Here is a 57,671-nt window from a genome sequence, read left to right as displayed (position 1 = left end):
TACCCAGCAATGCCGACAACAGCAATATAAAAAACTCCGCCAGGTGCTCTGTCTTATTAAACCAGTCTGCAAACAATAGTGAAATTAAATAAACACCGAGGTTGAGAATATTCTTTTGAAAAGCTATCATGGGGCTTGTCTGGTACATATTATCAAACATGCCGGCTTCAAAATTCATAAAAAATCCTGCAATAAAATTTACCAGCAACAACAGCTGAATGATACCCAGTAAGGTTTCATTTTTTACACCTTTACTCAATTTAATAAAAAGCAACAGGAAGATGATACCAGCCAGTATCAGTTCACTTTTCATTATCGTAATAAATTCACTCATTCCATTTTTATTTTAGTACACAGTGCACCGGAATTGTAGTCCGGTTTTTAAGTGCACTGAAATCATATTTCGGTTTTTTTATGCCGGAATATCATTTCATCGCACAGCCTGTATCTTTTGCATAATTATTTCTGCCCCGGGTTTAATAAGATCATTTAACCAGAATGGCGCAATACCAATAGCCAGTATACCCACGATCAGTATAACAGCCGCCAGTTTTTCATTCCATTTAGCATCCGCTACATTAGCATAACCGGCTTTTAACGGCCCCATAGCAGTTTGCCCCACAGCCCGTAAAATATATACTGCTGTTACCACAATACTCATACAGGCAGCAATGGTAGCAATGCGATGGAATGCATCTGCATTTTCCCAGGAGCCAACAAACACGGTCATCTCGGCTACAAATCCACTCAGCCCGGGTAAGCCTAAGGAACACAGGCCAACAATAAATAACACCGTTGAAATAAAAGGCATCACTTTAAGTAAGCCGCCCATTTCGTTCACCTGCCTTGTATGTGTACGTTCGTAGATCATGCCTATAACTGCAAAGAAAAGTGCTGTCATTAAACCATGACTCACCATCTGCATTACCGATCCGGCGATAGCAGTTTTAGTGAGCATACCAATACCTAATAAAACAAATCCGCAATGGCTTACTGATGAATAGGCATTGATGTATTTAAGGTCCTTCTGCATCATAGTAGCGAAGGCGCCGTATAAAATAGCAATGGAAGAAAGAACGATGATGATGTTTGCATACTCTTTTGCACCTTCAGGCATAATGTAGGTAGCCACACGTAAACAACCATAACCGCCCAGCTTCATGGAGATACCTGCCAAAAACATTGACCCTGCTGTGGGCGCAGAGGAGTGACCATCGGGCACCCAGGTATGAAAAGGAAACAATGCCGTGAACACACCAAAGCCAACAAACAATAACGGGAAGCAGATTTTTTGTGTTGCTGAAGGAATATGAACATTTGATAATTGCAGCAGGTCGAAAGTTTTTCCGGCACCGCCGTAATACATACCCAGCAAACCAATCAATACCAATGCAGAACCACCCATTAACATCAACGCCAGTTTATTAGCCGCATATTCTTTTTTACCGCTTCCCCAAACACCTATCAGTAAATACTTTGGTATCACCGCAATTTCTAAAAAGAAGAAGAGGATGAAAAGATCTAACGAAATAAAAAATCCATATGCACCAAAACTTAATAAGATCAGCAAAAAGTAAAACTCTTTCGTCATCTTTTCTACATTCCACGATACCAACACGCCGGCTACAACCACAAAAGAAGTGAGTAAGATCATGGCAACAGCAATACCATCCACACCAAAATGTAAACTGATATTCCAGTCGGGAAACCAATTGTATTTCTTCTCAAAAATAAATGCTGCTGTTTGTCCGCCCATCCTTGCCGCCCTGTAGGCTGCATACAATCCTATGGATAGTGCCAGCTGCAAACCTGCACCAATAAATGCAGCCCATCTTATCTGCTGTTTATTCTGCATTACTAACACCGCAAGTGCAGTAACTAATGGGACTAATAAAAGTAATAATAAGTTCATCGTTCAGGTTAGTAAGGAGAATCAGGTTTTTAAACCAGACTTTCCTGTGTTATTTTTATGTTGGATAGAGAATTGAGGTTTCAAAAACCTGGCCTCTCTTATTTATTTCCACAGGTAAATGAACAATACTGCCAAACCAATTACGCTTGCTAAAAAGTAAATAGCATATTGCTGTACCTTACCCGATTGTAATCCTTTTATTTTTTCAGCTATCAGGGCAGTTGTATTTCCTGTTGCATTCACTAAGCCATCCACTACGTTTTTATCAAACCATGCAGCAGGCCTTCCTATTAAATTGAATAATATTTTTTTAGTAATGAATACATAGAGCTCATCAATGTAAAATTTATGATAAGCAGCTTTATATAAACCATTGAGTGCAGCTGCAATTTTATCCGGCTTATCATTCTGTTTTAAGTATAACCACATCGCAATAAAAATTCCGATTACCCCCAAGGCAACAGGAGCAATAGAAAACGATAAATTAAATACCGGTTCCAGTGCGTTACCATCAGTGCTTACATAATGACCGAAAGGAATAAAACCTGCACCTGCGGCACCTACAGCTAATAATAGCAATGGAAGCATCATTGCAAAACCACCTTCTCCTTTGTGTTCGCCATGTAAATGTGCTTCTTTGTTCCAGAAAATAGTAAAATACAAACGGAACATATAAAATGCAGTAAGTCCGGAAGTGATCAATGCAACATAATAAATAGCCGTGCTGTGTTGTGATGCGGCTAACAAAATTTCTTCTTTACTAAAGAAACCTGCAAACGGAGGCACACCCGAAATGGCTAAACAGGCAATTAAAAAAGTGATATGCGTAATGGGTAAATATTTTCTTAAGCCACCCATATCTTTCATTTCGTTGCTGTGCACATAATGTATTACTGCACCGGCTCCTAAAAACAATAATGCTTTAAACATGGCGTGTGTAAACAAATGGAACATTGATGCGGTATACCCCAATCCATCTTCGCCGCCATATTTTGAAACGCCTAATGCAAACATCATGTACCCGATCTGGCTCATGGTGGAATAGGCCAGCACTCTTTTAATATCCGTTTGTGTGCAGGCAATTACTGCTGCAAATAATGCGGAGGTAGCACCAACTATGGCAACAATATTTAACGCAGCCGGATCTGAAATGGCAAACACCGGAAATAATCTTGCTACCAAAAACACACCGGCAACCACCATAGTAGCAGCATGTATCAATGCCGAAACAGGGGTAGGGCCTTCCATAGCATCGGGTAACCATATATGTAAAGGGAACATCGCACTTTTTCCTGCACCACCAATAAATACCAATATCAATCCCCAGGTTAATGCAGAGGCACCAAGGAAAGAAGCACTTAATGCACTCTTTAACTCATTGGATTCAGGAGAAGTTAATGTGGCAATTAAAGTTTTAAAATCTAATGTGCCGGAATAGTAAGACAATATTAAGATACCGATCAAAAAACCAAGGTCTGCAAAACGTGTTACAATAAATGCTTTTTTGCAGGCAGCAACAGCAGATGGTTTTTCGTAATAATACCCGATCAGTAAAAAGGAAGACAAGCCTACCAGTTCCCAGAAAATATACATCTGGAAAATATTGGACGCAACTACCAGGCCCAGCATAGAAAAAGTAAATAAGCCCAAAAATGCATAGTAAGTAGCAAAACGTTCGTCACCTTTCATGTAAGCCAGGCTATAAATATGCACCATCAGCGAAACAAAAGTTACCACCACCAGCATCATTGCCGAAATGGGATCGAGTATTACGCCAATATCAATGGATAATGTTTTTGAACCCGCCTGTCCGGTAGGCAGAAATTCCAGCCAGTGATAAGTTAATGGAATTATTTTTTGATAACTGCCATCCACTTTTCCGTATTCAAAAAAGTAGCCGTAAGCAATGTAAATTGCCAGTAGGGTTGAGGTCAGCAACAAAACGGTGGCTATGATACCCGAAGTATTCTTAAAATATTGTCGCCCGAATAATCCCAGCAGTAAAAATCCTGCCAGCGGCAGTAAGGGGATCAGCAGTATGTAGAATGTATTTGGCATTTTTTATTCTTCGCTTCAATCTCCGCTGGTTACCCTTGAAGGGGCGGAGGGGTGGTTAATATTTTAATTCTTCAGCATTTTCAACATCAATAGAATGATGGCTCCTGTATAAATTGATGATGATGGCAATGGCAACAGCAGCTTCAGCAGCAGCAATGGCAATTACAAAAATGGTAAAGAACAAGCCATCTAATTTATGCGGCCATAAATATTTATTGAATGCAATAAAATTCAGGTTTACGCTATTCAGTATAAGTTCCACACTCATCAGCATAGTGATCAGGTTTCTCCTGGTAAAAAAGCCATACACACCTATAAAGAAAAGTGCGGTGCTGATAAATAATATTTCATTTAATCCGGGATGCATCAGTTGGTTTCGGGTTTAATTCTTATTGCAATAACGATACAGCCAATTAATGCAGCTAACAATAGCATACTCACCACTTCAAAAGGTAAAGCATAACCACCCACATCGGTACCCAGCATCTGGTTACCGATATTAGCTACAGATGGTTCCACAGCTGCAGCACTGGTTCCGGTAAATGTATATTTGTATAGCTGTAATAATATTAACGCAAGGCCGCAGAATGCAGCTAACGCAGCAAACAATTGTCTCCCTAATTTTTGTTCCGGTAATTTTTCGCCGGTTTTGTGCGTTAAAAAAATGGAGAAGATGATCAGCACCACAATGCCACCCACATACACTACAATTTGTACCGCAGCAATAAATTCATACTGCAGCCAGAAGTAAAGCCCTGCAATACCTATAAGCGAAAACAATAAATAAATAGCAGAACGAAATAACTGGCGGCTGGTTACAGCCATTAAGCCACTTACCAGGGTAAGCGCTGCAAGCAAATAAAATATAATTGTTGATCCTTCCATTTAAGTAATAAGCTGAAATTTTATTTCGGCCCGTTTTTATAAAAAATTATACACACAATTTCTTCCATCCCTAAACCCCTAAACCCCTAAACCCTAAACCTCTAAACTTCTAAACTTCTAATCCTCGCCCCATCATTCCACACCATCCATAATCTTGCTACCCGGGTTATTCAATACTTTCGTTAATTCACTCCTGTCAAACACACTATGTTCAAAAGTTTGTGCCATCTTAATGGCATCAGAAGGGCAGGCAATCACACATAAATTACACATCGTACACAATTCCAGGTGATACACTAATTTATCAATGGCTTTTTTCTTTTTCCCTTCCGGCGAAATATCAAACTTGGTGATCACTTTTATTGTTCCGTTAGGGCAGGCAAGTTCACATGCGGTACAACCGGTACAACGGTGTTCATTTTTTTCATCATGCGGCATCACTACTTCGCCTTTAAATCTTTCTGCCATCACTAATGTATCCCTGTTATCAGGATATTGTTCGGTAATGATCTCTTTATGATGCGTAAAATAATAACCGGTACGCCGCATGCCCACCAGCAGGGATTTTACTGCGCCGTAGACTTCTTTGATATATTTAACGATAAACATAAATACAGATTTATGATTGTTGATGTATGATTTATGATTTTTTTGAATTTACAAAAGCGTTCTCATTTGCAAAACTATTTCAGATTACAGGTTTTAAATCCGAAATCCCAAATCAAAAATCATAGATCAAAAATGCCATTTCAAAATCGCCATCGCCGTTACCAGCAAAATATTAAACATGCTGATAGGCAATAAATATTTCCATTCTAAATTTAATAACTGATCAATACGCAATCTTGGAAAAGTCCACCTGAACCACATGATCACAAAAATCAAAAAGAACGTTTTTCCAAAGAACCAGATGCTCGACGGAATATAATCCATCACATGATTAAAGCTTTGCCAGCTGCCGATATGAAAAGGCATCCAGCCGCCTAAAAATATTGTGGCACCAATGGCACACACAATAAAAACATTGATATATTCTGCTAAAAAGAACAAGGCGAATTTCATTCCTGAATACTCGGTATGAAAACCTGCAGTCAACTCACTTTCCGCCTCTGCCAGGTCAAATGGTGCCCTGTTGGTTTCAGCCGTTACTGCAATAATGAAGATCACAAATGATATCAATACCGGAATATGCCCTTTAAAAATCCACCAGCCATCCTGCTGCGAATTAATAATAACATTTAAATTCAAACTGCCACTCAATACAACGATTGATAAAACAGAAAGTCCTGCCGACAATTCATAACTTACAATTTGTGCACCGCTACGCATAGCACCCATCAATGAATATTTATTATTGCTTGCCCAGCCCGCCATTAAAATTCCGATAACTGAAAGCGATGAAATGGCCGATACATATAACACACCAATATTCATATCCCATATCTGCAAACCTTTTGCAAATACTATCGGTGCCATCAGCAACATTGCTACTATCATGGCAATAAATGGCGCCAGGTTAAATAAAAATTTATCAGCGCCCCCAGGTGTCATGCCTTCTTTCACCAACAGTTTTACCGTATCCGCCAGCGATTGTAATAATCCCTGCGGACCTACTCGATTGGGGCCAAGGCGAATCTGCATCCATGCAGCAACCCTTCTTTCCATTAATACCAGTACCAGGCCAAGCGCAGCAAACAATCCAATCACACACACACCAATGATCACCATTTCAAATACCAAGGCCCAGGTGGCACTGAATGTTTGATGCAACCACTTGTCAATTACGTTCGCTATATTAGATAAACTCCACACTTGGTAATGAATAATTAATTAATGAATAATTTATAATGCGTGCAACTTTATAACGTTATTTACTTTTATACTTTATCACCTTACTACCGGTCAATATCCGGTATCACCAGGTCCAGCGTTCCCATCATAGCCACCAGGTCACCCAACTTACTGCCTCTTGCCATATGATCCAATGCTGAAAGATTTGAAAATCCCGGTGAACGGAATTTAATCCTGTACGGTGTTGTACCTCCCTCACTTACAATGTACACACCCAGTTCGCCTCTTGCTGTTTCTACTCTTTGATAAAATTCTCCTTTAGGTAATTTCAACACTGCTTTTGTTTTTGCCTGGAAATCTCCTTCGGGAATATTATCAATTAATTGTTCAATGATCTTTACAGATTCGTTCATCTCTCTTATCCTCACCATATACCTTGCAAATGAATCGCAACCGGTTTCGGTAATTTCATCAAACTGAATTTTATCATATACTTCATAAGGATATAATTTTCTTACATCACAGCTTACACCACTTCCTCTTGCAGCAGGCCCGGTACAGCCATAGGAGATGGCATCTTCTTTAGATAATATTCCAACACCCTTCATCCTGTTCTGGAAAATAATATTGCCCGTCACCATTTCATTATACTCATCTACTTTTGATTTATATAATTGAAGGAAATGTTTTACACGTTTTTGAAAATTAGGATGAATGTCCTGCATCAATCCGCCGGGAACAATATAGTTCATGGTCAATCTTGCGCCGCAGGTTTCTTCCATAATATCATTGATACTTTCTCTTTCTCTGAAGGCATGGAAAAAAGGTGTGAAAGCTCCAAGGTCCATTGCCATAGCACCCCACCACAATTCATGCGATGCAATTCTTGTCAATTCATCTACCAATACCCTTATCACTTTGGCTCTTTCAGGAACTTCCACCTGCAAACCTTTTTCTACAACCAAAGCACAGGCATTGTTATTGATATGAGAAGATAAATAATCCATACGGCTGGTAACATAACTGAACTGCCTGTACGTTAAACTCTCACACATTTTTTCTATAGAGCGGTGAATATATCCCAGGTGAGGTTCTACTTTTTTAATGGTTTCGCCATTCAATGTTAATACCAGGTGCAGTACGCCATGCGTGGCCGGGTGTTGTGGCCCCACATTAATTTGCAGATCTCCTTCTGCTGTTGTACCTATTTCTTCAAACATAAATTTGTACTATTGCGGTGCATATAGCTAATGCACTTCTGTTATTGAACATTCACCATTCACAACCTGCTTTACAACCTTATCATATTTATCGGGTCTTCAAAATCTTTTCTCAATGGATTTTTTCCTTCCCATCCGTCAGGTAATATTAATAACCTCAGGTCAGGATGATTGATAAAATCCACGCCAAACATTTCATACACTTCTCTTTCATGAAATTCTGCTGTTCTCCATATATTGCACACCGATTCTATTGCAGGTTTATCAACGCTGAGCTTTGCTTTAATAACAATATTGTGCCGGTATTTTGTCGAGTCCAGGTGATACACCATGGTAAGATGTGTCTTCCAATCGATGCAGGTAAGGCAGAAAAGAAAATCAAAATGTAAAGCAGCATCGTTACGCAATTGTTTTGCAAGAGGCAGCCATTCAACCGGCTCAACATTAACAGTCAACCATTGCCCGCCTTCTTCCAAAACTGCTGTTGGCACCAATTCTCCAATCTTGATTTTTAGTTCTTCAATATTCATACAACTCTTGTATATTTTACTATTGCCTTATTTCTCCCCTTTGGGGGATGGGGGCAATTGTTCACGGGTCATGCCGCTTTTTATTTTCTGTTGTAAACTTATCAATGCATGTAACAATGCTTCGGGCCTTGGCGGGCAACCTGCTACATATACATCTACAGGAATTACATGATCAGCACCTTTTACCACCGAATAGGTATTGTAAAAAAATGGTCCGCCGCTTATGGCGCAGGCACCCATTGCAATTACATATTTGGGATCACCCATCTGGTCGTACAATCTTTTTAAAACTGGCGCCATTTTATTTACAATGGTTCCTGCAATAATGATCACGTCTGCCTGCCTTGGCGAGGCTCTTGCCACTTCAAAACCAAATCTCGAAAAATCGTATTTGGCACCGGCCACTGCCATATATTCAATACCACAACAACTGGTAGCAAAGGTTAATGGCCATAAAGAGTTTGACCTGGCCCAGTTGATCACATCATCTAATTTGCTGAGCACAATACCTCCGCCGGGTAAATCATGCACCTGGCCGGGGAAATCACTTTTTATTTTTTCTTGTTCGCTCATTATATTAAGTATTCAACAATCAATAGTTATTACAACCACTTTAAAGCACCTTTTTTATGGGCATATAAAAAGCCCATGAATAAAATAAAAAAGAAAATTACAATTTCCACTAAAGCCATCCACCCAACTTTTTTTGCCACTACTGCCCAGGGATAAAGAAATACCAGTTCCACATCAAAGATCAAAAATATCAATGCAAATAAATAGTAGCCTACATTTAACTGAACCCAGGTTTGACCCGTTGTGGGAATACCGCATTCATAAGGCTCAAGCTTGGCTTTATTGGAAGTTGTTCTGGTAACAATTTTCGCAATTAAAGTTGCAATAATTGAAAAGGCTAAAGCAGCAAGAATAAGGATAATCATGGAAGATGCACCCATAATTAGTATCGTTTTTTATAAGAAATGAAGTTACTGCTAAAAATGAATACAAAAATTCAATTGCAGCATTTTTTTATCCAACCTGATGAAAATCATTTTACTACCGAATGAAAATCACATTGTACTAAGACCAGCATCATGTTTAAATCGGTTCTAACTTTTTTTTTATAACTCAGCAAAAAAATAATAACTTACAAAAGCAATTGCACTGTTATATGCTTAGCCGGGTAAGCATCTTTATGTAACGCTAAACAACATTAATATGAAAAAAGTATCGCAGATCCTTGGCAGAAAAGGCAGTAATGTGGTTACCATTACTCCGGATATTACCGTATTAGATGCGTTAAAGCAAATGGCCGAAAAAAATATCGGCTCCATTGTGGTGCTGGAAAATGGTCAGTATGTTGGCATATTAACCGAAAGGGACTATGCCCGTAAAGTAATATTGAAAGGCAAATCATCCACTACAACTTTAGTAAATGAAATTATGAGTACCGGCTTACCCCGTATTACGCCGGACAACTCTTTAGAAACCTGCATGCAGATAATGAGCGAAAATAATATCCGCTATTTACCCGTTTTTGAAAACGACCAGCTATGCGGCATCATCTCTATTAATGACGTTATTAAAGAAACCATCCTTACACAAAAAGAAACGATCGAGCATTTGCAGAACTATATTCATTCGTAGCAATAATGGGTAACGGGTAGTTTAATTATGGAAAAACGGGCAGCTTAAAAAAATAAAACTGTCTCAAGCTGAAAACATTATTCATTTTCCATTCAATAATTATCCGTTAACTCAAGTACCTTTGCCCCGATGAAGCACCTTCGATCGCTCCGTAAATATTTCTGGAAATACCGCTGGCTTTTTTTGCTGGGTATCTTCTTCGTGGTTTTAACCAATTACTTCAGGATACTGGCTCCGCAGATTACCGGTTATGTGGTAAATACCGTGGTGCATACTATTAAAAAAGACAGCAGCAACGTTGCATCAACGGCAACCACGGGAAAAAACTACGATTTCCTGGTAAAAAAGGTAATTGAGTTTTTTGAAGAAAACCAGGATCACAAAATCTTATTGGCAGGCGTTACACTTTTTATAATCGCCATCATCAGTGGTTTGTTCATGTTCCTGATGCGGCAAACCATTATTGTAATGAGCCGCCATATTGAATACGACCAGAAGAATGAGATCTTTTCTCACTACCAGAAATTAGATACCAACTTTTATAAAACACATAGTACCGGCGACCTGATGAACCGGATAGCAGAAGATGTAAGCCGGGTAAGAATGTACACCGGTCCGGCTTTAATGTATTTTATTAACCTTGCCGCAGTAATCGGGTTTAGTGTTTACTTTATGCTGCAGGCCAGCGTAAAACTCACTATTGTAGCCCTGGCGCCATTACCCCTGCTGGCCATCACCATATATTTTGTAAACACCATCATCAATAAAAAAAGCGAAAAGATACAGGCCCTGCTCAGCGATCTTACCACCAATGCACAGGAATCTTACTCCGGCATCAGGGTCATCAAATCTTATGTGCAGGAAAAAGCCATGCTCATTTTCTTTAAAAATAACAGCGAAGCTTACCGCAGCAACGCATTAAGCCTGGCTAAAATTGAAGCCATTTATTTCCCCAGCATGGCTTTACTAATTGGCTTAAGTACAATTATAACCATTACCGTTGGTTGCCTGGATATTGTGCATCACAATATAAATGCCACTACAGGCAAAGTAATTACCGCAGGAACTATTGCCGAATTCGTATTATACATACAAATGCTCACTTTTCCTGTAAGTGCTATCGGGTGGACGGCGAGCATGACACAAAGAGCGGCAGCATCACAAAAAAGGATCAACGAATTTTTACATACCCAACCGGAAATAAAAAATACCGGCAACGAATTAAAACCGGTACTGCAGGGCAATATCAGTTTTACCAATGTAGATTTTACTTATCCGCATACAGGCATCAATGCCATTAAGAATTTTTCTTTGCAGATCACCAAAGGCCAGAAGATCGCCATTATCGGCAGAACAGGAACCGGCAAATCTACCATTGCACAATTGCTGTTGCATATGTACAATCCGCAAAAAGGAATGATCACTTACGATGGCATTCCCATTAACAAAATTGATATCAACTCCTTAAGGGAACAGATCAGTTATGTGCCGCAGGATGTATTTTTATTCAGCGAAACGGTAAGCAACAATATTGGTTTTGGTGTAGAGAATGCCTCGCAGGAAAGGATTGTAAAAGCGGCCAGGCAAGCCAGTGTACACAATGAAATTGAAAAATTTCAGCACCAGTATACCACCATGATAGGGGAAAGGGGCGTTACACTCAGTGGTGGCCAGAAGCAGCGCATTTCCATTGCCCGGGCTCTTATCAAAGATCCGCAAATAGTAGTTTTTGATGATTGCCTCAGCGCCGTGGATGCCCGTACAGAGAAGGAGATCATTGAAAACCTCTACAATTACCTGGAGAACAAAACAGCATTGATCATTACGCATCGCATCTTCTCCCTGTTTAAATTCGACAAGATTGTTGTACTGGATGATGGCGCTATTGCCGAAGAAGGCACCCATGAAGAACTTATAGCAAAGAATGGTATTTATACGGAAATGTACAACCGGCAGCAGGCTGAACGGAATTAGTTCATGCAGGAACAGCATCATTTTCAGCGATGAGCTATCAGCCATGAACCATAAGCCATGAACTATCAACCACCTTGCCGGAAATACTTTCATATATATTTTGTGGATTCAAAAACAATTTTATCTTTGCTCTGCCCTAAAAAAGGGGAATCGTTAAAAAACTAAAACAACAACAACAGTGGCGTACGAAAACAACGACAAAAAAATGGAAAGCGTTTATAGCCAACGCATCCGTGCCGGAAAAAGAAGGACTTACTTTTTTGATGTAAGAGAAACCCGTGGCAACGACTTTTATTTAACTATTACCGAAAGCCGTAAAAAGTTTGACAGTGACGGGTATGAAAGGCATAAAATATTTTTATACAAAGAAGACTTTAATAAATTTTTAAAGGGGTTGGGAGAAGCTGTTGATTATGTAAAAACAGAACTGATGCCAAACTTTGATTTTGATGCTTTTAACCACGATACTCCTTACGAAGGAGAAGGCGGACAGGCAATTCAAAATACAGAGGCTGCTGCACCAGTAGCAACACCGGAAATAATTGCAGAAGAAAAACCTGCATCTCCTGCCGCATCAACACCAGTTGATAATGGCAGTACTGAGGAAGTAGACAAGTGGTAAACCAACGCCAAAACTAATTGCTGGAACCCTCTCATTTTTGAGAGGGTTTTTTATTTCATACATTAATCAGATTTTAATCTCCGTTCATGTAAATGATTTTTTTCGTGTGTGCTTAACACCTAAATTTGAAAGAACCAGAACTAAACTTATGCAATGCAAAATATATATTGTTTTGTAATGCATTGCATATACACTTTCTCCTGAAAAAAACTTCCGTCATATTACTGCTTGTCATTGTGTTTTTAAGCCAATGGGGTTACTACTGTTACTGTGGTATTCAATTATACATTGTAAAGCAGGAAGCCCGTAAGCAATTATTAAAAAAGATTCCCGGAGATTTTTTGGTTAAGATCGCTCTTGATGATAACAAGGCCCTGCAATGGGAAGAGGAGGACGAAGAATTCAGCCTGGATGGGGAAATGTATGATGTTGTGAAACTGGAATATCAGAATGGCAAGAAATATGCCTTTTGTATCAATGACAAAAAGGAGGACCAGGTAAATGCCGCCCTTGATAAAGTGATTGAATCCAATTCATCGGGTGCGTCCAATAATTCCAAACCCCATATTCCTGCAAAAATTGCAGCACCCGAATGGATATTTGAATTGCAATCTGCCATCCCATCACAGGAAGATCTTTCAGCTATACTCAGGGAATATCCTGTTTATACTTCTTCCTTGTATTACCGCTACATAAAAATTCTTTCACCACCACCAGACATAAACTTTAAACCAAACACAAAAAATGAGAAAATTTACACAACTTCTGCTGTTGCAGTATTTGGTAGGCACATTAATTTGTGCAGGCACCTTTGTATCCTGCAAACAACAGCCCGATCACAGGGCACCATTAATTGTTGAAAATTCAAGGGAAGAAGAAGAAGAAGGGGAAGGAGATGAGAAGTATGACAACCCGGATCAGCTGATGATGCTTGATTTTCAAAAAATGAAAGACCCTGCGTTAGGATATGTACCTTACGACCGCCTGAAAACTGCCATTGATTACACCAATGACATGAAGCAAAATGCAGGCAATTCTATTTTAGGTACACTGTTATGGGTTGAACGTGGCCCTGTTTATGATTCTGTAGGTCCAAGCAACGGTAACACCCGTGGCGGAAATGGCTATACTTCAGGAAGAATCGCCGCCGTTCTGGTTGACACGCTGAACGATCCTACAGGTAACACTGTTATTGTAGGCGGTGTTGCCGGCGGGGTATGGAAATGTACAAATTTTCTTTCCCCGGTTGCAAACTGGTATAATGTAAACGATTATTTTGCCAACATGGCCATTTCATCGCTTTGCCAGGATCCTGCTAACCCTTCTATAATGTATTTCTCTACCGGCGAAGCCACCAGCAATGCCGATGCACATTTTGGTGCCGGCATCTGGAAATCTGTTGATAAAGGAGAAACCTGGAACCAGTTACCGGCAACGTCCAACTTTATGCGTAATTTTAAAATGCTTTGCGATGCTTCAGGCAATGTATATGTAGCCGCACGTATCACCACTACACCACTGGCACAACCATTTGGCCTGCTAAGGTCAAATGATAAAGGCCTGACATGGACCAATATTACCCCTGCAGGATTAACCAGTACCAATGCACATTGTACCGATATTGAAATCAGCAGTACCGGAAGATTGCACGCCAGCTTTGGCTACCTTGGTTCTGTAGTTAATCATCGTTATACCACAAGTCCTGCTACAGTAACCACTACCACTGGGTGGAATGTGAGTACCGGAATAAGAACCTCTGCTACAGCTGCCATAAGACTTGAAATGGCATGCCTTGCAGATACACTATATGCAGTAACAGTTACCACCGCTTACAATTCGGATAGTTGTTATAAATCTGTTGATGGCGGTGCCACATGGACAAAACAAAATACTACGGTTATGCCGGCAGGTGTATTAAGTGGCCAGGGATGGTATAATGCCACACTTGCAATTAATCCTGCTAATGCTGCCGAATTACTTTGCGGCGGGTTGGATGCCTACCGGTCAATTAACGGCGGTGCCACATGGACAAGACAAACCTATTGGGTAACTACCATTCCTTATGTACATGCCGATCATCACTTTATGCAATGGATCAAAAAAGGAACTGAAAGCAGGGTGTATATTGGTTGCGATGGGGGTATTTTTTATTCCGCCGATGGCGGTACCAGCTGGGTGGATAAGAACAGGAATTTAGCGCTTAAACAATTTTATGCCTGTGCCATTCATCCGGCCGCAGGGTCTCCGTACCTGTTAGCAGGTGCACAGGATAACGGCTGTCATCAGCTTAAAAACCCGGGATTAAGCTATTCCACCGAAGTAACCGGCGGAGATGGCATGTATGTTTATATCAACCAGCAAGACCCCAACATTCAGTTTGGCAGTTATGTTTATAACCAATACAGGCGTAGTACCAACGGCGGACAAACATGGTCGAGTGTAAACTTAAATACAAGCCAGGGCTTATTTGCCAATCCGTTTGATTATGATGATGGGCAGAACATAATGTATGCCTGCAACAGTGCCAACCAGTACAGGCGCTGGTTAAACGCAAATACTGCAGCAGCAACAACGTCTACAACGGTTACGGTTACACAGTTAGGCGGTGGCCAGGCAGGTGCTGTAAAAATGTCGCCCTATACAGCCAACAGGCTTTATCTGGGTGGTACCAGCGGTAAAGTGGTTAAGATAGATGATGCCAACGGTGCAACTCCTGTGGCAACAGATATTACCGGGGCATCAATGCCGGCAGGATACATCAACTGTATCAGTGTAGGTTCTTCAGATAATTACCTGGTAGCTACTTTCACCAACTATGGTGTTAATAACGTTTGGTACAGCTCTAACGGAGGTACTTCATGGACAGCAATTGATGGTAATCTGCCTGATATGCCGGTGTGGAGTGCTCTATTTGATCCAACTGATAATAATTCATTAATAATAGGTACCGAAACCGGTGTGTACACCACCAATTTAGTTAATGGTGCAAGTACGCAATGGACCGTTAGTCCCGGTTTTCCAACTACCCGTGTAAGCATGCTCAGGTTACGTGCAAGCGATAAAACAATTGTTGCGGCCAGTTACGGACGGGGTTTGTTTACAGCGCAGATCAATAACTCAACTGCACCGGAAGTATCTTTTGTAACACCGGTTACCAACGTTTCCGAACAAACATCCAATGTAATTGGTTGCAGGGGGTATAAAGATTATAATATCAATGTAGGAATAATAAACCCTCCAACTGGTGATGCCACTGTTACGTATAGTGTACAGCCAAACAGCACTGCACTGGAAGGGGTTGATTTTGATTTTACTACTAACGGAAGTTTTACAACACCATCAAAACAACAGGTATTTACCAATGGAGTGGTGGCAATAAAGCCTGTCACCGTAAGGGTATATGATGATGTTCAGGTAGAGCCATCCGAATTATTTACACTCGGTTTCAGTATTTCCGGAACCACCAATGCTGTTGCAGGTATTACACCATTGCATACTTTTAATATTGCCGATAATGATGTGTTGCCGGTAGCCCTTGGTTCTTCCAGTTATACCATCGGTACCTTTAATACAGATATGACAAGTTTGAATACGCCATTTGATGGTACCAAACTTAAACATCGTGTACAGGTATTGTATACTGCTGCAGAATTACAGGCGGCTGGTATTATACGCAATGCTGTTATCAGCTCATTAACCCTAAGAGTAAAAACAAAAAATACCACGCAGCCATTTAAAGGCTTCACGGTTTCTATGGCTAATACAGCCAACACCAACCTGGGTGGTGGCTTTGCACCCGAAGCAGTTACGCCGGTGTATACCAGTGATTACTCCACGGTAGCGGGTAACAACGTTTTCAATTTCACCACACCATTTGTATGGAATGGTACTTCAAACCTGGTGGTGCAATTCTGTTTTGATAATTCTCCGGGCACTGCTGAAGGTGTAACCGATGTGGTAGAAGGCATGGGTGCTCCGTTGGGTACCGGTATAAGGGCTTCAACTTATAGTAACTGGACAACAGCTACAGCATCAGGGTGCTCAATTGCTGCGGCATTTATAGATGATAACCGCGTTAATGCAACATTGCTGGCCACATTCGGCAGCCCGGTTGCTACAGCACTCAACAGCACAAAAACAGAATTCCTTGGCGGATTTAATGATCTGTTCTTTTATACACCTACCGGTGAAATACTGGCCCGTGTGCTCAATCTTTCAAACCAGAATTATGGTTGTACCCAGGTGTTAATTGACAGGGCAGGTACCGGTGCGTCGCAATTCTGGAATACCAACCCGGCCAATTACCTGATGAATAAAACCTACCAGATATTGCCCGCCACAAACAGCCCCACAGGAAAATACGAAGTCACCTTCTATTTTACTGCTGCAGAAAAACAAGGATGGGAAGCTGCAACAGGTCAGCTATGGGACAGCATTAAACTGGTTAAACTACCTTCTAAGATCAGCAATGTAACACCTCTGATAACACAGCCCGACGGGCCTGGTTCGGTAGAAGTGGTGAATCCGGTAAGGAGGACATTTGGTGCCAACTATTACACCTTGTCTTTCATTTTTGATAAAGGCTTCTCCGGCTTTGGTTTTGGTGTGCCCGGTAAAATGAATACGCTGTTAAATCTTAACGGTCATTTTGATGCCAATGGAAAAGATATAGACCTGGACTGGACAACATCTGTAGAGATCAATAGCCTTAAGTTTGAAGTGGAAAAATCTTATGATGGCGTAAATTTCTCTAGAAGAGGCACAGTTGGTGGCGCCGGCTTTAAGTTAACACCAAGCAGTTATGCTTATGCAGACAGGGAAATAGTACAGGCTAATTACTTCCGCATTAAAATGATACATACTGATGGTTCTGTTATTTACAGTAATGTGGTATTACTTCGCAAAGATGATATTGCGCAAGGCATTATTGTATTGCCTAATCCGTTCACCACTTCATTAGGAGTTCGTTTTAAACGCCTGGTAACAGGGCCGGTTACCTTCTCTTTATACGATAATGCAGGTAAACTGGTGAAAAGGGTAGTAGAGAGTACACCCGCTGTTAACTACTCCATAAACACGGCAAATATTATGAGCAGTGCCGTGTATATATTAAAGGTGAATGTGGATGGCCAGAAGTATTCAGCCAAAGTATTAAAGAACTAACGTGATGCAATTGCATTGGTCACTGTTTATGCAGTGATCAATGTTTTATTGCAACAGTTAAAAGCGGACCTGGAAAAATATCATTAAACGTCAAATCTTAATTCATGCTTAAAAAAATTCTATACAACCTTATTGCTTTTCTGTTGTTCTTTTCGGTAATAGCCCAGGCACAGGTTCCTGCCTATACCTTTACAGCAGCAAGTGGTACTTATACACCTGTTACCGGCGGTACAACTGTTTCATACCTGTATGGTACAGCTGCCAATGCTGATGATGGTTATGCTGCCGTAACTATCGGTTTTAATTTTATTTATAACGGTGTAACCTATACAGTAATAAGGCCATGTGCCAATGGCTTTGCAACATTTGGTACAGTGCTTACCGGTACTACAGATACCTGGACAAATGATCTTTCCGGTGGTTTAGGAACAGGCAGGCCGGTTGTTGCCCCGCTTTGGGATGATATGGATAACTCAGGTGGCAACACTACCTATTTATTATCTGGTACAGCCCCCAACAGGGTACTTACTATACAATGGTTCAATAGCAAATGGCAGTACAGTGGTTTAACCGGTGCCATTTCTTTCCAGTTGAAATTATACGAAACAACCAACGTTATTGAATTTGTATACAACCAGGAAGCCGGCTCTGTTGCCAACGCAGGTGACCTTGGTGCGTCAATAGGCATCACTTCAACGGGAACGGGTAGCGGCAGTTTTATTTCTCTTACTAATCAAAGTACTAACCCCGGTTTCAGTTATACTACAGAAACCAATTCAATAGCTACAAAACCGGCTACCGGCCAGATCTACAGGTGGACGCCTTATTGTACCGCCGGTGCAACTGATCTTACCAGGGAAAAAATTGCGAAGGTTCAGTACAATACTATCAACAACTCATCCACCTCTTCGGCAGGCTATGAAAATTTCGGTAATCTGTTTACCCAGGTAGAGCCTTCATCTGTATATACAATGACGGTAACACCCAATGCAAATGCTGTTGCCACCGACCAGGTGATCGTCTATATAGACCTAAACCAGAATGGTTCATTTGCCGATGCAGGGGAAACCGTGTATACTTCAGCACAAGGTGCAGGCCCGTATACCTTTCCTTTGCCTGTTCCTCCCACAGCTTCCATTGGTTTAACACGTATGCGTATCAGGTTGCATGATGCTGCTACCGGAGCAAATGCCACGCCATGCGGCACTTCAACCTATGGCCAGGTAGAAGATTACAGCCTCAATATTCAGTTATGTTCTCCCGCAAATATTACTAGCCAGCCGCCCGCTGCAACAACCGTTTGCGTAGGTAATAACGCAGCTATTGCATTGGCAGCTACAGGTACTTCATTAACATATCAATGGCAGGTAAGTACCAACGGCGGTACAAGCTATACCAATATTATTGCGGCCCCTCCGTATTCAGGTGTAAATACCAATACACTTTCAATTACAGGTACCACGCTGGCTATGAGCGGCAATAAATACAAGTGCATTTTAAATGGCACCTGTACGCCTGCTAACAGTACATCAAATGTATCTACGCTAACAGTAAATAGCCCGGCTTCGCTTACACTGCAGCCGGTAAATGTTGCAACCTGTTATAATGGCGATGCCATATTTACGGTTGCTGCAACCGGTACAGTTACTTATCAGTGGCAGGTAAGTACCGACGGAGGATTTGTATTTTCCAATATTAATGGTGCCACTGCAGCCGCATTAGTACTAAGCCCTGTTAAAGAAAACGTAAACGGAAACCGTTATCGTTGCGTTGTTACAGTTGCTTCCTGCGGATCAGTTATTTCTGCTCCCGGAATATTAACTGTAAACTTATTGCCATCGGCTTTCATCACTGCCGATCCTGTAAGTAAACTTAAACCCGGCCTGTTGGCTTCTTTAAATGCCACGGCCATACCGAGTGCAACAACCAATGCCTTTACCTGGTATAAAGATGGTACGCTGGTTGGTACGGGTGCCAAACTGGATGTTAACTATATGGGTATCGGAGATTATACACTTAGTGTAACCGATGCAAAGGGATGTTCTAATACTTCAACCGTTTTTTACCTGGGAGATTCTGTAAGCAACAGGTTGTTTATTACACCTAACCCCAACAATGGTAAATTCCAGGTTATATACCACAACACAAGGTATAATTCATTGCATAGAAAACTTACCGTTTATGATAGCTGGGGTACAAGGATATGGACCAGGGATTATACCGTAAGCGGCACCTATCAGCCAATGGATGTCGATATGCGTAATTACCCTGCCGGTATTTACCTCATTCAACTGGGAGATTTTAATGGCAAACCATTAGCTTCGGGTAATGTGTTCATTCATCCTTAATGTTTAATTTAAAATAGTATATCCGCTTTAGAGCAATTGCTTTAAAGCGGATTTTTATTTAGCAATTTCATAAGAATATTTAATAGTAAATTTGAGTAATTAAGCCAATGAAAAAGATACTGGTTATATCCGTTTTATTTTTTTGTTACACTGCATGTGGTGCTCAGGTTTTGCGTATCCAAAAAGCGCAGGCTTTTTTTACCTCCTCTATACCCGGCATGCAAAGGGTGGATGCCAATGATAATAAAATAGACCCTGAACCAATTATAGAACGCTTTATTTTTTTAGAATGTAAATACAACGGGAAACCAAAAATTGATACCATCCGGTATAATGGTATTTTGTTTTCGGCAACTGTGGCAGATAAGGAAGAACCGGGTGTAAAAATAGGTGTAAAAAAAGATAACGGCGCCCCGGTATACCTGGCTCCTAAAAAAGGCAATCATATCTGGAGAGTTGATGTAGTGCAGGCAGATGGCCATGTATTAAAACATAGTGCCATTAAAAAAATCACAATCAAGGGAAAGCTGGATAAAACAAAATTCAGTTGTACCATTACTACCGAAACTGAATTAGCTGCACCCGACAGGTATTGACCACTGCATTTACATTCATCCTATTTTTTCCTCATCAGATCCAGCATTAAATTTTTAGAAGGCAGCGGTGTAAACTTTACAGGATTTAAAAAAATATTCTTATTGGTAGGGGTTGTAAAATAATCCTGCTTTGGAATAGCATTGGGCATAGTGCCATTGGCAAGCGGGGTTGCATATACCGGCATTGCATTCAGCAAACTCATATCAGGTACCAGGCAAGGCATATTATCCTGTGGCATGGCATAAATTTTACCTGAAGTAGTTTCACAAATTAGCTTAGCCTTAGGCGCATTGATGGTTGTTAACAGGTCGGAAGCCTTGTCTGGCTGCAACAAACTTTCCGGGTTAGAAGGTTGAACCTGCGCTGTTGCTGATTGTACAATAAGAACAGCACCCGCTACTATGCATATTGCTTTCATAAAAAACGTTTTAGTTTTATTAAAGTTAAGCCGTTTCTACAAAATTATTTCATTTTCTTATACGCATTTATCAGTCCGTTGGTGGATGAATCATGCGATGCAACTGTATCTGCATTCAATAACTCGGGCAAAATTTTATTGGCTAATACCTTGCCCAGTTCAACTCCCCATTGATCAAAACTGTAAATATTCCAGATAACACCCTGTACAAAAATCTTATGCTCGTACAAAGCAATTAATTCTCCTAAACTGAAAGGCGTTATCTCTTTTACTAAAAAAGAATTGGTAGGGCGGTTGCCTTCAAAAACCCTGTACACATTATCATGTGTGGTGCCATTCATCAAGGCTTCTGTTTGCGCAAAAAAATTGCTCAGTAGTTTTTGATGATGATCGGATATCACATTGTGGCTGATGGCAGGCGCAATAAAATCGCAGGGAATGATCTGGGTGCCCTGGTGTATCAACTGGTAAAAAGCATGCTGGCCGTTTGTACCCGGTTCGCCCCATATCACCGGGCCGGTGGTATAAGTAACCTTTTCACCATTTCTGTCTATGTACTTTCCGTTGCTCTCCATATTACCCTGCTGAAAATAAGCAGAGAAGCGATGCATATATTGATCGTAAGGTAAAATAGCTTCGGTGGTGGTACCATAAAAATTACCATACCACAAACCTATCAATGCCATTAAAACAGGAATATTTTTTTCGAAAGCAGTAGTACGGAAATGTTTATCCGATTCATGGGCACCTTTCAGTAATTCTTCAAAATTATTATAGCCAACTGTTAAAGCAATTGATAAACCGATAGCACTCCACAAACTATACCGGCCACCTACCCAGTCCCAAAAGCCAAACATGTTTTCCGTAGCAATACCAAATTTTGTTACCTCAGTTTCATTGGTAGATAAGGCTACAAAATGTTTGGCCACCAATGCTTCATCTTTTGCAGATTGTAAAAACCAGTTTCTGGCACTATGTGCATTGGTCATGGTTTCCTGTGTAGTGAATGTTTTACTGGCTATTAAAAACAAGGTTTCATCAGGCGTAACTTTCTTTAAAGTTTCAGCAATATGCGTACCATCCACATTGCTTACAAAATAGGTTTGAATACCTTCCACCCAATATGGTTTTAAAGCCTCCGTTACCATTACCGGTCCCAGGTCGCTACCGCCAATACCAATATTGACAATGTATTTTATTTTTTTGCCGCTATAACCTTTCCATTCACCACTATGTATCCTGGTACAAAAATTTTTCATCTGTTCCAGTACTTTTTTTACATCAGGCATTACATCAACCCCATCGGTTAAAACAGGCGTACCCGAAAAGTTCCTTAATGCAGTATGTAAAACTGCTCTTCCTTCGGTACCATTGATTTTTTCGCCGGTAAACATGGCTTCAATAGCATCGCCAAGCTGGCATTCGCCGGCCAGGCCAACTAATAACTGCATGGTTTCGGCAGTGATAATATTCTTGGAGTAATCGAATAAAATATCGTTGAACTGTAAAGAAAATCTATTGAATCTTTCTGCATCTGCTTTAAACAGGTCTTTCATCTGTACCGTTTTCATCTGGCTGAAATGATTTTGCAAAGCATGCCACGATGGGGTGGAAGTGGGGTTGATTTTAGGGAAGCTCACGGTTGTAAAATTTTATTTGCCATAAAGTTATTCAAAAATCGGCGGACTTCTTATTTCTTCAGCACCTCAATAGTTAAAAACTCATTGGGCTTCAGAAAAAATTTATAAAATAAATAGGCTAAAGGCAGGTTGGCAAACAATAACAGCGGGTAAAACCTGGTAACAAAAAATATAATAAAAAAGATAGCGCTGAAGATAATACCACCCCATAACCTGCCATTATCAGCTTCGCAACCAATACCTATCAAAACAGCGTCAGCAGTTGGTTTGGTGATATGTTTTGGTTTGGAAAAATGAAAGCCATTTTTGGCAACTAATTTTAATGGCAGATCATGTTCATCTAAAACCAATGGTTCCTGTTCTTTTAACTGGTACAAATGCGTGTCATTTACCAGCACGTATAATTTAAGCACTCTTAACAGGAGTTGCCTTTCTCTTAAAATAATTATGGTTGAAGAGGGTTGGATAATGGTTGCGTATATTAATTTTCGATCATCAATACAAGTGGTTCTAATTCCACAGAGCCGCCTGGCCCCCTGACAAATATTTTATCAAATATAATGATATCATTTGTTGCTAAAACTGAAAATGCCGCTCTTAATTCGTCACCGATTTTATTAGTTTTATTAAAATAGGTCTTTGTTTTGCATGAATCATTAAAAAAAATTCCTACCCTAAAACTATCTATGCTGAACTTTACATCATAGCCATAATAGCCGTCCATATCTGCCCTTACAACTTCCTGATTTGCTATAACCACTTTTTGAGCCCTTCTGCCATATCCATAAGGCCCGATTTTAAAAGTTGGGGGAGGAATTAGTTTTACACTAAAACCCCTGGAACTGATTTTTTTTAATTTACCCGCCGTTCTTTTATATACTGTAATAGTGGCAATGCCGGGGGAATTTCCATAATAAGTAAACTTACAACCGGAACCATTTATTTCTCCATTATCAGCCTTTATCACTAAATCTTTACAAGGGCAATTTTCTGCTGCTATAGTCAGGGGATTTTCAATACCAACATAAAAAATACCGGCTTTATCTGCAGCCATTGCAACTTGCTGGTTAAAGGCAGTGTAAAAAATGAATTGAAAAAGAAATAGAAGCAATGCAGTTTTCATTATTTATCGTAAAATGGTTTATCACATTGTTTCTATCACACTTTTAAACTTTACAGAGCTGAATACAAAAGGGCATTATGCCGATTATTTCAATTTCATCTGGGCATAATACGGATGGTCGGGGTTTACAATCAGTTCTTCTCTTAAAGGATGAATTAAAACATCCATATCCTCTAAAGGAATTGCACCTAAGTGTGGTTCATTATCGCCATGTAAAACCATTGCATAACATACTGTTTTACGGTTTTTAAACAGCACCTGAACCGGGCCAACAATATCAAACTCCTCAATATGCCCATTGGCAGAAATACCTTTGCGTTTTTCTAAAAAAGGTAAGTCCAATTGCGCCTGTATCGTTTCATTAATACATAAATTATATGCTCCGGTATCTACCAGGATCCTGATTGGCATTCGTTTAATTTCATCTTCGCCAATAATATACTTTTTAGCAAGAGCCAGATCATCTGCATTTACAAGCTCAACATCAGCATATACAAACCCCATAAATTATTTTTATTTAAAATTACAATTTTTAAAGTAAAATCACATTGCTTCAATTATACCTACCAGCTTTGCCACCATTGCAGGCGTTACATCCAGGTGCGTAACCATCCTTACCTGCGTTGGAGAAATAGACAGGCATAAAATATCATCCAGTTTAAGCCGATCACAAAACTCTTTTGCGGTATAGGAGCCCATTACTTCAAAAATGATGATATTGGTTTCCACCGGCATTATTTTGCCGATAAAATCTTTTTTTGCCAATGCCTCAGCGATCTGATGTGCATGTAAATGATCTTCTGCCAGGCGATCCATATTATTCTCCAGGGCATAAATGCCGGCAGCGGCTAAGTAGCCGGCCTGGCGCATACCACCTCCAAAAACCTTTCTTACCCGCCTGGCTTTTTTAATAAAATCAAATTTCCCCAGCAACAGGCTGCCAACAGGTGTGCCCATTCCTTTGCTTAAACAAACCGAAATGCTGTCGAACACAGCACCGTACTGTTTGGGTGATTCTCCTTTTGCCACCAATGCATTCCAAAGCCTGGCACCATCTAAATGAAGACCTAATTTATTTTTTAAGCAAATCTCTTTAATTAGTTCAAAATCACGGAATTCATAACAGCTTCCACCACCCCTGTTGGCAGTGTTTTCAAGGCTTACAAGGCTTGTCCTGGCTTTATGTACATCATCAGGATTGATGGCTTCAGTAACCTGCTCGGCACTGATCCTGCCACGGTCGCCATCCAGCGCTTTTACCTGGCAGCTGCTGTTAAAAGCAATACCGCCTCCTTCGTAAATGTAAACGTGGCTTACTTTATCGCAGATCACTTCATCGCCGGGCTGGGTATGGCATTTAATACCAATCTGGTTGGTCATGGTGCCGCTGGGGCAAAACAGCGCCGCTTCCATTCCAAACATATCGGCGGTCATGGCCTCTAACTGGTTAACTGAGGGGTCTTCACCAAAAACATCATCACCAACATGGGCTTTAAACATGGCATCCAGCATTGCCGGGGAGGGCCTGGTAAATGTATCGGAACGTAAATCGGTTATCATGCACCAAATATAAGCTTCAAGTGGCAAGCTGCAAGGGGGCCCATGTTTAAATTTAAAGGGTCTGTTATTTTAACAAAGCCCCTAAATCGGCAGGCTTGCCCCTTGCAGCTTGTCACTTGAAGCTCCCTCTTATCCACCATTCATACCTTTTTTACACAAACACTATGAAATACGGCTGTTTTAATGTAATTTTGCAAACTATTTTCAAGGATTTTGAAGCATTAACCATTCATTTGCAACATTTTCCCCAATAAATATGTCTATATAGTGTTATCTATTCTGAATTAATACATTACAATGAGGCAACTTAAGATCGCAACGCAGATTACCAACCGTGATTCACAAGCAGTTGAGAAATATTTGCAGGAAATTTCGAAAATCTCTATGATTACTCCTGAAGAGGAAACCATCCTGGCCCAAAAGATCAAGATGGGGGATCAGAGAGCATTGGACAAATTGGTGCAGGCCAACCTTCGTTTTGTGGTATCTGTGGCTAAGCAGTACCAGCACCAGGGCCTTTCTCTTAGTGATTTAATTAACGAGGGTAACCTCGGCTTAATCAAAGCAGCACAACGCTTTGACGAAACAAAAGGTTTCAAATTCATTTCTTACGCCGTGTGGTGGATTCGCCAATCTATACTACAGGCGTTGGCAGAGCAGGGCAGATTAGTCCGCTTGCCTCAAAACAAAATTGGCACCTACAACAAAGCTAACAAAGCTTACATGGCTTTTGAACAGGAACATGAGAGAGAACCATCAACAGAAGAGTTAGCAGAATTACTGGAGATGAGTGAAACAGAGATCAACAACATTTTTCAAAGCAACACCCGTCATACTTCCCTTGATGCACCCGTGCATGAAGCAGAAGATGTAGCCATGGGTGATTTATTGAAAGGTGGTGACGAAACTGATGAAGATGTAATGCATGATTCATTGAAAAATGAGATCCGCAGGGTTTTAAAATCATTAAGTCCACGGGAAGCAGAGATCGTTAATGCTTACTTTGGTCTGGATGGAGAAAATGGTGTTACCATTGAGCAAATTGGTCAGAAGTATGACTTAACCAAAGAGCGTATCCGCCAGATTAAGGAAAGAGCTATCAAGCGCCTGCAAAAAGCCCGTTACAGCGGCGCATTAAAAGCCTATTTAGGTTAATAATATTTTGATGGGTTATTCCTCCTGGTCCTTCTGCCAAAAGCAGGAGGACTTTTTTTTAGGGGGCAAAATGATCAATGCTCCACAATTAATGTACAATGTTCAATTAAAAGGCAAGTGCATTTTATTGAACATTAATTGTTGAGCATTGAATATTTTTTCTCTTGTTTGAAAAAGATTTATTAAACAAAATACTAAAGTCTGTCCCGCAGCCATTAATTTTGCCATGCAATGAAAACACTTGTTATTTTATTTTCTGCCTTATTCTTTCTTTCTTCCTGCGAAAAGAATATTGATTTTAATTTGAAGAATGCCGATGATGTATTGGTGGTGGATGCCCAGATAGAGAACGGACAACCCCCTACGGTAGTACTTACCAAAAGTTTTGATTATTTCAGCAGCATCAGTGCTCAACTGCTGGCCAATTCTTTTGTGCATAATGCAGAAGTCACTGTATCCAACGGAACATTAACCCATAAATTAAGGGAGTATCCGTTGCCGTTAGGTGGTGGCTATACGGCCTACTATTACACGTTGGATTCTGCTAACCTTACCACTGCCTTTGTTGGAGAGTTTAATAAAAAATATACCTTAAATATAAAAGCTGAAGGAAAAGACTATACAGCTGCAACCAATATACCTGTTCTTGCAAAATATCCCGATTCTTTATGGTTTAAAAGAGCACCTTTAAATCCCGATACCAACAAAAGGGTACTGATGAGTAAAACAACAGACCCGCCGGGCCTGGGCAATTATATCCGTTATTTTACCAAAAAGAACAGCGGTAATTTTTTACCCGGTGAAAATTCTGTTTTTGACGATGCTATTATTGACGGTACTACCTATGAGATACAGGTTGATCCGGGTATTGACCGGAACAACAGGCTTTCTGCAGACAGCAATTTTTTTAGAAAAGGAGACACGGTTACCGTAAAACTATGCAATATCGACAAAGCAACCTATACCTTCTGGAGCACCTGGGAATTTGCACAGCAAAGCATTGGCAATCCATTCTCTCAGCCTAATAAAGTATTGGGGAATATCAGTAACGGGGCGTTAGGTGCTTTTTGTGGCTATGCAGCCTGGTATCGTACAATAATTGCTAAATAAAACAACTCTAACCTATTAATAATCATCTATTTATTTAGTAGCAGCCAAAAAAAGCTACCGCAAAATTTAATTCTTTCAATAATATATATATATTTGTGGTACTCCCGATAAAACTGTGTAGCTAATTCAGCTTACCAAATCCGTACCATCTAATAATAATTCCCTTTACTATAAGGCTGGTATCATTTGGCAATTAATTTATATTTTTAAAAAATAAAACAGTTTTTACATTAAACCTTATAAACCTTTCTTACATGAAACAAAAGTCTACAAGCTTGCAGGCGAACTTTAAATTTATTCTTACCATCGTTCTTTTCTTTTCTCTTACTTCAAAAACCAATGCGCAGGGTAATGCCTTAAATTTTGACGGTATTAATGACCACGTGGTAATTGGCCCGGCAGCAGGGTTATATACAGCTGGTGGCGCCTATACTAAAGAAGCGTGGATATTAAAAGGCAACTGGTTTACTGCCGAAAATATTATTTCTTCCAAAGACCCTTTCTTTATTGAATACGATCAGCATGTAAATGCCTCAAATGATTATATCATTCCTAACCAGGAGCATTATGATGTTATTAATCCCCAGAAATTAGAAAACAATCACTGGGTGCATATGGCAGTAACTTTTGATGGTGTATCTACCATGAAGATGTACCACAATGGTGTTTTAGTTGATGTTAATACTGCGGTACCATTTACTTCTGCAAGCGGGCAGAATTATATCGGTTGCTTTTTTGATACTGATGCCGGCCAGGTGGATTATTTTTTTACCGGTGCTATGGATGAGATACGTATTTACAATATTGCGCTTACACAAGCGCAGATACAGGCAGATATGGTAAGCCCGACACCGGCTGTTCCTGCTAACCTGCTGGCGCATTATAATTTTAACAATGGTGTTGCAGAAGGCAATAATGCCGGTTTAAATACTTTAACCGATTTAAGCGGTAACGGAAATGACGGCGCATTAGTAAATTTTGCAAACACCGGTGCTACCAGTAACTGGGTAGGCAGTTATGCAATGATTGTACCAGTGGGCAATGCCGCTACCACCGTACTTACCAACAGTTTCCAGGCAAACTGGTCTAACCCGGTTTTCGGATCAGGATTTGTTGACCAGTTTCGTATGGAGGTTTCAGATACTATTGATTTCAGCAGGCTTATTGCAGCGCCTTTTTATGTTCCCTTTGGCACCAATTCTTTTACAGTATCAGGCTTAAATCCTAACACTACTTATTACTACAGAGTTTCTGCAGATAAAGCGGGTTTTGCTAACCAGGGCGCTTTCTCTAACGTGATTACTGTTACCACATTGGCTGTATTACCTGTTAACCTGCTTAGCTTTAATGTAAGCAAAACCAATGGCAGCAACCAGTTGTTGTGGTCAACAGCATCAGAAGTAAACAGTAAATATTTTGAGTTGCAGAGAAGTGAAGATGGCAGAAACTTTACAACAATTGCAAATGTTAACAGCAATGGAAACAGCAGCAGTGTAAAAAATTACCAGTATGCTGATGCACTTGCTGCAAACCCGGCACCAATTTATTACTACCGCTTAAAAATGGTGGATATTAACGCCAGTTATATTTACAGCGATATTGTATTAATTAAGAACACTAAAGGAGGTAGCATTACAATATACCCTAATCCTGCACAGGAAAAAGTGATTGTAAATATTACCGACAAAAACCTGTTGCGTACCACTGCATCACTGAGCGACATCAGTGGTAAATTATTGCAGACTATAAACATTACACAAACCGCAACTACCATCAACATCAGCAGTTACCAGAAGGGTGTGTATGTTTTAAGACTTTCTAATGACGAAAGCATAAAATTTGTGAAAGAATAAGTTTTATTGTATAAAATAAAAGTTGAAAAAAAAGCCCCGGTACAAACAGGTACCGGGGCTTTTTTTCTACAGGCATTTTAAAAGGGAGGTATCGTAAAATTACTATGCTGTATAACCCATCAGGTTTTTCAGGCAAATTAATTATGGCATAAATATTGGGGCACTTAAAGTGAATATCCTTCAACCCACAACGGCAATGCAGCAGCATCACACAATTTATAAACGCAACATAATTTTAAGCAATGGTTAAGAGCAAATAATTAATAACGTTTTTTAAATAAAAAATGTAATTTTATATAACAAACCTTACACTTTAAACTTTGTCTATGAAAAAAAATCTTACACTTTTTTTGTCAAAATTTTCATGCCTTTTTTTTCTCAGCATCAGTGTTGCTACTATCAGTAACGCACAACCTGTAAATGGGTTAAGTTTTGACGGCGGCGATGATTATGCCATTGCAGGCCCGGCCGGCGGTTTTTATACAGCAGGCTCCAGCTATACCAAAGAAGCCTGGGTACTGTATACATCAGCCAATAATATTGATGTGGAAAATATATTGTCCTCCAAAGACGGATTTTGGGTAGAGGCCGGTAAAATTCACGTAGCAAATAATTTTGATGGCACTAACTATGATATTGTTGATGCAGTTCCGTTTACAACTAACCGTTGGGAGCATGTGGCAGTAACTTATGATGCGGCTACCAACACCATGAAGCTATACAGGAATGGCGTTTTAGCTGCTACAAATGGTGCAGTACCTGCATCAGCCAGCGGACAAAATCTTATCGGCGGCTTTGATGATACCGGGTTGGGAGGAGGAGGATTGGGTGTGCAAACTTATTCCTGGAAAGGCTCAATGGATGAACTGAGGGTATACAATGTTGCACTTACACAAGCCAATATACAGGCAGATATGGTAAGTACCGCAGCATCTGTACCGGCTAACCTGCAGGCCTATTATAATTTTGATATTGGCACCGCAGGCGGAACCAATACAGGATTAACCAGTTTACCTGATGGCAGCGCAAATGCGTATACTGCTACATTAACCAATTTTGCACTTACCGGCGCTACCAGTAACTGGGTTGAAAGCTACGCAATGGTTATACCAACGGCTACAGCAGCAACCAACATCACCGGTGGTTTTACAGGCTTTACAGCCAACTGGAATGCACCTGTACTGGGAACAGTAAATAGTTATACCGTTGAAGTATCATCTACCATAGATTTCAGCAGCCCCGTAGCAGGCTCACCTTTCAACGTTGCTTTTGGTACCAATTCTTTAGCCGTTACAGGGTTAACAGCCAGTACCAATTACTATTACAGGGTTTCGGCAGATAAAACTTCTGTTACCGGCCAGGGTGCTTTTTCTAATACCATTACTGCACTTGCGGTTTTACCGGTTAACCTGCTTAGCTTTAGCGTAAGTAAATCAACAGGTGCTAACCTGCTGCAATGGTCTACAGCGTCCGAAATCAACAGTAAATATTTTGAACTTTTGAGAAGTGAGGATGGTACCAATTTTACACCTGTTTCAAAAATTTACAGCAATGGCAACAGCAGCAGTGTAAAAAATTATCAATATGCTGATAATCTTTCTGCAAATCTTCCGCCGGTATATTACTACCGTTTAAAAATGGTGGATATTAACGGAAGCTTTACTTACAGCGATATTGTATTGGTTAAGAATGGTAAGGGCATTACTATTACAGTATACCCTAATCCTGCACAGGACAAGGTTACAGTAAATATCACTGATAAGAACCTGTTGCGTACAACGGCTTCATTAAGTGATATCAGCGGTAAGATTTTGCAAACTATAAATATTACGCAAACTGTTACTACTTTAGACATCAGCGCTTATCAGAAAGGTGTGTATGTGTTAAGGCTGGCCGATGGCCAAAGTGTGAAGCTGGTTAAAGAATAGTTTGTAACCTGATCATATTTAAAGAGAGGTTCCAATGCCAAAAGCGTTGGAACCTTTTTTTATGGGCATGTAAAAACGCCGACATAATAATTACCAATTATCCTGTAAATTTGTGATCCTTATAGAAAAAATTATGGATAACGAAAAAGTACATTGTTTAATAATAGGATCGGGTCCGGCAGGTTATACAGCAGCAATTTATGCATCAAGGGCAGGCTTAAACCCGGTTTTATACCAGGGTATTCAGCCCGGAGGGCAATTAACCATCACAACAGAAGTGGAAAACTATCCCGGCTACCCCGAAGGCATACAGGGGCCGGATATGATGGTGCATTTTGAAAACCAGGCCAAGAGGATGGGCGCAGATATCCGTTATGGATTGGCTACTAAAGTTGATTTTTCTGCAAGGCCTTTAAAGGTGGAAATTGATGAAGAGAAATGGATAGAGGCTGACTCGGTGATCATATCTACAGGTGCAAGCGCCAAATGGCTGGGTTTGCCCAGCGAACAAAGGCTGAATGGCTATGGCGTAAGTGCCTGTGCAGTGTGCGATGGATTTTTCTTTAAAGGAAAAGAAGTAGCGATCATTGGTGCAGGAGATACTGCTGCAGAAGAAGCTTTATATCTTTCTAAAATTTGCTCGGTAGTACACATGATCGTTCGTAAAGGAGAAATGAGAGCGAGCAAAGTAATGCAGGAAAGGGTTTTAAAAACCGCTAACATAAAAGTTAACTGGCACAGCGAAACAGATGAAATTTTAGGCGATAAAAAAGTAGAAGCAGTACGCATTAAGAATAATCAGACCGGGGCAACCACCGAAATTCCGGTGAGTGCATTTTTTGTGGCGATAGGGCACCAGCCTAACAGTGATATTTTTAAAGGCTGGATAGATATGGATGATGCCGGGTATATCAAAACCATTCCGGGTAGTTCTAAAACCAATATTGAAGGTGTATTTGCCAGTGGCGATGTACAGGATAAAATTTACCGCCAGGCAGTAACAGCAGCAGGCAGTGGTTGTATGGCAGCGCTGGATGCGGAACGTTACCTGAGTGAGAAAGGACTACACTAGGTAAGGTATAATTGATAAATTAATAATGGATAATGTTTTTAACCAGTTATCTTTTTAATTATTAAGAATGCCTGCAAATTGAAAAATTATTCATTAATTCATGTTTACCATTCATCTTCACCATTTGCGGTTCTTCTCCTTTCATGGTGTACATGAAGAAGAAAGTATTTTAGGTAACGATTATGAGGTAAATGCAGATGTGACATTTACTGCTACAGAAGCTACTGTAACGGCCTTACATCAAACGATCAACTACGTAAAAATTTATGATATTATAAAGCAGCAGATGCATATACCAACTGCTCTTTTAGAAACCGTGGCACAGGATCTGGCGGAAAAGATATATGCCTATGACCAGCGTATTACATCAATCAATATCAATATAAAAAAAGAACATCCTCCTATTCCCAATTTTACAGGTTCGGTTGGAGTGAGTTATAAAAAAGATTTTTAGAATGAAATTGCTTTATGTATTCCTTATTTCGATCTTTACTTTTTTAAGTGCTGCTTCGCAGGATATAGATGCGCTTATTAAAGAGGCCGACAGGTTAGAAGCTGTACCCGATGAAAAAGCGGCACTGGCAAAATTTAAAGAAGCACTGAAAGTGCGCCCCACGCATTTGCATGCATTAAGCAAAAGCAGCGAATTATGCAGCCGCATCGGGCAACGCCAAACCAATACCAAAGTAAGAGATGATTATTATACTGCCGCAAGAATATATGCCCAAACTGCATTAACTATCGATTCCACAAATTCAGAAGCCAATACTTCCATGGCCATTATGCTGGGCAGAAGTACTTTAACCAAATCGGGAAAAGAAAAAGTAGCATCGGCAAAAGACCTGAAGAAGTATGTGGAAGCAGCTATTAAAAGCAATCCTTCTAATTTTTTAGCCTGGCATGTACTGGGGCGCTGGCATTACGAGATCAGTAACCTTAATATGGTAGAGAGGGCAGCAGTAAAAGTTTTTTACGGTGGCTTTCCGCCTTCGTCATTAAAAGAAAGCATTGCTGCTTTTGAAAAATCCAAAGCCCTTACTTCGGGTTTTATTTTAAACTACCTGGAATTGGCAAAAGCCTACCATAGAAATAACCAGGATACCAAAGCCATAGCATTACTTAAAGAAATGATGCTTATACCTAATCACACTGAAGACGATCCCACAATTAAAGAAACCGGTAAAAAATACCTGGAAGACTGGCAATAGATGAGTGCCGCTATTGTTTAATTTATATATACGGTTACAACAATAAGCTTGTTTTATCTATCTTCATTGTATAAAATAAAGCTCATGCAAAAATTATTGCTCTCTCTTATTTGTTTAGTCATTTGCAGTACGGCAACTCTTGCCCAGTCTGAACCGGGGGTTGATACCAAATATGATCCTCATGCATTATTCTCTCCAACATTTTATCCTGTAGGCGGCACCATCAGCAGGGCTGCCACCGGCGAGCCTAATGTTGGATATTGGCAAAATAAAGCCGACTACCAGATCAGCGCTTCACTAAATGATGTAACACACGAAATAAGCGGCAGTGTAACTATTACCTATAAAAATAACAGTCCGCATGTACTGCCATTTTTATGGCTGCAGTTAGAGCAGAATTTATTTAATAAAGACAGCCGTGGGCAGGCACGCATGCCCATCGACAGCCGCAGCCGCTACGGCGACAGCAAAAGTGCGTTCAGTGGTGGCGATAAAATAACCAGTGTTAAATATGAAGATGGCAGCCCGGTAAATTATATCATTACTGATACCAGGATGCAGGTTCGTTTACGCACTCCCGTTAAGCCCGGCGGAGATGTGATCAGGTTAAAAATAGATTTCTCCTTTACGTTACCGGAATATGGTGCCGACCGCTGTGGTATTTTAAAAACAAAGAACGGCGATATTTTTACGGTGGCACAATGGTACCCTAAAATGTGTGTGTTTGATGATGTACGGGGATGGAATACTGATCCCTACCTGGGGCCAAGTGAATTTTATTTAGAATATGGCGATTTTGATGTTGCCATTACCGCACCGGCAAGCCATATTGTGGTTTGCAGCGGCGAATTACAAAATGCAGCTGAAGTATTAACAGCAACACAGGTTGCCAGGCTGGAAGAAGCAAAGAAAAGTGATAAAACAGTAATGATAAGAACAGAGAAAGAAGTTACTGATCCTGCATCAAGGCCGGCAGGTACCACACTTACCTGGAAATATAAGATCACCAATGCAAGAGATGCAGCATGGGCTTCATCAAAAAGTTTTATATGGGATGCGGCTAAAATAAATTTACCCAGTGGCAAAAATTGTTTGGCCATGAGTGTATACCCGGCCGAGAGTAATGGCAAAAAAGCATGGGGCAGGGCAACAGAATATACCAAGGGAAGTATTGAAAACTACAGTAAACGCTGGTACGAATTTCCTTACCCTGTGGCTACGAATGTGGCCAGTAATGTAGGCGGAATGGAATATCCGGGTATTGTTTTTTGTGGTAATAAAGCCACTGAAGCCGGGTTGTTTGGTGTAACGGATCATGAATTCGGGCATACCTGGTTTCCAATGATTGTAGGCAGTAACGAACGCCGCTATGGCTGGATGGATGAGGGTTTCAATACATTCATTAACTCGTTGGCTAACCAGGATTTTAATAAAGGTGAATACAAAGGCGATCCTACTAACATGGAAGGAACAGCAGGGTATATGTTTAACGAACGTACGGAGCCGGTTTTTTTAACCCCCGATGCAATGAAAGAAGGAAACATCGGTATTGCATTGTATTTTAAACCGGGTTATGGTTTGGAATTATTGCGCAATGAAATCCTTGGGCCAGACCGTTTTGATTATGCATTCAGAACCTATATCAACCGCTGGGCATTTAAACATCCCACACCATGGGATTTTTTCAGAACCATGGAGAATGCGGCAGGAGAGGATCTTGCCTGGTTCTGGAAAGCATGGTTCCTGGAAAATTACAGGCTTGATCAATCTATTGTATCGGTTAAATACGAAAAAGATATTGCCGCCAACGGCGCCATTGTTACCATTGCCAACCTTGATGAAATGGCAATGCCTGTAAACATCAGCTACGAAACAAAGAGTGGCACAAAAGGCATGTTGAAATTGCCGGTAGAGATATGGAATAACACTGCAATATGGAAAGTAAAACTTCCTACTACAGAAGAATTAAAAACAGTAGAGATTGATGCGGCTAAAGTGTTTCCCGATATGAATTTTGCCAATAACGTTTGGAAAGGCAATTAACCCTGTAGCTAAAAAGAGGGATTATGAAATCTTTGATGGTTGCTGTACTTATTTGTTTAACCAGTAGTTTGTCTGCACAACAAACTATTGCAACTAAAACATCTCCCAGGCAGGATTCTTCATTTTCAATGGCATTACAGCGACGTGCTCTGCTGGCAATAGGAAAGCCATTCCCGTTGTTTGCCGCCACTTACCGGAATGAAAAATTTACGAATAAAAATTTAACCGGGAAGATTGTGTTTATCAATTTCTGGTTTGCCAGTTGTGCCCCCTGTATTGCCGAAATGGATGCGTTGAATGAATTGTATGATTCATTAAGAGACAACAGCCGTTTTGAATTTATCTCTTTTACTTACGAGAGGCAGGATAAAATAGATGAAGTGGCCGGGGAACACCGGATGCAGTATACAATTGTACCGATAAGTTTTGAGGATTGCTACAGGCTGAATCAAAACAATGGATTTCCCACCAGTATCATACTTGACGCAAAAGGAACGATTACTTATTTAAAACTCACAGCTTCTACCAACGCGGAGGAGGCAAGGAAAGCGGTGTTTGAAGAGTTTTATCCCAGGCTTAAAGCCATGCTGCAATAAGTTGTAATCATTTTTGAGTGTATCATTTATTTACCTTGTTAATGCAATCACTGATAACAATCATTATACGGAATGATTTAAGAGTAATATGCAGTATAACAAAGTTTTATTGTATACCGGCATTAAAAACAGGCAATTCCTGTTTTAATGGCCGCAGATATTAGTTTACACAGCCAAAGTTGCGTAGTTTTACCCGGTCTGTTTTTGTTTTGATGTTGATGGCAAACGGTGCAAAACCATTTTCCGCTTTATAACAAAGGTCTTTATATACTACAACCCGAATAAAATTGAAGCTTTACATCAAATACATGGTAAGCATCCGCTGTAAAATGCTGGTGAAGGAGGAATTAAAAAAACTCGGGTTACACTACACTACAGTCAATTTGGGTGAAGTAGAGATAATGGAAAACATTACACCCGAACAAAGAGGGCTGATACAAACGGCATTGCTGCAATCGGGGTTGCAGTTACTGGATGATAAGAAATCTATCCTTATTGAAAAGGTAAAAGGGGTGATCATTGAGATGATCCATTATTCTGATGATCTGCCCAAAACAAATTTTTCTGATTTCCTGAGCGAAAAGCTCAACTACGATTATACCTACCTTGCTAACCTGTTTTCGGAAACGGAAGCCACTACCATTGAACAGTTTATTATCCTGCATAAAATAGAAAGAGTAAAAGAACTGATCATTTACGACGAATTGAACCTTACTGAAATTGCCAGGAAAATGCATTACAGCAGTGTGGCGCACTTATCGCACCAGTTTAAAAAAATAACCGGCTTAACACCTTCTTATTTTAAATCGTTGAAGCATAAAAAACGCAGTGCACTGGAAAATCTGTGATCGTTAATTAAATGCCCCTGATAAATTTATAAATCAATTACATGGATACAAACGAAATTGAAAAAGCCAAAGCACACATTATTGTAGAGATCATTGAGTACATTCCTAATGCAGTATTAAGCAAAACCATTATTAAAAGAACTACGGGAAATATTACCGCTTCTGCATTTGATGCAGGGGAGGAATTGCCGGAAAAGACTTCTCCTTTTGATAATTATATACAGATCATTGACGGCGCTGCGGAACTGATCATGGATAAAAAAGTATACCAGCTGAATTTAGGGGAAGGCATCATTATCCCTGCACATTGTACCCATTGCTTTAATGCCAACCAGCAATTTAAAATGATATCCACTATTATTAAAAGCGGTTACGAGGATTAGCAGCACAACATAAACAACATTGAAACTCTTTATCAAATACATGGTCAGCATCCGTTGCAAAATGGTGGTTAAAGCAGAGCTGGATAAAATGGGGTTGCATTACGGCGCAGTAGACCTGGGCGAAGTGGAAGTAAAGGAATTGATGAGTGCTGCAGAATATGATGAATTAAAAACTGCATTAGCCAGATCCGGACTGGAGCTGATGTACGATAAAAATGCCTTGCTGATTGAAAAGGTTAAGAGCCTGGTTATTGAAATGGTACATTATACAGATGAATTGCCTGATATAAAAAACTCTGCATACATAAGCGAAAAACTCCAGCACGAATACAGTTCCTTAGCGGCTCTTTTTTCGGAAGCAACGGGTACTACTATAGAACACTTCATCATCATCCATAAAATTGAACGGGTAAAGGAAATGCTTTTATACAGCGGCCACAACCTTACCGAAATAGCCTACCAGCTTAACTACAGCAGTGTAGCCCACCTTTCTAACCAGTTTAAAAAAATAACCGGACTCACACCTTCTTTCTTTAAAAAATTACGGGATAAGCGGCAAACAGCCATTGATAATGTGTGAAAGATGCAAGTTATTTCTTCTATTCTGTAAATACTTTTTCAAAATTACCTTCACCTTTGCTTTGCAAAAAGTTTTTTGTAAGTAAAAAAAATACTATGCCAATAAATGGTGAAATAGAAAAAGCTAAAGCGCATATTATTGTTGAAATAATTGAATACGTACCCAACAGTGTGTTAAGTAAAACCATTATCAAAAAATCAACAGGTAATGTAACGGTTTCGTCTTTTGATGAAGGAGAGGAGCTGGCGGAAAAGACTTCTCCTTTTGATAATTATATCCAGATTATTGACGGCGCCGCCGAGGTGGTGATCAATGAAAAGAAATTCAACCTTAAATTAGGAGAAGGAATTGTAATTCCGGCCCATTCCAGGTATTGCTTTAATGCCAACGAGCAATTTAAAATGTTATCCACTGTTATAAAAAGCGGGTACGAAGAATAAATACATCATTCATATTTCATTAAAAAATACGGCACTGATATTTTATAAAAGCTGCAAAGCTTGCCGGCAATCTATTGTATACACAAAATCAATTTGAATTATTATCCTGAAAAATTTTGAAACTCTACATTAAATACATGGTTAGTATCCGCTGCAAAATGGTGGTTAAAACAGAGCTGGATAAGCTGGGATTGCGTTATGGATCGATAGACCTGGGAGAAGTGGAGATTGACGAAGAAATCACCGAAACAGCGTACGATCAGTTAAAGAAAGCTTTGTTACAATCGGGGCTGGAGCTGATGTATGATAAAAATGCCATGCTGGTTGAAAAGATAAAAGCTGTGATAATAGAGATGATACATTATGCCGATGAATTACCCGACATGAAAAAATCAGCGTTCATCAGTAAAAAGCTCAACTATAATTACTCAAAACTCTCTACAATTTTTTCCGAAGCCACTGGTATTACAATTGAACAGTATATCATCATACACAAAGTGGAAAAGGTGAAAGAATTGCTTTTATATGACGAGTTGAGCCTTATCCAGATAAGCAATATGCTGCATTATAGCAGCGTTTCACATCTTTCCAGTCAATTTAAAAAAATTACCGGTTTATCACCTACTTATTTCAAACAGCTTAAAAAGCGCAAAAGCAAATAATGTGTGAATTGTGTAACTGTTTCCGGTAATTGTGTAACTAATGCGGTGGAATGAAATTCATCTTTGTATATCATGCTTCATAAAGAATAACATTTGAAACTTCACATTAAATACATGATGAGTAACCGTTGCAAGGCGGTGGTTAAAGAAGCGCTGAAAGAGCTCGGCCTGCATTTTATAATAGTAGACCTCGGGGAAGTGGATATAATGGAAACACTTTCTGCAATGCAATTGGATACATTGAAAGGTATGCTGTTGAAGTCGGGCCTCGAATTAATGGATGACAGGAAAGCGGTATTGATAGATAAGATAAAACAGGCGGTTATCGAAATGGTGTATCAATCGGATGAACTGGTAAAAATAAATTTTTCTGTTTACCTCACCGAAAAGCTGCAACAGGATTATAATTCCCTCGCCAATCTTTTTTCGGAAGTACAGGGAGCTACTATTGAACAATTTGTGATCGGGCATAAAGTGGAGCGTATAAAAGAACTGATGATATACGGCGAACTGAATATTACTGAGATTGCGTGGAAGATGAATTACAGCAGTGTGGCACATTTATCTAACCAGTTTAAAAAAGTGACCGGCCTTTCGCCTTCTCATTTTAAGCAATTAAGAAATAAACGGGAATCGCCGGCTGAAGAAATTTTGAATTAGCATACCTAAAATTTATAGCTGCATATATATGGCTGAAATAAAAGATCCGCAAAACGAAGCGTTACTGCTTCTTCGTAAAGAACTCTTACTGGAAAAAGAAGAAAAAAATAAACTGGCTGCAGAGCTGGCTATGGTGCGTAATGAATTAGCCTTTCAAAAAATAGAGAAGGGAAAGCGGGTAGCAGAGCTGGGCATTGCCAATAAAGAATTACAATTTCAGGATGGTGAAAAAGAAAAAAGGGCAACGGAATTAGGTATCGCAAACACAGAGCTTTTATTTCAAACCGGGGAGAAAGAGAAAAGAGCTGCCGAATTAGTACTTGCAGATATAGAACTGGTACATGAAAGCAAGGAAAAAGAAAAAAGAAAGATTGCCAGTGCGAAAGTAGTGGAAAGTGAGATCAATTTAAGAAGCCTGATTGAGAACCTGCCTGTTGCAGTGTACACCTGCGATGAGAATGGTTATATAAAAGTATACAACAAAGTTGCTGAAAAACTCTGGGGCTATAAACCGGAAACAGGTAAACAGCGGTGGAGTGGTACCTGGAAAACTTTTTCTATTGAAGGCGAGTTTATACCCTCAGATAGTTGCCCGATGGCAATAACCATCAGGGAAAAACGTAGTATTCCTGTTGTTGAAATGATATTGGAAAGGCCGGATGGCAGCCGTTCCAATGTGATCTGTAATCCACAGGCTATATTTGATAACCAGGGAAATTTTACAGGTGCTATCAATACCCTGCTGGATATAACACAGGAAAGAAAATTACACGACGCATCAAAATTATTATCTAAATATTCACGTAGTTTAATTGAAGCCAGTCGTGACCCCTTGTTTACCATCAGTGCCGAAGGTAAAATTACAGATGCCAATGAAGCATCAGTGAATATCACCGGCGTTGCAAGAGAACAACTAACAGGAACCGAATTCATAAAATATTTTACAGAGCCACAGAAAGCAAAGGAAGGTTATGAACAGGTTTTTGAAAAGGGATTTGTAACAGACTATCCGTTAACTATAACAGACCATAAATTTACCGAAGTATTATTTAACGGGTCGGTATATAAAGACGAAGAGGGGCAGGTAATTGGTGCGGTAGTGGTAGCAAGGGATATAACCGAACAGAAGATTATTGAGAATGAATTAATAGAAGCAAAAATATTTGCCGAGTTGGCTACCATTCTTGCAGAGGACGCCAAAAGCAAGGCAGAGAGTGCCACAAGGATTGCCGTAGATGCAGTAAAGGCCAAGCAACAGTTCTTATCTAACATGAGCCACGAAATAAGAACGCCGATGAATGCGATCATCGGGTTTACTAAAGTGGTGTTGAAGACAGATCTTACTGCAAAACAAAAAGAGTATCTAACGGCCATTAAAATGAGCGGCGACGCATTGATCGTTCTCATCAACGATATTCTTGACCTTGCAAAAGTAGATGCCGGTAAAATGGTATTTGAAGCCACGCCTTTTAAAATGGCCTTATCCATTTCGGCGATGTTGCATTTATTTGAAACTAAAATCCAGGAAAAGAATTTAGAATTGGTGAAACAATACGATCATACTATTCCCGAAGTATTGGTAGGAGATCCTGTAAGGTTACACCAGATCATTTTAAACCTGGTAAGTAATGCCGTGAAGTTTACTTCCAAAGGGAAAATTGTGGTGAACATAAAAATGATCAGTGAAGATGAGCACAAGGTAACCATCGAATTTTCAGTTGCAGATACCGGCATTGGCATTTCGGAAAATAAAATAGAAACGATATTCGAAAATTTTCAGCAGGCATCCAGCGGTACATCAAGATTGTATGGCGGAACCGGTTTAGGGCTTGCTATTGTAAAGCAATTGGTAGAAGCACAAGGCGGTACTATTACTGTGCAAAGTAAACCGGATGAAGGTTCTGTTTTTAGTTTTATATTAAGTTTTCAAAAAACAACCGATATAGCAGAACCGGAAATTCTGCTAACTCAACTGGACGAAGAAATAAAAAATATTAAGGTATTGGTAGTGGAGGATATTGCACTGAACCAGCTGCTGATGAAAACATTATTGGATGATTTTGGCTTTGAAAGAGATATTGCAGCCAATGGAAAAATTGCAATAGAAAAACTGCAAAGCAAAGATTACGATGTTATTTTAATGGACCTGCAAATGCCGGAGATGAATGGTTTTGAAGCCACAGAATATATTCGCAATACCATGCATTCCAAAATTCCCATCATTGCATTAACGGCAGATGTAACTACGGTAGACCTGGCAAAATGTAAAGATGTTGGCATGAACGATTATATAGCCAAGCCGGTAGACGAAAGGTTGCTGTACAGTAAAATAGTAGGGCTGGTAAAGAAACCGCCGTTTGTAAAAGCACCCGAGGAAATTGAAAGTCCTGCAACAAAAAAAATAAAATGTATCGACCTGGATTATTTGCTGCACCGCACCAAATCCAACCCTGCGTTGATGATGGAAATGATATCATTATACCTGGAGCAAACACCGCCATTAATATCTGCCATGAAACAAGGTATGGAGAACCAGGACTGGAATGGTTTATATGCAGCAGTGCATAAAATGATCCCTTCTTTTTCAATAATGGGTATCAGTACTGATTTTGAAATTATGGCAAAAAAAGTACAGGAATTTGCCAGCACACAAAAGCAGGCAGAAGGTATAACCGATATGATCTTACAGCTTGAAAATATCTGTACACAGGCATGTATGGAACTGGCAGAAGAGTTGAACACAATTAAAAAAGGTAACTCATGAAAAATGAAAAAATAAAAATTTTTTTGGTGGATGATGATGCGGTGTTTTTAAAATTACTGGAAATTGAATTTTTATCACACGCCGATTTTATAGTAGACACTTTTGCAACAGGCGAATTTTGCCTGGAGCAGCTTGCCACCAACCCCGATGTGATCGTTTTGGATTATCACCTGGATGGTGTGGTTAAAAATGTAATGAATGGCATTGAAACATTAGACAGGATCAAAGCACTCAACCCTGATATACCTGTGATCATGTTATCATCCCAGGATAAAATTGAGGTGGCCATCAACTGCATGCACCACCGGGCAGTGGATTATGTAGTGAAAAGCGAGACCGCTTTTATGCGCCTGCAAAAAATTATCACCACTATTTTCAGCTATAAAAAAATGGAAAAAGAACTGAACTGGTATATGGAAAGAATGTAGTTTTTGCACCCCGGAATCCTTTCAGACAAAAGTGGGAATATTGCAACTTAATTGGGCAATTGTGTAACAGATATGTAGCTTAAGCAGCTCATCTTTACTGTTCACAATAAACACATTCTTTTTATGCCCATCCTTAACATCATAATTATTTTAATTGTTGTAGGTGTATTACTCTGGTTAGTAAATACCTACATACCTATGGATCGCAAGATCAAAAACATCCTGAATGTAGTGGTGGTAATTGTAGTGGTAGTATGGTTGTTAAAAGTTTTTGGCCTTTTAAGCTCTCTGCAAAATATGCATACCTGATCAGTAATGTAAAATATAATTCACTTTAAATTATTGTATTGATGAAAACGGAAGCTGAGCTGAATGATGCTATAGTAAAACTTACTATGAAGATACAGGAAAATTTTCCTGAATTAAATAAGTACCTCAACGAAATGCCGGTTACAATACCCGATACGGATAACCCTGAAATGAATATTAAAAAACTACAGGAATATTACGATTCTTTAACCGACCTGGTAAATAAATACAGCCTGAGTCATAACAGTACTGACCAATAAAATTAAAAATTAACCTATGCAAAAAATAGCGGGATTTGCGCTGATTGTAATTGGAATAATTATGATAGCATTTACGGGGTTTAATTTTACTACCCGGGAAAAAGTGGTGGATGCAGGGCCAATACAAATTACTAAAGAAAAAGACCACGCTATTCAATGGCCGCCAATTGCAGGCGGGGTGTTGATAGCTGCAGGCATCATAGTTCTTGTGATTGGTAAAAACAAAAAAAACTAATAGGCTTAATACAATTCGTCAGCACATTTAATTAAACAACAACATGACAACAACAAAGAAATTAGGTATATGGATGGATCATTCCAATGCACATTTAATGGAATTTGAAAATGCGGCAGAAGGTTCAAAAACAATTGCCTCACCTTTTACACACGACGTAAAAGAAGAGAGCATGGAAAAAGGCCAGAAAGTGATGCACCACAAAGAGCAACAGGAACAGGCTGCTTATTATAAGCAATTGGGAGAAGTGATATTGAATTACCAGGATGTGGTTTTGTTTGGCCCAACCAATGCCAAAACAGAATTATTCAATGTTTTAAAGAAGGATCATCATTTTGATAAAATAAAAATTGAGATAAAGCAGGCCGATAAAATGTCGGAGAACCAGCAGCATGCTTTTGTAAGAGAATATTTTTCCACCAATTAATGGTAACTTTAAAATACAACTATGGAAAAGAAACCAGGCAATATTAAAATACCGGGGCGTACTGCTACAACAGATGAGCAACTTGCTTTTGAAGGCATTCCCGTTTATCCTGCAAGTGAGGATATTTACAACAAAGCAAAAGAAGAGCAGGATATTGATCCGGAAGATATTACAGCATTAAAAGCGCCTAATGAAAAAGATCCTGACGCAGGAAATGAAAAGGATTTTAAAGAAGATCCCTTTGGCAACGACCTTGATATACCCGGAGCTGAATTGGATGATGACGAAGAAATTATTGGTAGTGAAGATGAAGAAAATAATCATTACAGCCTCGGTGGTGATAACCATAATGATCTTGATGAAGATAAGGGGTAATGAATTTAAAACTTAAAATACTAAAAGATGAAAACAGTATTAATTGCTTTGGATTACGATCCTACAGCAGAAAAAGTAGCAGCAGCCGGAGCCGCATTGGCAAAAGCACTGGGTGCTAAAGTGATATTGTTACATGTAATTGCAGAACCGGCGTATTATTCTTCTACCGCCTATGCACCGGTAATGGGTTTTGGTGGTTATGTAGATATTAATTTTTCAGAACCGGATATCATTGATAATTTAAAAAAAGCATCACAGGAATTCCTGGACAGGTCTAAAGAGCACCTGGATGACACTGCTATAGAAACACTGGTAAAAGAAGGCGATATTCCTGATTCTATTATAGCTGCCGCCAAAGAACAAAATGCTGATGTGATCGTTATTGGGTCGCATAGCCGCAAATGGCTGGAATCTATTGTGATGGGTAGTGTTACAGAAAAAGTATTGCACCATACTACCACGCCGCTTTTTATAATTCCCACAAAGAAAGAAGAAGCGTAGTTTTGATCAGTGGTTATAACTGGTTCAGTGGTTATAATTTTTTCTCCCGCTGACAAAGTGTGAATGATACAATTTATGTAAAGAATGGTATAATACCTGCTGCCGTAAATTGCTTCATCTTTACCTACTGTTTATTACCAGTAATCATTTTAAAAAAACGACATGAAAAAATTTGTAATGTTCTTTTTGATTGGTGCACTCATCAGCACCACCGCACTATCTCAAAGCAGTGATGAAAAAGTACTTAAAGGTACCATCAAAGATAAAAAAGCAGACCGTAAAGAAATGGGTAACGATGTTACGCACCTCTGGGCAAAAGCTGCCGTAAGGCATCGCAGGGAAGTAAAGCGTCACCGCAAAAGTATTCACCGCCAGGGAGAGAACCTGCAAAATCAGGGTGTAAAACATCCTGTCAGAAAAGCAAAGCACCAGGCCAAAGCAGATAAAGATGCTAAGAATGGCAGGGATTGAAAGTTATAGAATTATTGCAAAATGCCTGTCTCTGAAAGACAGGCATTTTGCTTGGACTCACAGTTTTTATTTTTATAAAATACCTTGCAATGAAAAATATATATTTATTCCTGGAACGGCTTTTTGAAAAACTCACTTCCAAAGCAACTACTATACTCGGTAATTCTCTTACTTTTATTATTGCGCTTTGCCTGGTAATATTCTGGCTTTCCGAAAAGGCATTTTATAAGCAGGGCCTTCACGCCTGCATTGGCGATATTATTCTCAGTATTACCTTTTTGAGTTTATTCATCATTCAAAAATCTTTCAACCGGTTTTCCGGCTCATTACATTTAAAAATAAATGAGTTGGTGGCATCACACGATACTGCCAGTAATGCGGTAATTGGTGCCGAGCGAAAAACGGAAAATGAAATTATTGAATTGACCCGGGAACACGACGAATTGATCGAGGCATTAAAAAAAGAAAAGGAAGAAGAAAAACTATGATTAAAAACGGTACTGTTTGCGCAGGCAAATGTGTGAATGATGCAACTTATTTTCTAAATTCTGTAATACTAAAGCGATTGCTGTACCTCATCTTTATAAGCCTGAAAATAATTTAATAAACCTGCTAAAAATAAAATGTATGAACATATTAATGGTATTAACCTCTCATAGTGCTTTGGGAGATACCGGTGAAAAAACCGGCTTTTGGGTAGAAGAATTTGCGGCGCCTTATTATGTACTGGCAGATGCCGGGGCCTCAATAACTATTGCTTCACCATTGGGAGGGCAACCCCCGGTTGATCCTAAAAGTGAAGTTGCTGCGGCGCAAACCCCTGATACAAAAAGATTTTACGGCGATATGGAAGCCATAGACAAGGTTGCCAACACTGTAAAACTCAGTGATATAAAAGCTGCTGATTACGACGCTGTCTTTTATCCCGGCGGGCATGGCCCGTTATGGGATTTAACAAACGATAAAAATTCAATTCAATTAATTGAACATTTTTATAACACTCAAAAACCGGTAGCCTTTGTTTGTCATGCACCGGCTGCATTAGTAAATGTTAAAGCCGAAAATGGTGAACCATTAGTGAAAGGGAAAAAAGTAACCGGCTTTTCGGATACAGAAGAGGAAGCGGTAGGCTTAACAAAAGTGGTACCGTTTTTATTGGAAGCGGAATTAAAAAAACTGGGTGCGCATTACAGTAAAGGAGCAGACTGGAGCGATTATACGCAACAGGACGGACTATTGATTACAGGGCAGAATCCGGCTTCCTCTGCATCGGTTGCCCAATTGCTTGTAACAACACTAACCGGCAAAAAATAAATATGAAGGGATACAAAGCTGATATAGAAAAAGAAACTTTAGAAAATGAAGATTTTCGCAAAGTAGTATACACCGGCAAAAATTTGCAGCTGGTATTGATGAGTTTAAAAGGCGGAGAAGCAATCGGAGAAGAAGTACATCAAAACAATGACCAGTTCTTCAGGTTTGAAAGCGGATCAGGAAAATGTACTATTGATGATAACGAATATACCGTAAGAGAAGGTGATGTGATTGTTGTACCGGCAGGCGCAAAACACAATGTGATCAACACCGGTATTGTAGTACTTAAAATGTACACCATTTACGGGCCACCCAATCACCAGGATGGTACTATACATTCAACAAAAGAAGAAGCAGAAAAGAGCGAAGAACAGTTTGATGGAAAAACAACTGAATAAACCGTACAGTATGGAAGCCCAGAAACAACTGGAATTCCTTGCTGTACATTTAAAGAAATTATTGAGAAGCAGGTAGGCGATTACCGGTAGCAATATTCCTATGCCGGTACGATGATCGGCGGCACTGCTTTATTTATCCCCTGCTTTCTCAGCAGCCCTTGCAATGGCTGACAAATATTTTCAACAGTAAAAAGTGTCCGGCAAATCAAACCACCGCTAACCCGGATGATTGCAACTGAAAATCTTCATTAATAAAACTAAAAGTGGGAATGATGTAAGTTATTTTACAAATCATGTAACGCTTAATTGCCCAAAGAAAGCCAATTTAGTTGCGTACAATCTTTTATAAATACATCAATACAATAACGTAAGTAAAAAGCATCGGTGTTAAGGCAGGGCACCCTCTAAATAAAAACTATAAATGAAGCCTGGTTCAGATAATACAGAAGCTATTCCCCAAAAAAAATCTTTTATTTCCAAAAAGGTAGATTCCTTTTTTTCAGGGATCTATAATGTATACATCTTTATCAAACGTTTTTTCAGGCAGGTATTTTCGCCACCGTTTGAATTTAAGGAGATCATCAATCAATGTTATGATGTGGGCTACCGTTCGCTGCCACTGGTATCTTTAACGGGTTTTATTACCGGGCTGGTTTTTACCAAACAATCCCGCCCTTCATTGGCAGAATTTGGCGCTACTTCATGGCTGCCTTCATTAATATCCATTGCTGTTATAAGGGCGCTGGCGCCATTGGTTACGGCATTAATTGCAGCAGGTAAAGTGGGTTCTAATATGGGAGCAGAGCTGGGCTCCATGAAAGTAACCGAACAGATAGATGCAATGGAAGTATCAGGCACCAATCCATTTAAATTTTTAGTGGTTACCCGTGTGCTTGCCATCACCTTTATGTTGCCCATATTGGTAATTTACACCGGGTTGATAGGAATGCTGGGCGCCTACTTAAACATTCATCAGAATGAACTTACCAGTTTCACTGCATTTTTTAACAGTGCCTTTAAAACAATTTCTTTTCTCGATATTATTTCATCCATTTTTAAAGCGGCCTGTTATGGTTTTACTATTGGCATAGCCGGTTGTTACCAGGGCTACTATGCAAAAAATGGTACACAGGGTGTGGGCCGGTCGGCCAATACAGCCGTGGTGCTTTCAATGTTTATGATTTTTGTAGAAGAAATGGTGATCGTTCAATTTGTAAACGCAATAAGATAGTTATTATAACAGCGCAATGGAAAATACGCCGGTACCTGCAAATAATAAAGAAACAGTGATTGCTGTAAAAGGATTAAAAAAATCTTTTGATAACCTTATTGTGCTCAATGGTATTGATATTGATATTTTAAAAGGAGAGAATATCGCTGTGCTCGGCCGTTCAGGATCAGGCAAATCTGTTTTAATAAAAATAATTTCAGGATTGTTGAAACAGGATAGCGGCACTGTGACGGTACTAGGGCAGGAAGTGGATAAACTAAATGAAAAAGAATTACAGGAACTGAGGATGAAAATCGGTTTCTCTTTTCAAAACAGTGCGCTGTATGATAGTATGAGTGTAAAAGGTAACCTGGCCTTTCCGCTGGTGCGAAATAAACGTAAGCTGAGTAGTAAGGAAGTAGATGCAGCTATCGAATCGGTATTAAATGATGTAGGCTTACCACAAACCATTAACCAGATGCCGGCAGAACTTTCGGGCGGGCAAAGAAAACGTATTGGTATTGCAAGAACACTAATACTTAAACCAGAAATCATGTTGTATGACGAGCCTACCGCAGGGCTCGACCCGATAACCTGTATTGAGATCAACAACCTGATTGTGAAAGTGCAAAAGGAGTACAATACCACTTCAATAATAATTACGCATGATCTTACCTGTGCAAAAACAACAGCCGATAAACTCACTATGATACTGGACGGAAAATTTTTAACGCCTGCAGGTTTTGAAGAAATTTTTAATTCAGACAATGCAGATGTAAAATCATTTTACGACTACAATTTTATTAACGATAAATCAAAATCATGAAAAATAACAGGCCGGTAGTAGTTGGCATATTCATATTAATAGGCATAGCCATCCTGGTAGTAACCATTTTTACTTTAGGGGGGCAGAAAAAAACATTTGTAAAAACATTTACCATTCATGCTGTATTTAATGATGTTGGCGGGCTTATAAAAGGGAGTAATATCTGGTTCTCCGGTGTAAAGGTGGGCACAGTAAAAAGTATCAATTTTGTCAATAATTCGCAGGTAGAAGTTACCATGAGTATTGAAAAAGATATTCAATCGCATATCCGTAAAAATGCCATGGCAAAAATTGGTTCTGATGGATTGATAGGAAATAAAATTGTAATCATTTATGGCGGAGACAGCACTGTGCCTCAGGTAGAAAAAGATGATTTTTTAACCATGGAAAAAGGGCCGGGCACAGATGATATGATGGCTACCTTACAGGCCAATAATAAAAACCTGCTGGCAATAACGAGTGATTTTAAAAGCATCAGTAAAAAAATAGACAGTGGTACAGGTTTGCTGGCCACATTGGTAAACGACCCGGCATTGTCGCAAAAACTGGGCGCCACAATGGAGGATTTAAAAGCTACGGTTGCAAACTTTAAAATAGTTTCTGCAAACAGTAAAAATGTGTTGGCCAACCTGCAGGATTTTTCAGGCAAACTGAATACACCCGGCAATTCAGTAAACGACCTGGCTTCTGATACTGTTTTGTATAAAAATATCAGGGGTACTTTACAACAATTGCAAAATGCAGCGGCCACTGTATCACAGTTTACAGTTAATTTAAAAACTACCAGCGAAAAATTAAATCAGAAAGATAATGCAGTGGGTATGTTGCTCAACGATCCTGCAGCAGGCAATTCAGTAAAACTCACCTTACAAAATATGCAAACTGCCAGCAAAAAACTGGATGAAGACCTGGAAGCATTGCAACATAATTTTTTATTAAGAGGCTTTTTCAGAAAAAAAGCAAAAGCCGAAGCAAAGGCTGATAAAATGATCACGGTAAAAGATACTACTGCCAATTAAGCACTGCTTTGCTGCAACTCAGTCTTAACATCTGAATGTGTGAATAATACAATTTATTCCACGAATTCTGTAATACCCGTAACTCATAAATAACACACCTTTAGGTAGTGAAGATCCGGTAATATTTCCTCTTTAATTATACTAACAAATAAAATATATAGAATGAAAATCAACATCGGAATTTCTGAAAAGAATTTAAAAGGCAGCGCCACATTATTGTCAGGAGCTTTAGCCAACGCAATGACCCTATACGTTAAAACAAGAAAAGCGCACTGGAATGTTAGCGGCGAAAGTTTTATGGAGCTGCACAAACTATACGAAAATCAGTACAAGCAACTGGAAGAAGCCATTGATGAAATTGCAGAACGTATTGGCAAAATGGGGCACAAAACAATTGGTACCATGAGTGAATTTTTATCGCTTTCTGCTGTTAAAGAGCATCCCGGAAAATATGAATCCACAAAAGATACCATTAAAGAACTATTGGAAGATCATGAGATGGTGATCATCCGGTTGCGTAAGGACATTGATGACTGTACCGAAAAAAATAAAGATGCCGGTACCGCAGATTTTTTAACTGGTTTGATGGAACAGCACGAAACCATTGCATGGATTTTGAGAAGGTATTTAAACTAATACCTGATCTGAAATAATTTTAAAAAAAAATAAATTTATTACGATGACAAACGAAACAAAATGGACGGTAGATACGGGCCATAGCGAAATTGCCTTTAAAGTAAGGCATTTAATGATAGCTCATGTAAAAGGCAGCTTCAGAATATTTGATGCAAATATTTACACTACAGGGAAAGATTTTACAACAGCACAAATTGATCTTTGGATAGATACGGCATCAATAACCACCGGTGATGAAAAAAGAGACGAACATTTAAAAAGCGCTGACTTCTTTGATGTGGAGCATCACAAACAAATAACATTTACCGCAAGTACAATGCAACAGCCCGATGAAAAAGGGCACCGTGATTTATGGGGAGCATTAACCATGAAAGGCATTACTAAAAATGTAAAACTAAATGTAGAATTTGGTGGCATTGTAAAAGATCCCTGGGGTAATGAAAAGGCAGGATTTACAGTAACCGGGAAAATTAAGAGAAGCGACTGGGAGCTTACCTGGAATAATACTATGGAAGCAGGAGGTTTGGTGGTAGGAGATGAGATCAGCATTACATGCGAACTGGAGTTGATCAATGCAGGTAAAAAAGACCTGCTGATGGAAGTTACAAGTGTGGTGAATGAACAGGCCGTTTTTTAAACGCTGCATGTGAATGATACAAATACTATCCGTAATTGTGTAATATCATGTCACGCAAAAAGTGGCAACTTTGCATTATGAAAATTCAATCATATCTAAATTAAAAAAATGAACACGACAGAAATAAAAGGAAGCTGGAACGAACAAAAAGGAAAGCTTAAACAAAAATTTGCAACACTTACCGATAATGACCTGATGTTTGCAGAAGGTAAAAAAGAAGAAATGTTGGGTAAGCTCCAGGTAAAGCTGGGCAAAACTAAAGAAGAATTACACAAATTACTTGCAGGGCTTTAATGCGCTGCTCTTTATGAAAAGCTACCGTTTAGCAGGAGCAATCCGGCTAAATGGTAGCTTTCTTTATTTACAAGAAAAAAAGTAATGAAGAGCCATATTTAAAAAAGTGGCGATCTGCTGTTGTATTTTTTAAAGGTAGCCTTCCAAATCAAGATCTGTAATTGGATACCTGTAAAGCAAATGCGGTATATCGCTTTTGCAAAATGTGTGAATGATGTAACATAAAGTAAAAGTTTTGTAATGTCACCAGGGCGTAATAGGCCCACCTTTGTGTATGGCCTTAAAACAAACTAACAAATAAAAAAATGAAAAGGATCACTATGGAAAGTTTGGGAACAGCTTTTCAAATAACATCAATAATTTTTATTTTCAGTTATTCAGCTTCGCCGCTACAATTCGGAGAAAAAATAAAATCAGTTGATAAAACAATAAGCACTGTAACTTATCCGGCAAAAACACAGCACCGGGCTGACAGCAGCAAAAACGAAAATTTGTATTTTTCACAAAATAAAAAATCCGGGTTCCTTTACACTAACCTTAGCATGAATTTACAGGGCACTAAAAAATAATTGCTCTTTAATGCAGACAGCAACTGCAGGAACCAGGCATTTATAACACTCATCTCCGCACAAAAACAATGAAACTTTGGCTACTTACATAAGAAATTTATTTAACGATGCAGGCGATGTTACCCTTTTTACAAGCCGTTTTTTTAAAGAAGTTTTAAAACCTCCTTTCGAAATAAAAGAATTCTTCAGGCAATGTTTTCTTATTGGTTATAAATCTTTACCACTGGTAGCCATTACAGGATTCATCATGGGCCTGGTACTTACATTACAATCAAGGCCTACATTGGCGGAGTTTGGTGCAGAATCGTGGTTGCCCGGGATGGTGGCCTTATCGTTGATAAGAGAAATTGCACCGGTGATCACAGCATTGATATGTGCCGGTAAAATCGCATCTGGTATCGGTGCCGAATTAGGCTCGATGAAAGTAACCGAACAGATTGATGCCATGGAAGTATCTGCAGTTAATCCCTACAAATACCTGGTGGTTACAAGAATACTGGCTACCACTTTAATGGTGCCGCTTTTAGTAGTATTTGCAGATGGGGTGGGAATTTTAGGCGGCTATGCCGGCATTAATATTCACAGCGATGTAAACCTCTTCCGCTATTTTGCGCAGGTGCTGGAATCACTTTCTTTTTTAGATATTATTCCGGCAACTATTAAAACATTTTTCTTTGGCTTTTTTATTGGTATGATCGGTTGTTATAAAGGATTTAATGCAGCCAGTGGTACCGAAAGTGTTGGTAAAGCTGCCAACTCTGCTGTGGTGGCGGCTTCGCTTACCATATTTATCATTGATATGCTGGCCGTACAGGTAACCGATCTTTTCTTTTAAAATAATAATATGCTGCAGGAAGAAACCGATATAAAAGAAAATAATATTGCCGGTACCGGCACGCCGGTAATCAGTATTAAGGGCCTGTACAAATCTTTTGGTAAGGATAACGATATACTTAAAGGTGTTGATCTTTATGTAGACAAAGCCGAAAATTTGGTGATACTCGGTAAATCCGGTTCAGGTAAATCGGTAACTATAAAATGCATGGTAGGTTTGGTTACTGCCGATAAAGGAGAAATAAAAGTATTTGGCACCGATATCAGTAATTTAACCAATACCGAATTGAATGCGATAAGGGTAAGGATAGGATTTCTTTTTCAAAATGCTGCATTATATGATTCAATGACGGTACGGCAAAATTTAGAATTCCCTTTAAAAAGGCATTTTAAAAAATTATCTGCAGAAGAAGTGAATGCAACGGTAACCGAAGCTTTGGATAATGTAGGCCTGGTAGAAGCCATTGATAAAATGCCTTCCGAATTATCGGGCGGCATGCGCAAAAGGGTAGGCCTGGCACGCACATTGATCTTAAAACCAGAGATCATTTTGTATGATGAACCTACTACCGGCCTGGATACGATCACATCACGGGAGATCAGTGAACTGATATTGGCCATGCAGAAAAAATATAAAACAGCATCGGTTATTATTACGCATGATATGGCCTGCGCCAAACTTACCGGCGACAGGATCATAATTTTAAAAGATGGTATCATTCATGCCGAAGGCAGCTATGATGCATTGGAAAAAAGTGATGATGAATGGGTACGCTCATTCTTTGTCTGATAAAAAAATAACAATATGAAAAAAGAATCCGGCTTTACATGGAAACTGGGCATGTTTGTAGTGATTGCATTGGTCACCTTTATATTCACTATTTATTTTGTAGGCAAACAAAAAAATTTATTCGGCTCTACTTTTCGATTAAAAGCACAGTTTAAAACCGTGAGTGGTTTAAAAGTAGGCAACAATGTACGTTTCTCCGGTATCAATGTAGGTACTGTAGACGATATCACTTTAATAACGGATACTTCGGTAATGGTGGAACTGGTAATGAAAAAAAATGTACAGCAATTTATTAAAACCGATGCAAAGGCAAGTATAGGTTCCGATGGTTTAATGGGGGATAAGGTACTTACTATTTCGCCGGGTGGCACCAGTACAACTTTTGTAAAAGACAATGACCTTATTACCACCAAAAGCGCCATCGAAATGGAAGATATCATGAGCAGTGTAAAAAACAGTGTGGATAATGCCGGTATCATAACAGCACAACTGGCACAGTTTACCTATAAAATGAATAATGGCAATGGCGCCTTATCTAAACTGATCTCAGATGAAAAATTCTCCAGCAGTTTAGAGGGTACACTTGCTAACCTGCAAACCAGCTCAAAAGAATTTTCAAAATTCAGCAGCAAAATGAATGATGGTAAACTGGGTAAAGCTTTGGATTCTACCATGACAAACATTCAAGGCGCTACAAAAGGTCTTAATGAAAATATGGAAGCGGTAAAACATAATATTCTGCTCAGGGGCTACTTCAATAAAAAGAAAAGGGCCGAAGCAAAAAAACAGGCGGCATTGAAAAAGAAAACGGATGTGATAATTTATCCTTTAAATCCCAAAGACAGTACAAAGCAATAGAACTTACAACTATACCTGCCGCAACTTTTTCAGATAACCAATGTTAAGGTGATGCCTTTTAAAGCATATCTTTTGTGCAGGCTGGCAGGTATTATTATACCAATACCGCTGTTTAAAAAATTGTTTACTGCTTGTTAATATAAATGAGCTTACCTTTAATTAAGAGCCGTGCTTTCCTTCCTTCGGTTTTACTACACTTAGTTATCACCCACTACTAAAATAACGAACATGGATACAGGCGAAATCGAAAAATCAAAAGCGCTTATTACTGTAGAGATCATTGAATATGTGCCTAATTCAGTAGTGATTAAAACCATTCTGAAAAAATCAACCGGTAATATCAGTGTGATGTCATTCGATAGCGGTGAAGGTCTTACAGAAAAAACCACACCCTTCGATACCTTTGTACAAATTATTGAAGGTAAAGCCGAAATAGTCATCAGCACGGTATCTCACCTTTTACAAACCGGCCAATCCATCGTTATACCTGCGCATGCTTCCAACCTGGTAAAGCCCAATGGCCGTTTCAAAATGATACTTACTGTTATTAAAAGCGGCTACGAATAACAGGCCGTAGCAAAAAAAAGTCCCTGTAAAAACAGGGGCTTAAACTAAACTAAAACGCATATGAGAAAAAGATGTGGTTATTAATCAGTATACTGTAAAGTTCTTACTCTTTTTACGCAATGCTTTACATAATTGATAAAAATAATTACATCATTCACAGGTTGCGCTCTCCTGTTTATAAAAAAATCTTTTATAACATAAGTACTTATAACATCCCGTTACTCCTGCACATTATTTATACAACACCTGCCTGCGGCCCTGTAAATTATAATACTATAGAATGATAGGTTTGTATTTACACCTACTGCATAAAAAGCATGTGGGAATTATATAAGTTTTTTCAACTATTGTGTAACACTTATTGCATCAGGAGTTTGCAACTTTACAATACAAAACAGCGGTTAACTAAATAAAGTTTATTCCAATGAAAAACCCTTCAGCTGTTCAGGCATTTGATAAAACAGGTAACAAATAATCAACTAACAAAACCAGTGATAAACTTAACACACACTTTTCTCAATTACCTGTTGGTCAGATTTTTTAATAGTTCCTTTTACAGCAGAAGATTAAGCAGGAGCTTTTTATTATGGCACAGTATTGGTAATTCAAATCAAACTACTGTTGCAATAATCAGTTAATAAATGTAAAGCCATTATAGTGATTGCAATATTTTAACAATCACTTCTATATCTTTTTTAATCAATAAAAACAATCATCATTATGAGTAATTTGCTTTACACCGTTGCCGTTATTCTTGTTATACTCTGGGCAATTGGTTTCCTGGGTTTTCATGCCGGCAGTATCATTCACATCCTGCTTGTAATTGCAGTTATTGCAGTGCTTTTCAGGATCATCCGCGGCGACAGATCAATTTAAAACAACTTTAAACAACTTAAAACAAATACAATGAAAAAAACTGCTTTATGTTTAATGGCACTGGGTTTGTCATTAGCATTTACTCCAATGCAATCTAATGCCACAGCTATTGTTGCACCTTCTTCGGTAGTGGTTCCAACAGAGCCTGCTGATGTAAGTAAATCCATCTCCAGGTTGAATGAAATTAAGGAAATGGACAAATCAAATTTAACCGGTGCCGAAAAAAGAGAATTACGTAAAGAAGTAAAATCATTAAAAAAAGAGATCAGGAGTAACAGCAGGGGCATTTATCTTTCGGTAGGCGCTGCCATTATTATCGTGTTGTTACTGATACTTATATTGTAAACTATAAATTAAAAAGTATGAAAACAGGAAAAGTAGTATTGGGATTATTAGCAGGTGTAGCCGCCGGAGCTATATTAGGTATTTTGCTGGCACCAGATAAAGGTAGCAATACCCGTAAAAAAATCATGAGTAAAGGCGAAGGTTATGTTGATGATGTAAAAGAAAAATTCAACGAAGCAATAGATGCTATCAATGATAAATACAAAAGCATCAGGCATGGCGCAGAAGATCTGGTTGCCGATGGCAAAATGAAATTTGAAGACGCTAAAAACGAAGTTAAGAAAGCAACGCTTTAAAATGTAGTCTAATTAAAAGGTAAACAATGAATAACAATGCAACAGCAATAGAAACACTTTTTGAAAAAGCCAGTGAGTACGGTAAAACCAGTATTGAATTATACAAACTTCAGGCAATAGATAAAACTGCTGAAGTGGTTTCATCTTTGGCAACCAGGTTGGTGATTACTATTGTTGTTGCATTATTTATTGTTAGTGCCAACATCGGGCTTGCATTATGGATAGGAGAGTTGCTGGGCAAAACCTATTACGGCTTCTTTGTTATTGCCGGCGTGTGGGGGCTTATCGCTTTACTGGTATATGCCTTCCGCAACCAATGGATAAAAGACCCGGTAAGCAACACAATGATCATAAAAATGCTGCAGCAAAAAAAGATATGACTATGAGAAACGAAAGTAGCGCATTACAG

67 protein-coding genes (2 of these 67 only partly in view) are annotated in these 57,671 nt (G+C 39.3%); 50 read left to right on the top strand and 17 right to left on the bottom strand.

Annotation, left to right across the window (positions count from 1 at the left end):
- The 11 genes from ACYVM0_RS03810 to ACYVM0_RS03760 form a co-directional block, all read right to left on the bottom strand.
- Positions 1–334 carry the start of an NADH-quinone oxidoreductase subunit N gene (locus tag ACYVM0_RS03810; protein ID WP_460552706.1) on the bottom strand. It extends 1,076 nt beyond the left edge of the window, so only the first 334 of its 1,410 coding nucleotides appear in the window; its start codon is at positions 332–334; its stop codon lies beyond the left edge, outside the window.
- 96 nt (positions 335–430) lie between these two features.
- The gene (locus ACYVM0_RS03805) at positions 431–1,912 is read right to left on the bottom strand and encodes a complex I subunit 4 family protein (protein ID WP_460552703.1); all 1,482 of its coding nucleotides are present in this window, start codon (positions 1,910–1,912) and stop codon (positions 431–433) included.
- A 102-nt stretch (positions 1,913–2,014) separates the two neighbouring features.
- Positions 2,015–3,970, bottom strand: a complete 1,956-nt coding sequence (gene nuoL, locus ACYVM0_RS03800; protein ID WP_460552700.1) for an NADH-quinone oxidoreductase subunit 5 family protein — start codon at positions 3,968–3,970, stop codon at positions 2,015–2,017.
- A 55-nt stretch (positions 3,971–4,025) separates the two neighbouring features.
- The gene (gene nuoK, locus ACYVM0_RS03795) at positions 4,026–4,337 is read right to left on the bottom strand and encodes an NADH-quinone oxidoreductase subunit NuoK (protein WP_430988733.1); all 312 of its coding nucleotides are present in this window, start codon (positions 4,335–4,337) and stop codon (positions 4,026–4,028) included.
- A complete protein-coding gene (locus ACYVM0_RS03790; protein WP_460552697.1) occupies positions 4,337–4,855 on the bottom strand; it encodes an NADH-quinone oxidoreductase subunit J family protein in 519 nt (172 codons plus the stop codon). The genes nuoK and ACYVM0_RS03790 overlap by 1 nt, the downstream gene beginning before the upstream one ends.
- A gap of 132 nt (positions 4,856–4,987) precedes the next feature.
- The gene (locus tag ACYVM0_RS03785) at positions 4,988–5,464 is read right to left on the bottom strand and encodes a 4Fe-4S binding protein (RefSeq protein ID WP_460552694.1); all 477 of its coding nucleotides are present in this window, start codon (positions 5,462–5,464) and stop codon (positions 4,988–4,990) included.
- A 126-nt stretch (positions 5,465–5,590) separates the two neighbouring features.
- Positions 5,591–6,667 (bottom strand): complex I subunit 1/NuoH family protein, encoded by a 1,077-nt coding sequence (gene nuoH / locus ACYVM0_RS03780; RefSeq protein WP_460552691.1) that lies wholly within the window; start codon positions 6,665–6,667, stop codon positions 5,591–5,593.
- 83 nt (positions 6,668–6,750) lie between these two features.
- The gene (locus ACYVM0_RS03775) at positions 6,751–7,866 is read right to left on the bottom strand and encodes an NADH-quinone oxidoreductase subunit D (protein ID WP_460552688.1); all 1,116 of its coding nucleotides are present in this window, start codon (positions 7,864–7,866) and stop codon (positions 6,751–6,753) included.
- Between the two features lie 71 nt (positions 7,867–7,937).
- Positions 7,938–8,396 (bottom strand): NADH-quinone oxidoreductase subunit C, encoded by a 459-nt coding sequence (locus ACYVM0_RS03770; RefSeq protein WP_460552685.1) that lies wholly within the window; start codon positions 8,394–8,396, stop codon positions 7,938–7,940.
- 27 nt (positions 8,397–8,423) lie between these two features.
- Positions 8,424–8,969: an NADH-quinone oxidoreductase subunit B gene (locus tag ACYVM0_RS03765; protein ID WP_460552683.1), complete on the bottom strand. Its 546-nt coding sequence runs from the start codon at positions 8,967–8,969 to the stop codon at positions 8,424–8,426.
- A 29-nt stretch (positions 8,970–8,998) separates the two neighbouring features.
- Positions 8,999–9,349, bottom strand: a complete 351-nt coding sequence (locus ACYVM0_RS03760) for an NADH-quinone oxidoreductase subunit A (protein WP_460552680.1) — start codon at positions 9,347–9,349, stop codon at positions 8,999–9,001.
- A 262-nt stretch (positions 9,350–9,611) separates the two neighbouring features.
- Here ACYVM0_RS03760 and ACYVM0_RS03755 point away from each other — a divergent pair, with 262 nt between their 5' ends.
- The 7 genes from ACYVM0_RS03755 to ACYVM0_RS03725 all read left to right on the top strand — a co-directional run bounded on the left by ACYVM0_RS03755 (position 9,612) and on the right by ACYVM0_RS03725 (position 20,743).
- Positions 9,612–10,040 (top strand): CBS domain-containing protein, encoded by a 429-nt coding sequence (locus ACYVM0_RS03755; protein WP_460552677.1) that lies wholly within the window; start codon positions 9,612–9,614, stop codon positions 10,038–10,040.
- 129 nt (positions 10,041–10,169) lie between these two features.
- Positions 10,170–12,014, top strand: a complete 1,845-nt coding sequence (locus ACYVM0_RS03750) for an ABC transporter ATP-binding protein (protein ID WP_460552674.1) — start codon at positions 10,170–10,172, stop codon at positions 12,012–12,014.
- A 178-nt stretch (positions 12,015–12,192) separates the two neighbouring features.
- Complete coding sequence (locus ACYVM0_RS03745) at positions 12,193–12,636, top strand: DUF3276 family protein (protein ID WP_460552671.1); 444 nt, start codon at positions 12,193–12,195, stop codon at positions 12,634–12,636.
- Between the two features lie 125 nt (positions 12,637–12,761).
- The gene (locus tag ACYVM0_RS03740; protein ID WP_460552668.1) at positions 12,762–13,496 is read left to right on the top strand and encodes a hypothetical protein; all 735 of its coding nucleotides are present in this window, start codon (positions 12,762–12,764) and stop codon (positions 13,494–13,496) included.
- A complete protein-coding gene (locus ACYVM0_RS03735) occupies positions 13,381–17,799 on the top strand; it encodes a T9SS type A sorting domain-containing protein (protein WP_460552665.1) in 4,419 nt (1,472 codons plus the stop codon). Before ACYVM0_RS03740 ends, ACYVM0_RS03735 begins: the two co-directional genes overlap by 116 nt.
- A gap of 104 nt (positions 17,800–17,903) precedes the next feature.
- Positions 17,904–20,147: a GEVED domain-containing protein gene (locus tag ACYVM0_RS03730; protein WP_460552662.1), complete on the top strand. Its 2,244-nt coding sequence runs from the start codon at positions 17,904–17,906 to the stop codon at positions 20,145–20,147.
- Positions 20,148–20,254: 107 nt separating this feature from the next.
- Complete coding sequence (locus tag ACYVM0_RS03725) at positions 20,255–20,743, top strand: hypothetical protein (RefSeq protein WP_460552659.1); 489 nt, start codon at positions 20,255–20,257, stop codon at positions 20,741–20,743.
- 20 nt (positions 20,744–20,763) lie between these two features.
- Here ACYVM0_RS03725 and ACYVM0_RS03720 read toward each other — a convergent pair whose 3' ends face one another.
- The 6 genes from ACYVM0_RS03720 to ACYVM0_RS03695 form a co-directional block, all read right to left on the bottom strand.
- Complete coding sequence (locus tag ACYVM0_RS03720; protein ID WP_460552657.1) at positions 20,764–21,162, bottom strand: hypothetical protein; 399 nt, start codon at positions 21,160–21,162, stop codon at positions 20,764–20,766.
- 44 nt (positions 21,163–21,206) lie between these two features.
- Positions 21,207–22,802: a glucose-6-phosphate isomerase gene (gene pgi, locus ACYVM0_RS03715; RefSeq protein ID WP_460552654.1), complete on the bottom strand. Its 1,596-nt coding sequence runs from the start codon at positions 22,800–22,802 to the stop codon at positions 21,207–21,209.
- A gap of 50 nt (positions 22,803–22,852) precedes the next feature.
- Positions 22,853–23,215 carry a hypothetical protein gene (locus ACYVM0_RS03710; protein WP_460552651.1) on the bottom strand — a complete coding sequence of 121 codons (363 nt, stop codon included), beginning with the start codon at positions 23,213–23,215 and terminating at the stop codon, positions 22,853–22,855.
- A 68-nt stretch (positions 23,216–23,283) separates the two neighbouring features.
- Positions 23,284–23,925: a GldM family protein gene (locus ACYVM0_RS03705; protein WP_460552648.1), complete on the bottom strand. Its 642-nt coding sequence runs from the start codon at positions 23,923–23,925 to the stop codon at positions 23,284–23,286.
- A gap of 84 nt (positions 23,926–24,009) precedes the next feature.
- On the bottom strand, positions 24,010–24,429 hold the full coding sequence (locus tag ACYVM0_RS03700) for a pepsin/retropepsin-like aspartic protease family protein (RefSeq protein ID WP_430988717.1): 420 nt from the start codon (positions 24,427–24,429) through the stop codon (positions 24,010–24,012).
- A gap of 39 nt (positions 24,430–24,468) precedes the next feature.
- Positions 24,469–25,485 carry a threonine aldolase family protein gene (locus ACYVM0_RS03695; protein WP_460552644.1) on the bottom strand — a complete coding sequence of 339 codons (1,017 nt, stop codon included), beginning with the start codon at positions 25,483–25,485 and terminating at the stop codon, positions 24,469–24,471.
- 297 nt (positions 25,486–25,782) lie between these two features.
- On the opposite strand from ACYVM0_RS03695, the gene ACYVM0_RS03690 reads away from it, so the two are divergent.
- The 43 genes from ACYVM0_RS03690 to ACYVM0_RS03480 all read left to right on the top strand — a co-directional run.
- Positions 25,783–26,640 (top strand): sigma-70 family RNA polymerase sigma factor, encoded by an 858-nt coding sequence (locus tag ACYVM0_RS03690; RefSeq protein WP_255155881.1) that lies wholly within the window; start codon positions 25,783–25,785, stop codon positions 26,638–26,640.
- 231 nt (positions 26,641–26,871) lie between these two features.
- Positions 26,872–27,750, top strand: a complete 879-nt coding sequence (locus ACYVM0_RS03685) for a DUF4249 domain-containing protein (protein WP_460552641.1) — start codon at positions 26,872–26,874, stop codon at positions 27,748–27,750.
- A 254-nt stretch (positions 27,751–28,004) separates the two neighbouring features.
- Positions 28,005–29,603: a LamG-like jellyroll fold domain-containing protein gene (locus ACYVM0_RS03680; RefSeq protein ID WP_460552638.1), complete on the top strand. Its 1,599-nt coding sequence runs from the start codon at positions 28,005–28,007 to the stop codon at positions 29,601–29,603.
- Between the two features lie 326 nt (positions 29,604–29,929).
- Entirely contained in the window at positions 29,930–31,531 is a 1,602-nt protein-coding gene (locus ACYVM0_RS03675; RefSeq protein WP_460552635.1) for a LamG-like jellyroll fold domain-containing protein, read from the top strand.
- Between the two features lie 133 nt (positions 31,532–31,664).
- Positions 31,665–32,603, top strand: coding sequence for an NAD(P)/FAD-dependent oxidoreductase (trxB, locus tag ACYVM0_RS03670; RefSeq protein WP_460552632.1), 939 nt, complete (start codon positions 31,665–31,667; stop codon positions 32,601–32,603).
- Between the two features lie 100 nt (positions 32,604–32,703).
- Positions 32,704–33,057, top strand: coding sequence for a dihydroneopterin aldolase (gene folB, locus ACYVM0_RS03665; RefSeq protein WP_460552629.1), 354 nt, complete (start codon positions 32,704–32,706; stop codon positions 33,055–33,057).
- Position 33,058: 1 nt separating this feature from the next.
- Positions 33,059–33,811 carry a tetratricopeptide repeat protein gene (locus ACYVM0_RS03660; RefSeq protein ID WP_460552626.1) on the top strand — a complete coding sequence of 251 codons (753 nt, stop codon included), beginning with the start codon at positions 33,059–33,061 and terminating at the stop codon, positions 33,809–33,811.
- An 84-nt stretch (positions 33,812–33,895) separates the two neighbouring features.
- Positions 33,896–35,854 carry a M1 family metallopeptidase gene (locus tag ACYVM0_RS03655; protein ID WP_460552623.1) on the top strand — a complete coding sequence of 653 codons (1,959 nt, stop codon included), beginning with the start codon at positions 33,896–33,898 and terminating at the stop codon, positions 35,852–35,854.
- 23 nt (positions 35,855–35,877) lie between these two features.
- Positions 35,878–36,450 (top strand): TlpA family protein disulfide reductase, encoded by a 573-nt coding sequence (locus ACYVM0_RS03650; protein WP_460552620.1) that lies wholly within the window; start codon positions 35,878–35,880, stop codon positions 36,448–36,450.
- 287 nt (positions 36,451–36,737) lie between these two features.
- On the top strand, positions 36,738–37,298 hold the full coding sequence (locus tag ACYVM0_RS03645; RefSeq protein ID WP_460552617.1) for a helix-turn-helix domain-containing protein: 561 nt from the start codon (positions 36,738–36,740) through the stop codon (positions 37,296–37,298).
- Positions 37,299–37,339: 41 nt separating this feature from the next.
- Positions 37,340–37,681, top strand: a complete 342-nt coding sequence (locus ACYVM0_RS03640; RefSeq protein WP_460552614.1) for a cupin domain-containing protein — start codon at positions 37,340–37,342, stop codon at positions 37,679–37,681.
- Between the two features lie 19 nt (positions 37,682–37,700).
- Positions 37,701–38,261: a helix-turn-helix domain-containing protein gene (locus tag ACYVM0_RS03635; protein ID WP_460552611.1), complete on the top strand. Its 561-nt coding sequence runs from the start codon at positions 37,701–37,703 to the stop codon at positions 38,259–38,261.
- A 95-nt stretch (positions 38,262–38,356) separates the two neighbouring features.
- Positions 38,357–38,701 carry a cupin domain-containing protein gene (locus ACYVM0_RS03630; RefSeq protein ID WP_460552608.1) on the top strand — a complete coding sequence of 115 codons (345 nt, stop codon included), beginning with the start codon at positions 38,357–38,359 and terminating at the stop codon, positions 38,699–38,701.
- Between the two features lie 116 nt (positions 38,702–38,817).
- Entirely contained in the window at positions 38,818–39,363 is a 546-nt protein-coding gene (locus tag ACYVM0_RS03625; RefSeq protein ID WP_460552605.1) for a helix-turn-helix domain-containing protein, read from the top strand.
- Positions 39,364–39,456: 93 nt separating this feature from the next.
- Complete coding sequence (locus ACYVM0_RS03620; protein ID WP_460552602.1) at positions 39,457–40,023, top strand: helix-turn-helix domain-containing protein; 567 nt, start codon at positions 39,457–39,459, stop codon at positions 40,021–40,023.
- Positions 40,024–40,051: 28 nt separating this feature from the next.
- Positions 40,052–42,787 (top strand): ATP-binding protein, encoded by a 2,736-nt coding sequence (locus ACYVM0_RS03615; RefSeq protein ID WP_460552599.1) that lies wholly within the window; start codon positions 40,052–40,054, stop codon positions 42,785–42,787.
- The gene (locus ACYVM0_RS03610) at positions 42,784–43,215 is read left to right on the top strand and encodes a DNA-binding transcriptional response regulator (protein ID WP_460552596.1); all 432 of its coding nucleotides are present in this window, start codon (positions 42,784–42,786) and stop codon (positions 43,213–43,215) included. The genes ACYVM0_RS03615 and ACYVM0_RS03610 overlap by 4 nt, the downstream gene beginning before the upstream one ends.
- A gap of 123 nt (positions 43,216–43,338) precedes the next feature.
- Positions 43,339–43,524, top strand: coding sequence for a Thivi_2564 family membrane protein (locus ACYVM0_RS03605; protein WP_430988699.1), 186 nt, complete (start codon positions 43,339–43,341; stop codon positions 43,522–43,524).
- Between the two features lie 41 nt (positions 43,525–43,565).
- On the top strand, positions 43,566–43,784 hold the full coding sequence (locus ACYVM0_RS03600) for a hypothetical protein (RefSeq protein WP_460552592.1): 219 nt from the start codon (positions 43,566–43,568) through the stop codon (positions 43,782–43,784).
- Between the two features lie 16 nt (positions 43,785–43,800).
- Positions 43,801–44,019 carry a hypothetical protein gene (locus ACYVM0_RS03595; protein WP_460552589.1) on the top strand — a complete coding sequence of 73 codons (219 nt, stop codon included), beginning with the start codon at positions 43,801–43,803 and terminating at the stop codon, positions 44,017–44,019.
- A gap of 43 nt (positions 44,020–44,062) precedes the next feature.
- Complete coding sequence (locus tag ACYVM0_RS03590) at positions 44,063–44,446, top strand: hypothetical protein (RefSeq protein WP_460552586.1); 384 nt, start codon at positions 44,063–44,065, stop codon at positions 44,444–44,446.
- A gap of 21 nt (positions 44,447–44,467) precedes the next feature.
- Positions 44,468–44,821: a hypothetical protein gene (locus tag ACYVM0_RS03585; protein WP_460552583.1), complete on the top strand. Its 354-nt coding sequence runs from the start codon at positions 44,468–44,470 to the stop codon at positions 44,819–44,821.
- A 27-nt stretch (positions 44,822–44,848) separates the two neighbouring features.
- Entirely contained in the window at positions 44,849–45,322 is a 474-nt protein-coding gene (locus tag ACYVM0_RS03580; protein ID WP_460552580.1) for a universal stress protein, read from the top strand.
- A gap of 162 nt (positions 45,323–45,484) precedes the next feature.
- The gene (locus tag ACYVM0_RS03575) at positions 45,485–45,793 is read left to right on the top strand and encodes a hypothetical protein (protein ID WP_460552577.1); all 309 of its coding nucleotides are present in this window, start codon (positions 45,485–45,487) and stop codon (positions 45,791–45,793) included.
- An 89-nt stretch (positions 45,794–45,882) separates the two neighbouring features.
- The gene (locus tag ACYVM0_RS03570) at positions 45,883–46,281 is read left to right on the top strand and encodes a low affinity iron permease family protein (protein ID WP_460552575.1); all 399 of its coding nucleotides are present in this window, start codon (positions 45,883–45,885) and stop codon (positions 46,279–46,281) included.
- A 139-nt stretch (positions 46,282–46,420) separates the two neighbouring features.
- On the top strand, positions 46,421–47,107 hold the full coding sequence (locus ACYVM0_RS03565; protein ID WP_460552572.1) for a type 1 glutamine amidotransferase domain-containing protein: 687 nt from the start codon (positions 46,421–46,423) through the stop codon (positions 47,105–47,107).
- 2 nt (positions 47,108–47,109) lie between these two features.
- A complete protein-coding gene (locus ACYVM0_RS03560) occupies positions 47,110–47,505 on the top strand; it encodes a cupin domain-containing protein (RefSeq protein WP_460552569.1) in 396 nt (131 codons plus the stop codon).
- A gap of 421 nt (positions 47,506–47,926) precedes the next feature.
- The gene (locus tag ACYVM0_RS03555) at positions 47,927–48,736 is read left to right on the top strand and encodes an MlaE family ABC transporter permease (protein WP_460552566.1); all 810 of its coding nucleotides are present in this window, start codon (positions 47,927–47,929) and stop codon (positions 48,734–48,736) included.
- 16 nt (positions 48,737–48,752) lie between these two features.
- On the top strand, positions 48,753–49,541 hold the full coding sequence (locus ACYVM0_RS03550; protein ID WP_460552563.1) for an ABC transporter ATP-binding protein: 789 nt from the start codon (positions 48,753–48,755) through the stop codon (positions 49,539–49,541).
- Positions 49,538–50,560 (top strand): MlaD family protein, encoded by a 1,023-nt coding sequence (locus tag ACYVM0_RS03545; RefSeq protein WP_460552560.1) that lies wholly within the window; start codon positions 49,538–49,540, stop codon positions 50,558–50,560. Before ACYVM0_RS03550 ends, ACYVM0_RS03545 begins: the two co-directional genes overlap by 4 nt.
- 162 nt (positions 50,561–50,722) lie before the next feature.
- Complete coding sequence (locus tag ACYVM0_RS03540; protein ID WP_460552557.1) at positions 50,723–51,196, top strand: Dps family protein; 474 nt, start codon at positions 50,723–50,725, stop codon at positions 51,194–51,196.
- A 43-nt stretch (positions 51,197–51,239) separates the two neighbouring features.
- Positions 51,240–51,833, top strand: a complete 594-nt coding sequence (locus ACYVM0_RS03535; RefSeq protein ID WP_460552554.1) for a YceI family protein — start codon at positions 51,240–51,242, stop codon at positions 51,831–51,833.
- 108 nt (positions 51,834–51,941) lie between these two features.
- Complete coding sequence (locus tag ACYVM0_RS03530; RefSeq protein ID WP_460552552.1) at positions 51,942–52,127, top strand: CsbD family protein; 186 nt, start codon at positions 51,942–51,944, stop codon at positions 52,125–52,127.
- A gap of 305 nt (positions 52,128–52,432) precedes the next feature.
- Positions 52,433–52,696 carry a hypothetical protein gene (locus ACYVM0_RS03525; RefSeq protein WP_460552549.1) on the top strand — a complete coding sequence of 88 codons (264 nt, stop codon included), beginning with the start codon at positions 52,433–52,435 and terminating at the stop codon, positions 52,694–52,696.
- A 76-nt stretch (positions 52,697–52,772) separates the two neighbouring features.
- Positions 52,773–53,531, top strand: coding sequence for an MlaE family ABC transporter permease (locus ACYVM0_RS03520; protein WP_460552546.1), 759 nt, complete (start codon positions 52,773–52,775; stop codon positions 53,529–53,531).
- A 9-nt stretch (positions 53,532–53,540) separates the two neighbouring features.
- On the top strand, positions 53,541–54,320 hold the full coding sequence (locus tag ACYVM0_RS03515) for an ABC transporter ATP-binding protein (RefSeq protein ID WP_460552543.1): 780 nt from the start codon (positions 53,541–53,543) through the stop codon (positions 54,318–54,320).
- 15 nt (positions 54,321–54,335) lie between these two features.
- Complete coding sequence (locus tag ACYVM0_RS03510; RefSeq protein ID WP_460552540.1) at positions 54,336–55,178, top strand: MlaD family protein; 843 nt, start codon at positions 54,336–54,338, stop codon at positions 55,176–55,178.
- A gap of 228 nt (positions 55,179–55,406) precedes the next feature.
- On the top strand, positions 55,407–55,745 hold the full coding sequence (locus ACYVM0_RS03505) for a cupin domain-containing protein (protein WP_460552538.1): 339 nt from the start codon (positions 55,407–55,409) through the stop codon (positions 55,743–55,745).
- Between the two features lie 720 nt (positions 55,746–56,465).
- The gene (locus ACYVM0_RS03500; RefSeq protein WP_460552535.1) at positions 56,466–56,621 is read left to right on the top strand and encodes a lmo0937 family membrane protein; all 156 of its coding nucleotides are present in this window, start codon (positions 56,466–56,468) and stop codon (positions 56,619–56,621) included.
- A 30-nt stretch (positions 56,622–56,651) separates the two neighbouring features.
- Complete coding sequence (locus ACYVM0_RS03495; protein WP_460552532.1) at positions 56,652–56,966, top strand: hypothetical protein; 315 nt, start codon at positions 56,652–56,654, stop codon at positions 56,964–56,966.
- 17 nt (positions 56,967–56,983) lie between these two features.
- Complete coding sequence (locus ACYVM0_RS03490; protein WP_460552529.1) at positions 56,984–57,262, top strand: YtxH domain-containing protein; 279 nt, start codon at positions 56,984–56,986, stop codon at positions 57,260–57,262.
- Positions 57,263–57,288: 26 nt separating this feature from the next.
- A complete protein-coding gene (locus ACYVM0_RS03485; RefSeq protein ID WP_460552525.1) occupies positions 57,289–57,642 on the top strand; it encodes a hypothetical protein in 354 nt (117 codons plus the stop codon).
- Between the two features lie 2 nt (positions 57,643–57,644).
- Positions 57,645–57,671: the 5' portion of a hypothetical protein gene (locus tag ACYVM0_RS03480; RefSeq protein WP_460552522.1), read on the top strand. It continues 366 nt past the right edge of the window; 27 of the gene's 393 nt are visible here — the first part of the coding sequence; its start codon is at positions 57,645–57,647; the stop codon falls past the right edge of the window.

The sequence above is a fragment of the Ferruginibacter profundus genome (genome assembly GCF_054783275.1).
This window is presented reverse-complemented; position numbering and strand designations above follow the sequence as displayed.

Excerpts from the sequence above, each read along its gene's own strand:
- ACYVM0_RS03750 (WP_460552674.1), top strand. The coding sequence starts at position 10,170 with ATGAAGCACCTTCGATCGCTCCGTAAATATTTCTGGAAATACCGCTGG.
- ACYVM0_RS03775 (WP_460552688.1), bottom strand. The coding sequence starts at position 7,866 with ATGTTTGAAGAAATAGGTACAACAGCAGAAGGAGATCTGCAAATTAAT.
- ACYVM0_RS03570 (WP_460552575.1), top strand. The coding sequence starts at position 45,883 with ATGAAAAATATATATTTATTCCTGGAACGGCTTTTTGAAAAACTCACT.
- ACYVM0_RS03680 (WP_460552638.1), top strand. The coding sequence starts at position 28,005 with ATGAAACAAAAGTCTACAAGCTTGCAGGCGAACTTTAAATTTATTCTT.
- ACYVM0_RS03650 (WP_460552620.1), top strand. The coding sequence starts at position 35,878 with ATGAAATCTTTGATGGTTGCTGTACTTATTTGTTTAACCAGTAGTTTG.
- ACYVM0_RS03770 (WP_460552685.1), bottom strand. The coding sequence starts at position 8,396 with ATGAATATTGAAGAACTAAAAATCAAGATTGGAGAATTGGTGCCAACA.
- ACYVM0_RS03540 (WP_460552557.1), top strand. The coding sequence starts at position 50,723 with ATGAAAATCAACATCGGAATTTCTGAAAAGAATTTAAAAGGCAGCGCC.
- ACYVM0_RS03555 (WP_460552566.1), top strand. The coding sequence starts at position 47,927 with ATGAAGCCTGGTTCAGATAATACAGAAGCTATTCCCCAAAAAAAATCT.
- ACYVM0_RS03560 (WP_460552569.1), top strand. The coding sequence starts at position 47,110 with ATGAAGGGATACAAAGCTGATATAGAAAAAGAAACTTTAGAAAATGAA.
- nuoK (WP_430988733.1), bottom strand. The coding sequence starts at position 4,337 with ATGCATCCCGGATTAAATGAAATATTATTTATCAGCACCGCACTTTTC.
- ACYVM0_RS03575 (WP_460552577.1), top strand. The coding sequence starts at position 45,485 with ATGAAAAAATTTGTAATGTTCTTTTTGATTGGTGCACTCATCAGCACC.
- ACYVM0_RS03490 (WP_460552529.1), top strand. The coding sequence starts at position 56,984 with ATGAAAACAGGAAAAGTAGTATTGGGATTATTAGCAGGTGTAGCCGCC.
- ACYVM0_RS03585 (WP_460552583.1), top strand. The coding sequence starts at position 44,468 with ATGGAAAAGAAACCAGGCAATATTAAAATACCGGGGCGTACTGCTACA.
- folB (WP_460552629.1), top strand. The coding sequence starts at position 32,704 with ATGTTTACCATTCATCTTCACCATTTGCGGTTCTTCTCCTTTCATGGT.
- ACYVM0_RS03610 (WP_460552596.1), top strand. The coding sequence starts at position 42,784 with ATGAAAAATGAAAAAATAAAAATTTTTTTGGTGGATGATGATGCGGTG.
- ACYVM0_RS03565 (WP_460552572.1), top strand. The coding sequence starts at position 46,421 with ATGAACATATTAATGGTATTAACCTCTCATAGTGCTTTGGGAGATACC.
- ACYVM0_RS03725 (WP_460552659.1), top strand. The coding sequence starts at position 20,255 with ATGAAAAAGATACTGGTTATATCCGTTTTATTTTTTTGTTACACTGCA.
- ACYVM0_RS03500 (WP_460552535.1), top strand. The coding sequence starts at position 56,466 with ATGAGTAATTTGCTTTACACCGTTGCCGTTATTCTTGTTATACTCTGG.
- ACYVM0_RS03660 (WP_460552626.1), top strand. The coding sequence starts at position 33,059 with ATGAAATTGCTTTATGTATTCCTTATTTCGATCTTTACTTTTTTAAGT.
- ACYVM0_RS03705 (WP_460552648.1), bottom strand. The coding sequence starts at position 23,925 with ATGAAAACTGCATTGCTTCTATTTCTTTTTCAATTCATTTTTTACACT.
- trxB (WP_460552632.1), top strand. The coding sequence starts at position 31,665 with ATGGATAACGAAAAAGTACATTGTTTAATAATAGGATCGGGTCCGGCA.
- ACYVM0_RS03805 (WP_460552703.1), bottom strand. The coding sequence starts at position 1,912 with ATGAACTTATTATTACTTTTATTAGTCCCATTAGTTACTGCACTTGCG.
- ACYVM0_RS03530 (WP_460552552.1), top strand. The coding sequence starts at position 51,942 with ATGAACACGACAGAAATAAAAGGAAGCTGGAACGAACAAAAAGGAAAG.
- ACYVM0_RS03630 (WP_460552608.1), top strand. The coding sequence starts at position 38,357 with ATGCCAATAAATGGTGAAATAGAAAAAGCTAAAGCGCATATTATTGTT.
- ACYVM0_RS03590 (WP_460552586.1), top strand. The coding sequence starts at position 44,063 with ATGACAACAACAAAGAAATTAGGTATATGGATGGATCATTCCAATGCA.
- ACYVM0_RS03485 (WP_460552525.1), top strand. The coding sequence starts at position 57,289 with ATGAATAACAATGCAACAGCAATAGAAACACTTTTTGAAAAAGCCAGT.
- ACYVM0_RS03495 (WP_460552532.1), top strand. The coding sequence starts at position 56,652 with ATGAAAAAAACTGCTTTATGTTTAATGGCACTGGGTTTGTCATTAGCA.
- ACYVM0_RS03525 (WP_460552549.1), top strand. The coding sequence starts at position 52,433 with ATGAAAAGGATCACTATGGAAAGTTTGGGAACAGCTTTTCAAATAACA.
- ACYVM0_RS03605 (WP_430988699.1), top strand. The coding sequence starts at position 43,339 with ATGCCCATCCTTAACATCATAATTATTTTAATTGTTGTAGGTGTATTA.
- ACYVM0_RS03655 (WP_460552623.1), top strand. The coding sequence starts at position 33,896 with ATGCAAAAATTATTGCTCTCTCTTATTTGTTTAGTCATTTGCAGTACG.
- ACYVM0_RS03730 (WP_460552662.1), top strand. The coding sequence starts at position 17,904 with ATGCTTAAAAAAATTCTATACAACCTTATTGCTTTTCTGTTGTTCTTT.
- ACYVM0_RS03685 (WP_460552641.1), top strand. The coding sequence starts at position 26,872 with ATGAAAACACTTGTTATTTTATTTTCTGCCTTATTCTTTCTTTCTTCC.
- ACYVM0_RS03505 (WP_460552538.1), top strand. The coding sequence starts at position 55,407 with ATGGATACAGGCGAAATCGAAAAATCAAAAGCGCTTATTACTGTAGAG.
- ACYVM0_RS03600 (WP_460552592.1), top strand. The coding sequence starts at position 43,566 with ATGAAAACGGAAGCTGAGCTGAATGATGCTATAGTAAAACTTACTATG.
- ACYVM0_RS03535 (WP_460552554.1), top strand. The coding sequence starts at position 51,240 with ATGACAAACGAAACAAAATGGACGGTAGATACGGGCCATAGCGAAATT.
- ACYVM0_RS03700 (WP_430988717.1), bottom strand. The coding sequence starts at position 24,429 with ATGGGGTTTGTATATGCTGATGTTGAGCTTGTAAATGCAGATGATCTG.
- ACYVM0_RS03510 (WP_460552540.1), top strand. The coding sequence starts at position 54,336 with ATGAAAAAAGAATCCGGCTTTACATGGAAACTGGGCATGTTTGTAGTG.
- nuoL (WP_460552700.1), bottom strand. The coding sequence starts at position 3,970 with ATGCCAAATACATTCTACATACTGCTGATCCCCTTACTGCCGCTGGCA.
- ACYVM0_RS03760 (WP_460552680.1), bottom strand. The coding sequence starts at position 9,349 with ATGGGTGCATCTTCCATGATTATCCTTATTCTTGCTGCTTTAGCCTTT.
- ACYVM0_RS03640 (WP_460552614.1), top strand. The coding sequence starts at position 37,340 with ATGGATACAAACGAAATTGAAAAAGCCAAAGCACACATTATTGTAGAG.
- ACYVM0_RS03675 (WP_460552635.1), top strand. The coding sequence starts at position 29,930 with ATGAAAAAAAATCTTACACTTTTTTTGTCAAAATTTTCATGCCTTTTT.
- ACYVM0_RS03690 (WP_255155881.1), top strand. The coding sequence starts at position 25,783 with ATGAGGCAACTTAAGATCGCAACGCAGATTACCAACCGTGATTCACAA.
- ACYVM0_RS03595 (WP_460552589.1), top strand. The coding sequence starts at position 43,801 with ATGCAAAAAATAGCGGGATTTGCGCTGATTGTAATTGGAATAATTATG.
- ACYVM0_RS03785 (WP_460552694.1), bottom strand. The coding sequence starts at position 5,464 with ATGTTTATCGTTAAATATATCAAAGAAGTCTACGGCGCAGTAAAATCC.
- ACYVM0_RS03515 (WP_460552543.1), top strand. The coding sequence starts at position 53,541 with ATGCTGCAGGAAGAAACCGATATAAAAGAAAATAATATTGCCGGTACC.
- ACYVM0_RS03580 (WP_460552580.1), top strand. The coding sequence starts at position 44,849 with ATGAAAACAGTATTAATTGCTTTGGATTACGATCCTACAGCAGAAAAA.
- ACYVM0_RS03545 (WP_460552560.1), top strand. The coding sequence starts at position 49,538 with ATGAAAAATAACAGGCCGGTAGTAGTTGGCATATTCATATTAATAGGC.
- ACYVM0_RS03735 (WP_460552665.1), top strand. The coding sequence starts at position 13,381 with ATGAGAAAATTTACACAACTTCTGCTGTTGCAGTATTTGGTAGGCACA.
- ACYVM0_RS03790 (WP_460552697.1), bottom strand. The coding sequence starts at position 4,855 with ATGGAAGGATCAACAATTATATTTTATTTGCTTGCAGCGCTTACCCTG.
- ACYVM0_RS03720 (WP_460552657.1), bottom strand. The coding sequence starts at position 21,162 with ATGAAAGCAATATGCATAGTAGCGGGTGCTGTTCTTATTGTACAATCA.
- ACYVM0_RS03755 (WP_460552677.1), top strand. The coding sequence starts at position 9,612 with ATGAAAAAAGTATCGCAGATCCTTGGCAGAAAAGGCAGTAATGTGGTT.
- ACYVM0_RS03765 (WP_460552683.1), bottom strand. The coding sequence starts at position 8,969 with ATGAGCGAACAAGAAAAAATAAAAAGTGATTTCCCCGGCCAGGTGCAT.
- ACYVM0_RS03615 (WP_460552599.1), top strand. The coding sequence starts at position 40,052 with ATGGCTGAAATAAAAGATCCGCAAAACGAAGCGTTACTGCTTCTTCGT.
- ACYVM0_RS03695 (WP_460552644.1), bottom strand. The coding sequence starts at position 25,485 with ATGATAACCGATTTACGTTCCGATACATTTACCAGGCCCTCCCCGGCA.
- ACYVM0_RS03550 (WP_460552563.1), top strand. The coding sequence starts at position 48,753 with ATGGAAAATACGCCGGTACCTGCAAATAATAAAGAAACAGTGATTGCT.